General features: G+C 69.5%; 51 protein-coding genes (1 of these 51 only partly in view). 9 read left to right on the top strand and 42 right to left on the bottom strand.

Annotation, left to right across the window (positions count from 1 at the left end):
* The 4 genes in view from NCG93_RS14790 to NCG93_RS14775 are tightly spaced (at most 38 nt apart) and all read right to left on the bottom strand, a layout consistent with a single transcriptional unit that may run on beyond the window.
* On the bottom strand, positions 1 to 273 hold the 5' end (the start) of the coding sequence (locus tag NCG93_RS14790) for a fumarylacetoacetate hydrolase family protein (RefSeq protein ID WP_194412533.1). Its footprint begins 597 nt before the window's first position; the window shows 273 of its 870 coding nt (coding positions 1-273); it begins with the start codon at positions 271 to 273; the stop codon falls past the left edge of the window.
* Positions 270 to 1,145 (bottom strand): fumarylacetoacetate hydrolase family protein, encoded by an 876-nt coding sequence (locus NCG93_RS14785; RefSeq protein WP_194412532.1) that lies wholly within the window; start codon positions 1,143 to 1,145, stop codon positions 270 to 272. The genes NCG93_RS14790 and NCG93_RS14785 overlap by 4 nt, the downstream gene beginning before the upstream one ends.
* A 38-nt stretch (positions 1,146 to 1,183) precedes the next feature.
* On the bottom strand, positions 1,184 to 1,963 hold the full coding sequence (locus NCG93_RS14780) for an SDR family NAD(P)-dependent oxidoreductase (RefSeq protein WP_194412531.1): 780 nt from the start codon (positions 1,961 to 1,963) through the stop codon (positions 1,184 to 1,186).
* A 28-nt stretch (positions 1,964 to 1,991) separates the two neighbouring features.
* On the bottom strand, positions 1,992 to 2,804 hold the full coding sequence (locus NCG93_RS14775) for an SDR family NAD(P)-dependent oxidoreductase (RefSeq protein WP_194412530.1): 813 nt from the start codon (positions 2,802 to 2,804) through the stop codon (positions 1,992 to 1,994).
* A gap of 115 nt (positions 2,805 to 2,919) precedes the next feature.
* Here NCG93_RS14775 and NCG93_RS14770 point away from each other — a divergent pair, with 115 nt between their 5' ends.
* A complete protein-coding gene (locus tag NCG93_RS14770; RefSeq protein ID WP_194412529.1) occupies positions 2,920 to 3,474 on the top strand; it encodes a carboxymuconolactone decarboxylase family protein in 555 nt (184 codons plus the stop codon).
* Positions 3,475 to 3,492: 18 nt separating this feature from the next.
* On the top strand, positions 3,493 to 4,308 hold the full coding sequence (locus tag NCG93_RS14765; protein ID WP_194412528.1) for an IclR family transcriptional regulator: 816 nt from the start codon (positions 3,493 to 3,495) through the stop codon (positions 4,306 to 4,308).
* 25 nt (positions 4,309 to 4,333) lie between these two features.
* On the opposite strand, the gene NCG93_RS14760 is transcribed toward NCG93_RS14765, so the two are convergent.
* Genes NCG93_RS14760 through NCG93_RS14750 form a run of 3 tightly spaced genes read right to left on the bottom strand, consistent with a single transcriptional unit; the run spans position 4,334 to position 6,625 of the window.
* Positions 4,334 to 5,221: an alpha/beta hydrolase fold domain-containing protein gene (locus tag NCG93_RS14760; protein ID WP_194412527.1), complete on the bottom strand. Its 888-nt coding sequence runs from the start codon at positions 5,219 to 5,221 to the stop codon at positions 4,334 to 4,336.
* A gap of 57 nt (positions 5,222 to 5,278) precedes the next feature.
* Positions 5,279 to 6,076, bottom strand: coding sequence for an alpha/beta hydrolase (locus tag NCG93_RS14755; protein ID WP_194412526.1), 798 nt, complete (start codon positions 6,074 to 6,076; stop codon positions 5,279 to 5,281).
* A 3-nt stretch (positions 6,077 to 6,079) separates the two neighbouring features.
* Positions 6,080 to 6,625 carry a quercetin 2,3-dioxygenase gene (locus NCG93_RS14750; protein WP_194412525.1) on the bottom strand — a complete coding sequence of 182 codons (546 nt, stop codon included), beginning with the start codon at positions 6,623 to 6,625 and terminating at the stop codon, positions 6,080 to 6,082.
* Positions 6,626 to 6,779: 154 nt separating this feature from the next.
* Here NCG93_RS14750 and NCG93_RS14745 point away from each other — a divergent pair, with 154 nt between their 5' ends.
* Positions 6,780 to 7,691, top strand: a complete 912-nt coding sequence (locus tag NCG93_RS14745; RefSeq protein WP_194412524.1) for a LysR family transcriptional regulator — start codon at positions 6,780 to 6,782, stop codon at positions 7,689 to 7,691.
* A 22-nt stretch (positions 7,692 to 7,713) separates the two neighbouring features.
* Here the strand turns inward: NCG93_RS14745 and NCG93_RS14740 are convergent, their stop codons facing one another.
* Genes NCG93_RS14740 through NCG93_RS14725 form a run of 4 tightly spaced genes read right to left on the bottom strand, consistent with a single transcriptional unit; the run spans position 7,714 to position 13,305 of the window.
* The gene (locus NCG93_RS14740; protein ID WP_194412523.1) at positions 7,714 to 8,571 is read right to left on the bottom strand and encodes an ATP-binding cassette domain-containing protein; all 858 of its coding nucleotides are present in this window, start codon (positions 8,569 to 8,571) and stop codon (positions 7,714 to 7,716) included.
* Positions 8,568 to 10,736, bottom strand: a complete 2,169-nt coding sequence (locus tag NCG93_RS14735; protein ID WP_194412522.1) for a dipeptide/oligopeptide/nickel ABC transporter permease/ATP-binding protein — start codon at positions 10,734 to 10,736, stop codon at positions 8,568 to 8,570. Before NCG93_RS14735 ends, NCG93_RS14740 begins: the two co-directional genes overlap by 4 nt.
* A complete protein-coding gene (locus NCG93_RS14730) occupies positions 10,733 to 11,674 on the bottom strand; it encodes an ABC transporter permease (RefSeq protein ID WP_241741569.1) in 942 nt (313 codons plus the stop codon). Before NCG93_RS14730 ends, NCG93_RS14735 begins: the two co-directional genes overlap by 4 nt.
* Positions 11,675 to 11,730: 56 nt before the next feature.
* Positions 11,731 to 13,305, bottom strand: coding sequence for an ABC transporter substrate-binding protein (locus tag NCG93_RS14725; protein WP_194412520.1), 1,575 nt, complete (start codon positions 13,303 to 13,305; stop codon positions 11,731 to 11,733).
* A gap of 323 nt (positions 13,306 to 13,628) precedes the next feature.
* Between NCG93_RS14725 and NCG93_RS14720 the strand changes: the two genes are divergently transcribed.
* Positions 13,629 to 14,873 carry a glycoside hydrolase family 1 protein gene (locus tag NCG93_RS14720; RefSeq protein WP_194412519.1) on the top strand — a complete coding sequence of 415 codons (1,245 nt, stop codon included), beginning with the start codon at positions 13,629 to 13,631 and terminating at the stop codon, positions 14,871 to 14,873.
* 152 nt (positions 14,874 to 15,025) lie between these two features.
* Positions 15,026 to 16,258 (top strand): MFS transporter, encoded by a 1,233-nt coding sequence (locus NCG93_RS14715; protein ID WP_194412518.1) that lies wholly within the window; start codon positions 15,026 to 15,028, stop codon positions 16,256 to 16,258.
* A 127-nt stretch (positions 16,259 to 16,385) separates the two neighbouring features.
* Here the strand turns inward: NCG93_RS14715 and NCG93_RS14710 are convergent, their stop codons facing one another.
* The 10 genes from NCG93_RS14710 to NCG93_RS14665 form a co-directional block, all read right to left on the bottom strand.
* Positions 16,386 to 17,873, bottom strand: coding sequence for an MFS transporter (locus tag NCG93_RS14710; protein ID WP_194412517.1), 1,488 nt, complete (start codon positions 17,871 to 17,873; stop codon positions 16,386 to 16,388).
* A gap of 191 nt (positions 17,874 to 18,064) precedes the next feature.
* Positions 18,065 to 19,156, bottom strand: coding sequence for a fumarylacetoacetate hydrolase family protein (locus NCG93_RS14705; protein ID WP_194412516.1), 1,092 nt, complete (start codon positions 19,154 to 19,156; stop codon positions 18,065 to 18,067).
* 26 nt (positions 19,157 to 19,182) lie between these two features.
* Entirely contained in the window at positions 19,183 to 20,079 is an 897-nt protein-coding gene (locus tag NCG93_RS14700) for an MBL fold metallo-hydrolase (RefSeq protein ID WP_194412515.1), read from the bottom strand.
* Complete coding sequence (locus tag NCG93_RS14695) at positions 20,076 to 21,311, bottom strand: MFS transporter (protein ID WP_194412514.1); 1,236 nt, start codon at positions 21,309 to 21,311, stop codon at positions 20,076 to 20,078. Before NCG93_RS14695 ends, NCG93_RS14700 begins: the two co-directional genes overlap by 4 nt.
* A 127-nt stretch (positions 21,312 to 21,438) precedes the next feature.
* Entirely contained in the window at positions 21,439 to 22,446 is a 1,008-nt protein-coding gene (locus NCG93_RS14690; protein WP_194412513.1) for an amidohydrolase family protein, read from the bottom strand.
* Positions 22,443 to 23,576: an FAD-dependent monooxygenase gene (locus NCG93_RS14685; RefSeq protein ID WP_194412512.1), complete on the bottom strand. Its 1,134-nt coding sequence runs from the start codon at positions 23,574 to 23,576 to the stop codon at positions 22,443 to 22,445. Before NCG93_RS14685 ends, NCG93_RS14690 begins: the two co-directional genes overlap by 4 nt.
* 38 nt (positions 23,577 to 23,614) lie before the next feature.
* A complete protein-coding gene (locus NCG93_RS14680; protein WP_194412511.1) occupies positions 23,615 to 24,607 on the bottom strand; it encodes a fumarylacetoacetate hydrolase family protein in 993 nt (330 codons plus the stop codon).
* 69 nt (positions 24,608 to 24,676) lie between these two features.
* Positions 24,677 to 25,696: a VOC family protein gene (locus NCG93_RS14675; RefSeq protein ID WP_194412510.1), complete on the bottom strand. Its 1,020-nt coding sequence runs from the start codon at positions 25,694 to 25,696 to the stop codon at positions 24,677 to 24,679.
* Positions 25,697 to 25,772: 76 nt separating this feature from the next.
* Entirely contained in the window at positions 25,773 to 26,555 is a 783-nt protein-coding gene (locus tag NCG93_RS14670; RefSeq protein WP_194412509.1) for a hypothetical protein, read from the bottom strand.
* Positions 26,552 to 27,595, bottom strand: coding sequence for a Gfo/Idh/MocA family protein (locus NCG93_RS14665; protein WP_194412508.1), 1,044 nt, complete (start codon positions 27,593 to 27,595; stop codon positions 26,552 to 26,554). The genes NCG93_RS14670 and NCG93_RS14665 overlap by 4 nt, the downstream gene beginning before the upstream one ends.
* Positions 27,596 to 27,741: 146 nt before the next feature.
* Here NCG93_RS14665 and NCG93_RS14660 point away from each other — a divergent pair, with 146 nt between their 5' ends.
* Complete coding sequence (locus tag NCG93_RS14660) at positions 27,742 to 29,010, top strand: ROK family protein (protein WP_194412507.1); 1,269 nt, start codon at positions 27,742 to 27,744, stop codon at positions 29,008 to 29,010.
* A 66-nt stretch (positions 29,011 to 29,076) separates the two neighbouring features.
* Positions 29,077 to 30,528, top strand: coding sequence for a hypothetical protein (locus NCG93_RS14655; protein WP_241741568.1), 1,452 nt, complete (start codon positions 29,077 to 29,079; stop codon positions 30,526 to 30,528).
* A gap of 18 nt (positions 30,529 to 30,546) precedes the next feature.
* Here NCG93_RS14655 and NCG93_RS14650 read toward each other — a convergent pair whose 3' ends face one another.
* The 14 genes from NCG93_RS14650 to NCG93_RS14585 form a co-directional block, all read right to left on the bottom strand.
* Positions 30,547 to 31,785 (bottom strand): HNH endonuclease signature motif containing protein, encoded by a 1,239-nt coding sequence (locus NCG93_RS14650; RefSeq protein ID WP_252787566.1) that lies wholly within the window; start codon positions 31,783 to 31,785, stop codon positions 30,547 to 30,549.
* Between the two features lie 285 nt (positions 31,786 to 32,070).
* Complete coding sequence (locus NCG93_RS14645; RefSeq protein ID WP_194412505.1) at positions 32,071 to 32,940, bottom strand: ThuA domain-containing protein; 870 nt, start codon at positions 32,938 to 32,940, stop codon at positions 32,071 to 32,073.
* A 79-nt stretch (positions 32,941 to 33,019) separates the two neighbouring features.
* Complete coding sequence (locus NCG93_RS14640; protein ID WP_194412504.1) at positions 33,020 to 34,027, bottom strand: sugar phosphate isomerase/epimerase family protein; 1,008 nt, start codon at positions 34,025 to 34,027, stop codon at positions 33,020 to 33,022.
* A 51-nt stretch (positions 34,028 to 34,078) separates the two neighbouring features.
* The gene (locus NCG93_RS14635) at positions 34,079 to 35,245 is read right to left on the bottom strand and encodes a Gfo/Idh/MocA family protein (RefSeq protein WP_372496004.1); all 1,167 of its coding nucleotides are present in this window, start codon (positions 35,243 to 35,245) and stop codon (positions 34,079 to 34,081) included.
* Positions 35,246 to 35,268: 23 nt separating this feature from the next.
* A complete protein-coding gene (locus NCG93_RS14630) occupies positions 35,269 to 35,685 on the bottom strand; it encodes a C-glycoside deglycosidase beta subunit domain-containing protein (protein ID WP_194412502.1) in 417 nt (138 codons plus the stop codon).
* Between the two features lie 10 nt (positions 35,686 to 35,695).
* Positions 35,696 to 36,682 (bottom strand): sugar phosphate isomerase/epimerase family protein, encoded by a 987-nt coding sequence (locus NCG93_RS14625; RefSeq protein ID WP_194413724.1) that lies wholly within the window; start codon positions 36,680 to 36,682, stop codon positions 35,696 to 35,698.
* Between the two features lie 116 nt (positions 36,683 to 36,798).
* Positions 36,799 to 37,905, bottom strand: a complete 1,107-nt coding sequence (locus NCG93_RS14620; protein ID WP_194412501.1) for a sugar phosphate isomerase/epimerase family protein — start codon at positions 37,903 to 37,905, stop codon at positions 36,799 to 36,801.
* Positions 37,902 to 38,318, bottom strand: a complete 417-nt coding sequence (locus tag NCG93_RS14615; protein WP_194412500.1) for a C-glycoside deglycosidase beta subunit domain-containing protein — start codon at positions 38,316 to 38,318, stop codon at positions 37,902 to 37,904. Before NCG93_RS14615 ends, NCG93_RS14620 begins: the two co-directional genes overlap by 4 nt.
* Before the next feature lie 63 nt (positions 38,319 to 38,381).
* Positions 38,382 to 39,950, bottom strand: a complete 1,569-nt coding sequence (gene carA / locus NCG93_RS14610; protein WP_194412499.1) for a c-glycoside 3-oxidase CarA — start codon at positions 39,948 to 39,950, stop codon at positions 38,382 to 38,384.
* The gene (locus NCG93_RS14605) at positions 39,947 to 40,741 is read right to left on the bottom strand and encodes a TIM barrel protein (RefSeq protein WP_194412498.1); all 795 of its coding nucleotides are present in this window, start codon (positions 40,739 to 40,741) and stop codon (positions 39,947 to 39,949) included. The genes carA and NCG93_RS14605 overlap by 4 nt, the downstream gene beginning before the upstream one ends.
* 79 nt (positions 40,742 to 40,820) lie before the next feature.
* A complete protein-coding gene (locus NCG93_RS14600) occupies positions 40,821 to 41,657 on the bottom strand; it encodes a carbohydrate ABC transporter permease (protein ID WP_194412497.1) in 837 nt (278 codons plus the stop codon).
* Position 41,658: 1 nt separating this feature from the next.
* The gene (locus NCG93_RS14595; protein ID WP_194412496.1) at positions 41,659 to 42,618 is read right to left on the bottom strand and encodes a carbohydrate ABC transporter permease; all 960 of its coding nucleotides are present in this window, start codon (positions 42,616 to 42,618) and stop codon (positions 41,659 to 41,661) included.
* A 75-nt stretch (positions 42,619 to 42,693) separates the two neighbouring features.
* Positions 42,694 to 43,986, bottom strand: a complete 1,293-nt coding sequence (locus NCG93_RS14590) for an ABC transporter substrate-binding protein (protein ID WP_194412495.1) — start codon at positions 43,984 to 43,986, stop codon at positions 42,694 to 42,696.
* Positions 43,987 to 44,167: 181 nt separating this feature from the next.
* A complete protein-coding gene (locus NCG93_RS14585) occupies positions 44,168 to 45,667 on the bottom strand; it encodes a GMC oxidoreductase (RefSeq protein WP_194412494.1) in 1,500 nt (499 codons plus the stop codon).
* A gap of 223 nt (positions 45,668 to 45,890) precedes the next feature.
* Here NCG93_RS14585 and NCG93_RS14580 point away from each other — a divergent pair, with 223 nt between their 5' ends.
* Positions 45,891 to 46,829 (top strand): LysR family transcriptional regulator, encoded by a 939-nt coding sequence (locus tag NCG93_RS14580; protein WP_252787565.1) that lies wholly within the window; start codon positions 45,891 to 45,893, stop codon positions 46,827 to 46,829.
* A gap of 10 nt (positions 46,830 to 46,839) precedes the next feature.
* Here NCG93_RS14580 and NCG93_RS14575 read toward each other — a convergent pair whose 3' ends face one another.
* The 3 genes from NCG93_RS14575 to NCG93_RS14565 all read right to left on the bottom strand — a co-directional run bounded on the left by NCG93_RS14575 (position 46,840) and on the right by NCG93_RS14565 (position 51,555).
* The gene (locus NCG93_RS14575; protein ID WP_194412493.1) at positions 46,840 to 48,315 is read right to left on the bottom strand and encodes a C-glycoside deglycosidase beta subunit domain-containing protein; all 1,476 of its coding nucleotides are present in this window, start codon (positions 48,313 to 48,315) and stop codon (positions 46,840 to 46,842) included.
* Between the two features lie 12 nt (positions 48,316 to 48,327).
* Positions 48,328 to 49,632 (bottom strand): C-glycoside deglycosidase beta subunit domain-containing protein, encoded by a 1,305-nt coding sequence (locus NCG93_RS14570; protein WP_194412492.1) that lies wholly within the window; start codon positions 49,630 to 49,632, stop codon positions 48,328 to 48,330.
* Between the two features lie 183 nt (positions 49,633 to 49,815).
* Positions 49,816 to 51,555, bottom strand: a complete 1,740-nt coding sequence (locus NCG93_RS14565; protein WP_194412491.1) for a WXG100 family type VII secretion target — start codon at positions 51,553 to 51,555, stop codon at positions 49,816 to 49,818.
* Between the two features lie 246 nt (positions 51,556 to 51,801).
* Between NCG93_RS14565 and purU the strand changes: the two genes are divergently transcribed.
* Positions 51,802 to 52,677 carry a formyltetrahydrofolate deformylase gene (gene purU, locus NCG93_RS14560; protein WP_194412490.1) on the top strand — a complete coding sequence of 292 codons (876 nt, stop codon included), beginning with the start codon at positions 51,802 to 51,804 and terminating at the stop codon, positions 52,675 to 52,677.
* A gap of 140 nt (positions 52,678 to 52,817) precedes the next feature.
* Here purU and NCG93_RS14555 read toward each other — a convergent pair whose 3' ends face one another.
* The 4 genes from NCG93_RS14555 to NCG93_RS14540 all read right to left on the bottom strand — a co-directional run bounded on the left by NCG93_RS14555 (position 52,818) and on the right by NCG93_RS14540 (position 56,343).
* Positions 52,818 to 53,594, bottom strand: a complete 777-nt coding sequence (locus NCG93_RS14555; RefSeq protein ID WP_372496003.1) for an IclR family transcriptional regulator domain-containing protein — start codon at positions 53,592 to 53,594, stop codon at positions 52,818 to 52,820.
* Positions 53,595 to 53,733: 139 nt separating this feature from the next.
* Positions 53,734 to 54,909 (bottom strand): thiolase family protein, encoded by a 1,176-nt coding sequence (locus tag NCG93_RS14550; protein WP_194412488.1) that lies wholly within the window; start codon positions 54,907 to 54,909, stop codon positions 53,734 to 53,736.
* A 1-nt stretch (position 54,910) separates the two neighbouring features.
* On the bottom strand, positions 54,911 to 55,570 hold the full coding sequence (locus NCG93_RS14545) for a 3-oxoacid CoA-transferase subunit B (protein WP_194412487.1): 660 nt from the start codon (positions 55,568 to 55,570) through the stop codon (positions 54,911 to 54,913).
* Positions 55,567 to 56,343: a 3-oxoacid CoA-transferase subunit A gene (locus NCG93_RS14540; RefSeq protein ID WP_194412486.1), complete on the bottom strand. Its 777-nt coding sequence runs from the start codon at positions 56,341 to 56,343 to the stop codon at positions 55,567 to 55,569. The genes NCG93_RS14545 and NCG93_RS14540 overlap by 4 nt, the downstream gene beginning before the upstream one ends.
* Positions 56,344 to 56,574 lie beyond the last annotated feature (231 nt).

Genomic DNA, 56,574 nt, shown 5'->3' with positions numbered 1-56,574 from the left:
CTCCGCGTAGTTCAGGCCGATGGCGAACACCTGGCGGGGACGCGGCACCGGAGCGCCGAGCTCAGCGGCCTCGAACGACACGTCGGCTGCGGCATCCGCTCTCTCCAGGGCTGCCGCCCACTCGACGAAGGGCTCCCAGTTCTCGAACAGCTGCTGGGGGTCGGGGCCGAATCGTCCGTCGGATGCTCCGGCGATGTCGATCGCTTCCCCGGTCCCGGAGCCCGTCGAGGGGTGGACGAGGACGGCGCGTCCCGCGAGGTTGGCGATCTTCACCAGTCGACCCGCTGCGGGGCGGGCTCGCCGTAGCGGTCCTCCCACGAGATCACGCGGTTGCGGAGCGTGCCGATGCCGGTGATCTCGGCCTCGATCTCGTCGCCGGGCTGCAGATAGAAGTCGAACGGGTTCGGCTGCACGGCGGCCACACCCGAGATGGTGCCGGTCGTGATGAGGTCGCCCGCGCTGTAGGTCTGCGGCGAGTGGTACGCCACCAGGTGCGGGAACTTGATGCGCGTCTGGTTGGTGTTGCCCTGCTGGCGCACCTCGCCGTTCACCCGCAGCTGCATCGGCAGCTCGTGCATGTCGGGCACCTCGTCGCGCGTGACGATCCAGGGGCCGATCGGGCAGAACGTGTCGATGGCCTTCGAGAACGAGAAGACGCCCGACTCCATCTCCTTGCGCTGGATGTCGCGCGCCGAGATGTCGTTGAACACCGTGAACCCGGCGATGTAGTCGTCGGCCTCGTCGGGGCCGAAGAACTTGCCCGACTTGCCGATGACGATCGCGAGCTCCAGCTCGTAGTCGAGCTCCTTCGTGAGCCCCTCCGGATAGACGATGTCGTCGCCCGAGCCGATGATCGCGTCGACGTTCTGGAAGAAGACGATGCCCTTGTGGACGGGGTGCGACCAGTCGACGGCGGCGAGCTCGTTGTGGTGGTCGGCGAAGTTGCCCGCGGTGTGGAAGAACTTCTTGGGCCGGATCGGCGCCTCGAGCTTCACGTCGTCGAAGGCCAGGCGCTCGCCGGTCTCGCGCACGTCGCCGCCGCGCTCGAAGTACTCGCGCGTCGAGGGGACGTCCAGTTCGATGACGACGCCCTCCTCGAGTTCCAGCCGGCCGACGCGGCCGCCGTCGAAGGTGATGAGCTTCATGAGTCTTGGTCTCCTGTATCGAATCGATGCCGACGCGCCTACGCGCCGACCATGTTGAAGCCGCCGTCGGCGAGCATGTAGCCGCCGGTCAGGTGAGCCGCCTCGTCGGTCGCGAGCCACAGGCACGCGCCGGTCACGAACTCGGGCGGCGGGATGACGCCCATCGGCGTCTGCGAGAGCAGCACCTCGCGGCGGCCGTTCTTCCAGTCCTCGCGGTTCAGCAGCCGCTCGGTCTCCATGAAGCCCGGCGCGAAGGTGTTGACGCGCACTGCGGGCGCGAACGCCTTGGCGTACGACTTGGTGATGCCGAGGATCGCGTACTTGGCGGCCGCGTACTGCGGCGCGCGCGCGGAGCCGCGGACGATCACGGTCGAGCCGACCTGCACGATGCTGCCGTGGCCCTGCCGCAGCATCCGCTCGCCGAACTCATGAGTCATGAGGAGCGTCCCCTTGACGTCGATGTCGATGACGGCGTCCAGCGCCTCCTGCGTGAGCTCGTCCCAGTTCATCTGCTCGCTCGAGACGTCGCCCACGTTGTTGACCAGCACGTCGAGGGCGCCGAACGCCTCCCAGACCTCGTCGGCCATGCGCTTGATCTGGTCCCACGAGCCGATGTCGGCCTGCACGAGGATGCCGTCGCTGCCGGCCGCGCGGATGCGTTCGAGGGTGGCTTCGGCACCGGCCCGCGACGAGCGGTAGTGCACGGCGACCTTCGCGCCCTCCTGCGCGGCGCGGACGGCGACCTCGGCGCCGAAGCCGGTGCCGGCACCGGTGACGAGCACCGTCTTGCCGGCGAAGCGGGGGAAGATCTGGGCCATGGTCGGTCTCCTGTCGTCTCGGTGGGTCTCAGACCAGCGTGCGTCCGCCGTCGATGTACATCACATGGCCGGTGATGAAGCCGGCGTGGCGTGAAGACAGGAACAGCGCGGGGCCGGTCAGTTCGTCGGGGGTGCCCAGGCGTCCGGCCGGCACGAGGCTCTCGAGGTCGGCACGCTTGCCGGGCTTGGCTAGTTCGCCCGCCGTCAGCGGGGTCTCGATGTAGCCGGGAGCCAGTGCGTTGACGGTGACGCCGGATGCCGCCCACTCGCGTGCCATGACGCGCAGCAGCTGGTTGATCCCGCCCTTGGACGCCGCGTACGGGCCGTGGGAGTGGTGTGCGAGCAGTCCCGACACGCTGGAGAGAGCGAGCACGCGGCCGAAGCCCTGAGCGACCATGCGGCGGCCGGCGGCCTGTGCGAGCCCGAAGACCGACGACAGGTTGACGCGCAGGATGTGATCCCACTCGTCCTCGGTGAACTCGAGGATCGGGCGACGGTCGTTGATCCCCACCGCGTGCAGCAGGACGTCGAGACCGCCGAGCTGCTCGACGACCTCGGCGACGACCCGCTCGCCCGAGCCGTGCTCGGTGAGATCGGCTCGGATCAACTCGTGACGGGCGTCGGCCGCGGCGAGTTCCGCTCCGATGGCGTCGAGTGCCCGCTGGTCGCGATCGACGACGGCGACGGATGCCCCGGCCCGGGCGTAGGCGAGCGCGCACGCGCCCCCGATTCCGCCGGCCCCCGCGACCAGCACGCGAGCGCCGTGCAGGCCGAGCCAGTCGGCGTTGACGACATCCGCGGGCGTCTCGACTGCGAGGGCGGTGTCGGGCGTCGTCGTCATGAAGGTCCTCGGTCCAAGTTCATACAGCAAAAGTTGCTTTCGCTAAGTGAATGTAACCGATACGCTGAGAGGAGTCAATCCGGCTCGTCCGGGACCACCTCACGAAACCAGGACGATGACTGCCCGCATCCAGCCCCTCACGCCTGACGAACTGACGACCCAGCAGTCGGCGCTCTATGACGCCATCACCGGCGGCCCTCGCGCCCACGGTCCCCAGCACTTCGCCCTGACTTCGAAGGACGGCTCGCTGCGCGGACCGTTCGATGCGATGCTTCGGTCCCCCGCCGTCGGCACGGCCCAGCAGGAGCTCGGCGCGGCGATCCGGTATCGCACCGGCTTCGCAGATCGCGCCCGGGAACTCGCGATTCTTCTCGTCGCCGCCCGGTGGGACAGTGCGTTCGAGCGGGAGTCGCACGAGGCGATCGCGCGGGCGCTCCGCTTCCGTGACGACGAACTCGCCGCGATCCGCGCGCTCGATGTGTCCGTGTTCGAAGGAGCGGAGCGCGCGGTCGGCCGTGCGACGCTCGCGCTGCTGAACGGCGACCTCTCCGATGAGGACTGGGATGCGGCATCCGCCGTTCTCGGCGTCGACGGCGTCTTCGAACTCACGGCGCTCGTCGGGTACTACGCCACCCTGGCCCTGCAGCTGCGGGTGTTCCGGGTCGGCTGAGTGATACGGTTTCACTCCATGAAAGCGGATGACACCAGCGATGCGGCCCCGAGCGAGGCCAAGAGCGGCAGCCGCTACCGCATCGAAGCCCTTGCAAAGGGGCTGGATGTGCTGCGCCTGTTCGACGAGTCGGTGACCTCGCTCAAGCTGCGTGAGATCTGCGACCGCACCGGCATCCCCATGCCGACCGCGTTCCGCGTGGTCGCAACCCTCGAAGAGGGCGGCTATCTCGAGCGACTGCCGGATGGCGGCATCCGTCCCGGCGTCGCCGTGCTGCTGCTCGGCTCCGCCGCGCTGCGGGGCTCGAGCCTCGTGCAGCTCAGCGAGCAGCCGCTGCGCCACCTCGCCGAGTCCTCGGGCGAGACGGTGAACCTCGGCGTGCTGGTCGGCGACCAGGTTCTCTACCTTGCGCGGCTGCGCAACTCCGATCTCGTCACGGCCAACATCCAGGTCGGATCGACGCTGCCCGCCGCGTACACCTCGATGGGCAAGCTGCTGCTGGCGTACCTGAACGACGCGGAGCTGAAGGCCACCCTCGCGAAGCACGATTTCGGGGCGGATGCCGGCCCCAACGCCGCGACGTCGCTCGCGGACCTGCGCGAGCGCCTCGCCGTGATCCGCGAGCAGGGATACTCGCTGCAGGATCAGGAGGTCGCCGCCGGGCTGCGCTCGGTGTCGGTGCCGGTGTTCGGGCGCGACGCCTCCCGGCCTGCGGCGGCGATCAACATCGCGGTCGCTTCGTCGCGGCACGACGTGGCCTCGCTCCGCGGGCCGCTGCTCGAGCGCCTGGGCGCGACCGCCGACGACATCTCGCGACGGCTGCGCGCGACCTGACGCTCGGCAGCGCCGATCGCCGGCCTCACCGCGCCCCAACGGCTCCCTCGAGGAGCGAGAGCGTGTGCTCCGCGGCCGGGTGGCCGATCTCGTTGAGGTAGCCGTGCATGGCGCCGTGCTCGCGCACCACGCGGACATCGACGCTCGCCACCGCGAGTTCCGCCGCGAAGGCCTCGCCCGATGGCCGGAGGCTGTCGAGCTCGGCGTTCACGATCAGCACCTCGGGAAGCCCGGCGAGATCGTGGCCGCCTGCAAAGGCATATCCCTCAGGATCGTCGCCGTCGGGCAGGTAGTTGCGGTTGATCGCGTCCCGGCTCTCGGGTGTGAACAGCCGGGCGGGAGGGACGCTGCGCAGCAGCACGGCGGTCTCCTCGTTGGGCTCGAGGATGCCGTCGTGCAGCGACGGGTACACCAGGACGAGAACCCGTGGTGTCGTCGTCGCCCGGTCGCGCAGCCGCATCGCCGCGCCGGCGGAGAGGTTGGCCCCGGCGCTCGCTCCGCCCAGCGAGACGCGTCGGGGGTCCGCGCCATAGGTGCCGGCATTCTCGACCGCCCAGTCGAATGCGGCGACGATCTGCAGGCCGGCAACCGGGAATCTCGCTCTCGGCCCGGCTGCCTCCATGTCCGCCCGGATCTCCTCGGGAGAGGGGATGTCGGCGTCCGGATCGGGTGGGCCGAGCACTTCGAGGGCGTCGAGGGGCGCCAGCGTGTAGTCGACCGAGACGACGGTGATTCCGGCGGCGCTGAGCCGCCGGCCGACCTGGTCGGCCTCGGGCATCTCGAGCGTTCCGAACATGAAGGCCCCGCCGTGCAGCCACACCAGCAGTGCGCCGTTGGGCTCCGATGCGGGATAGACCCGCACCCGGAAGTCGTGGTCGCCGCCTCTGAGCGCGACGTCGTGGGTTGTTGTCATGCGATCGTTCCTTCTGTTGTCATGCGGGAGTGGATGCTCTGCATCGGAGTCTTCCGGTCACTCAGCGGTCAGGGCTGTCACGCGCCGAACGAACCGGATGGCCGGGTCGAACACGTCGGCGGGCTCGCTCAGTCCCTGCCAGAAGTGCCGGCCTTCGGGCACCGGGTGGAACTCGACATCCGCGCCCGCACCGCGAAGTGCCGCCGCGAGCTCTTCGCCCTGTGTGACGGGTACGTGTACGTCAGCGGTGCCGTGCGCGATATGGAACGGAGGTGAGGCCGCGTGTACTTGCAGCGCGGGCGAGGCCCGGCGAGCGGCATCCGGCAGTGCTGCCGCCGTGGCGCCCAGCCAGCGCGCCTCACGCGTCTGCTCGGGCGGCTCGCCACCGTCTGATCCGGCACTGTCGTGCTCCGCCATCCCGAACAGATCGGCGGGGCCGAACCAGTCCACGACTCCCCGGATGTCGTCGCGGCGCAGCGCCGTGAGGGCGGCCAGGGTCGCACCGGCCGAGACGCCCCACAGCACGATGCGCGAGGCGTCTACTCCGTGCTCGGCGCCGTTCGCCTGAAGCCAGGCCAGCGCGGCATCCACATCGTCGAGCTGCGCCGGAAAGCGCGCCTCGCCGCTCAGCCGGTACTCGCACGACGCGACCGCGAGGCCCGCGCCCACGATGCGATCGAAGGACTGGGCGTCGCTGAGGCCGGGAGTGAAGACCTTGCGGCTGCCGCGCAGCCATCCCCCGCCGTGCAGGAACACCACGACGGGCACGCCCTCGGCATCCGGTGTTCGCAGATCGAGCGACAGCGGACGGAAGCCGACCGGCTGCGCGAAGTCGACCTCGAGGATGGAGCGCATGCGTCAGTCGCGGAACTGGAACTCGGGCATGAACTGCGTCCAGTACTTCTCGCCCGCCGCGCGCATGGTCGGATAGTCCGGCACGTAGATACCCTGCGGCTCGGTCGCGTCGGTCTTCTGGCCCATCGCGTGGAAGAAGCGCTCGAAGCCCGCCGTCCCGACGCCGAACACCTTCGTCGTGTTGTGGATCTGGAACGCGTGCACGACGTTGGCGGGGATGTACGCGAAGTCGCCGGTGGTGAGCGTGGTCTTGCTGTGGTAATCGGCCTGGTCGTCCATCCAGACGCTGATCTCGCCGTCGACGACATAGAAGATCTCGTGCGTCTTGAAGTGCTTGTGCGCGGGGATGCGGTCGCCCTTCGGGCCCACCATCGTGAAGGCGCCGTACTGGTCGTCGGTCTCGTCCGCCGAGAGCAGGATGTTGAACAGCTGGTCGAAGACCAGGGACTTCTCGCCCTCCCCGTTGCCGAGGACGAAGGGCCTGGGTGCCGCGGGCAGGACTCCGGCGAAGGGCGCCTTGTCGGGGTCGTCGGCTGGGAAAGTGGTCATGCTTACCTCCTCGTAAGAACACGGGTGCCGTTAGGCAGATGGAGCGTCGGTCGTTCCGGGTGATTCGCTCCGCTTCCTCAAGTGTCCGCAGGATGCCGGGCATGGGGAAGTTCGAGCTACCTACTCGGCGTTAGCCGGAGACTAAGATCGGGGCATGGATGTCCCCATCCACGTGATCCGGTATTTCTGCGTGCTCGCCGAGGAGCTGCACTTCGGTCGCGCCGCGGAACGCCTCAGCATCACGCCCCCGTCGCTGAGTCAGCAGATCAGCCGGCTCGAGCAGCAGCTCGACGTCAAGCTGTTCGATCGCAGCCCGCGCAAGGTCGAGCTGACCGCCTACGGGCGCGACCTCCTCCCGCTCGCGCGGCGCGTGCAGGACGACCACGATCAGCTGCTCAGCTGGGGTCGGTCCGTTCGCCGGGATAGGGACGCTCCCGTGCTCAGAGTCGGGGTCGTCGCTGCCGGGGCGGGAACGCTGACCACCGCCGCGATCGCCGCCACGATGCAGGCGATTCCCCAAGCGCGCATCGAGATGCGCAGACTCGGCTTCTTCGACGTCGCCGACGAGCTGGAGGGCGGACGCGTCGACGTGGTCTTCGCTCCGTGGCCGATGGTGATGCCGCCGCGGGTGCGCGCCGAACCGCTGTGGCGGGAGGCGCGTGTGCTCGTGGTGCGCGCCGATCATCCCTTCGCCGGCCTTGAGGCGATCTCGATTCTGGAGACCGCGGACGAGATGTTCCTCTCCGTGGCCAACGGCCCGACCGAGGTCGTGAACTGGTGGCTGGTCGACCCACGACCCGATGGCAGCCGACCCAAGCGCGGACCCACCGCCGACAGCGTCGAGGGACTGCTCGAGCTCGTCGCCGCCGGCGCCGGAGTCAACATCGCGGGACAGTCGGCCAGTCAGCACTACCGACGCGACGAACTGGCGTTCATACCGATCACCGACATCGAGCCCGCGACGATCGTCCTGTGCAGCCTCAGCGACAGCCCGAACCCGATGGTCGCGTCGTTCCGCGAGACCGCTCAGTCGCTGTCGCCGCTCGTGCAGGCGACCTTTCACTGAACGGAAGCGACCTGATCTGGGGTCAGGCCGCGGGAGCCGTCGCCTTCAGCGCCTGCCACGCCTCACGGCGACGAGCCTGCTCGTCGGGGTCGGGGACGGGAGACGCCGCCATGAGCACCCGGGTGTAGTGGTTCTGCGGGTTCTGCAGGACCTCGGCTGTGGTTCCCTGCTCGACGATCCGCCCGCGGTTGAGCACGACGACGCGCTGGGCGAGGAACTCCACGACCGCCATGTCGTGGGCGATGAAGAGGTAGCCGAGGTCGGCGCCCGTCCGCAGTTCGGCCAGCAGGTTCAGCACCTGGGCCTGCGTGGACAAGTCGAGTGCGCTCACCGCCTCGTCGCAGACCACGAGCCGCGGATCCGTCACCAGCGCCCGCGCGATCGCGATGCGCTGCCGCTGGCCGCCCGAGAACTGGCGGGGATAGCGGGCGCCCGACCCCAGCGGGAGCCCGACCGCCGCCAGCGCCTCATCGGCGCGCAGGCTGCGCTCGGCGCGGGGCACGCCGGCCACTCGAAGCGGCTCCGCCAGCGCTTCGCCGATCGGGCGTCGGGGATTCAGCGATGAGTACGGGTCCTGGAACACCGCCCGCAGATCACCCTGCAGGGAACGACGCTCGGCCACGCTCGCCCGGGTGATGTTCTTCCCGTCGAACCAGATCTCCCCGCTCGTGACCGGCTGCAGACCCAGGATGGCGCGGCCGATGGTGGTCTTGCCGGACCCCGACTCGCCGACCAGCCCGAGCGTCTCGCCCCGCGCGATGGTGAACGACACGTCGTCGACCGCGGCGGCTCCCTTCTTGCCGTACCGGACGACCAGATTGCGCACTTCCAGCAGCGGTGCGGCCACCGGCTGCCGCGACGCGGGCTCAGCGATTCTCATCGTTCTCCTCCCGTGGCGACGGGCATCCGCCACTCCTCCTGGCGACCTCGCACCTCGTCGTGGCGCACGCACCGCACGGCGCCTCGACCGACCACCCGGGCTTCGAGCGGGACCGTCACGAGGCATTCGTCCTTCGCGAACCGGCACCGCGGAGCGAAGCGGCATCCACTCGTCCACGACCCGGGCAGCGGCACCTGACCGGGGATCGACGCCAGCCTCGTGGTGCTGTCGAGGTCGGGGATCGCGTGCGGGTCGGCCGCCAGCAGCGCCATCGTGTAGGGATGCTCCGGTCGCACGAGCACGTCGCGCACCGAGCCGGTCTCGACGATCTCGCCGGCGTACATGACCGAGACATCGTCGCAGATGTCGGCGACCACGCCGAGGTCATGCGTGACGAGGATGATCGACATCCCTCGCTCGGCGATGAGCCCGCGCAGCAGGTCCAGGATCTCCGCCTGGATCGTCACATCGAGAGCGGTCGTGGGCTCGTCGGCGATGAGAAGGCTGGGTCGGCCGGCGAGAGCGAGCGCGATCGCGACACGCTGCGCCATGCCCCCGGAGAGCTGGTGCGGGTAGCTCTTGAGCACGCGTGGCACATCGTTGATGCCGACGTCGCCCAGCAGCTCACCTGCGATGCGCTTGGCCTCGGGCCCGCTGACTCCGCGCAGCCGCTTCACGGCCGTCGACAGCTGCGAGCGCACCGTGAACATCGGGTCGAGGGCCCGACTGGGCTCCTGCGAGATGAAGGCGATCTCGTGGCCGCGCACGCGCTGCATCGTCTTCTCCGACGCGTGGGCCAGGTCGGCGCCGTTCCAGTCGATCCTTCCGGAGCGGACCGACAGGCCCGGCGAGAGCAGTCCGAGCAGCGCGTACGACGTGACGCTCTTGCCGCACCCCGACTCACCGACGAGGCCCATGACCGATCCGGGACGCACCCGCAGCGACACACCGGTGACGAGCGCGGGGCCTCCCTCGACGCCGATCACCAGATCTCGCACGACCAGTTCGCCCTTGACCGGCGGCGCTCCATCGCGCCCGGGATCGCCCGACCCCGTCGCCGATTCCACGACCAGCGGCGTTGCGGCATCGCCGATGTCGGCGATCGAGACCACGTCGGGCATCGCGTGCGCGCTGCGCATCGGGTCGACGTTGCTCGAGGGGATGGAGGCGTCCCCCATCATGCCGAACGCCTCGGGCGCCTCCCCGTCGGTCCGCTCCTCGGCGGGCAGGTCGTCGGAGAGAGCGGATGCCGAGATCTGGGTCACGGGCGTCTTGCTCTTCTTGCGGCGCAGCGCCACCAGAGGCGGCGGCACCGCCGTTCCGCCGGCGAGGACGTCGGCCAGAGAGTTCGCCGCGATGATCGTCAGGGCGAGGATCGCACCGGTGGGCACCATCATCCACGGCTGCTGGAAGATGAACCGCGACGCGGTCTGGATCATCCCGCCCCAGGTCGGCTCGGGCGGCTGGGGGCCGAGTCCGATGAACGCCAGGCCCGCCTGGAACCCGATGCCGACGCCGAAGAGCAGCACGAACTGCACGATGACGGTCGTCGACATGTTCGGCAGGACGTGCCGGATGCTGGCGGTCATGGGCCGCACGCCGTCCACCGCCGCCGCCTCCACGAACAGCTGCTTGTGCAGCGACTTCGCCTGGCCGAAGAGCACCTTGTACATCGCGCCGAAGAGGAGCAGACCGAACGCGATCATGACGAGCGGCATGTTCGTGCCCACCGCGGCGATGAAGGCGAGGATGATGACGGTGCCCGGCAGCGACAGGACGATCTCGCTGATCCGGTTCACCACGCCCTCGCCCCGAAGGCTGCGCGCCGCCCACAATGTGATCGGGACGGTGACGCCGATGGCGACGATCGGCACGATGATCGCGGTGAAGATCGTCGGTGCGGCCGCGGTGACCAGGCGCGACAGCAGGTCGCGACCGAGTTCGTCCGTCCCGAGCAGGTGCGCGAGCGAGGGGCCCTGCAGCACAGCGGTCAGATCCTGCTCGAGGGGGCCGTACCGCAGCCACAGCGGTCCGGTCAGCGAGGCCAGGACGAGACCGATGAGCCAGACGAGCGAGATCACGGCTGCAGGCGAGCGGAAGACGCGGATGCCGAGGCGGCGCTCCGTGCGGCGGGGGCGGACGATGGAGGTGGTGGAGACGGTCATGAGGCACGCAGCTTCGGATCGAGAGTCCGGTTGAGCACTTCCAGACCGAGGTTGACGAGAACGACGACCAGAGTCGCAACGAGCACGAGCGCCTGGACGAAGGGCAGGTCGGCCGACCCGACCGCCGCCTGCATCGCCTGCCCGATGCCCGGGAGGGCGAAGAGGACCTCGATGATGACCGAGCCGCTGAACAGGACGATGAACTGGATGGCGATGGTCGCGATGATCGGCAGGCTCGCCCCGCGCAGCGCATGCACGTAGATGATGCGGGTCGTGGGCGTGCCGATGGCGCGCAGCGTGCGCATGTGCTCCTGGGTGAGCGTCTCCGACATCGAAGCGCGCGTCTGGCGTGCGATGCCCGCCGCCGAGGTGATCGCGATCGTCACGACGGGCAGCACGAGGGATTTCGCCCACGCCGCCGGGTCGGTGGCGAAGGGGACGAACCCGGTGGCGGGAAGCAGCCGCAGCTGCACGGCGAAGACGAAGACCAGCAGGACGCCGACCCAGAACGCGGGAACGGAGAGCAGGACGCCCGAGAGTGCGGTGATGAACCGGTCAGCGGCCCCGCCGCGGACGGCGGCTGTGACGCCGAGGACGATGCCGACCACGGCGCTGAGCAGTGTCCCGAACAGCGCGAGTGCCGCCGTCACCGGAAGCCGCTTGGCGATGTCGGGCCCGATCGGGCGACCGTCGATCAGCGAGACGCCCAGGTTGCCCTGCAGCACCTGTCCCACCCACGCGAAGTACTGCTGGAGCCACGGTTCGTACCAGCCGATCGACTCGTTGTAGGCGAACACCTGCTCGGCAGTCGCTGACTGCCCGAGGGCCACACCACCCGGCGTCGAGCCGGAGACGTGCACGAGCACGAAGGCGATCCACGACGCGATCAACAGCGTCACGATCGCCCAGGCGACCCGCTTCAGAACGAAGAAGAGCATCATCACTCCCTTGCGAACCGGTGCCGGCGGTGGTGACCGCCGGCACCGGGATCAGATCAGGACGCGGGCTGGAGCGACGCCAGGAGCGGGAACGCCTCTGCGCCGGGGAAGGTCGGCTCGGCGAGCTTGGCCTCGTCGTACGCCCACGGGGCGAGCTGCTCGAAGAGCGGGATGAGCCAGCCGGAATCGACGATCGCGGAGTTGAGGTCCTGCAGTGCGGTGGCCTGCGCGTCGACGTCACCGGATCCCAGCGACGCACCGACGGCGCCCGCGGCGGCCTGGATCTCGGGGTTCTCCGCCTTGTGGAAGTTCGCGAATCCGAACAGCGCGCCGTAGACCGGGCCGAGCGGGTTCGTCCACTGGAACGGGATCGGGCCGCCGAGGGGCTCGGTCTGCACCACGGTGAACAGCTCCTCGGTGGATGCCGCGTTCTTGAGGTTCATCGTCACCCCGATGGCCTCCCAGTACGGCTGGAGCGCCTCCATGTCGCGCTGGCTGCCCTGACTGATGGTGAAGTCGAACGAGAAGCCGTCGGGGTATCCCGCCTCGGCGAGCAGGTCCTTCGCCGCGTCGGGGTCGTAGGCGTACTGCTCTTCCAGCTCGGGAACATAGCCGGGGCTGTCGGCCGGCAGCGCGTTCGCCGTCGGAACCTCGCCCGGGTGGATGGCGGCGACGAACGCCTCGCGGTCGATGGCCGTGGACAGCGCCTGGTACACGAGTGGTTCGGCCCACTGGGGTCCGAGGGCGCCCGCCTTGTCGAAGGCGATGATGTTCTGGACGGTTCCGCCGTTGGTCACGAGACCCACGCCCGCGGACTCGACCTGCGGCTGCGTTTCGGCGGCGAGGAGCGCAAGGTCGACCTCACCCGAGATGGCGGCGTTCACGCGCGCCTGAGAGTCGAGGATCGGCTTGAACTCGTAGGAGTCGAAGGGGTAGTCGTCGGCATCCGGATCGTCCTCCTTCTTGACGAGCAGGTAGGAGTTGCCCTTGACGGTGGCATCGGAATCCACCGTCAGGGGACCGGAGCCGTCGGGGGCGGAATCGAGGCTGCCCCGATCTGCCGCACCCGTCGGGCCGACGATCATGCCGGCGGGGGAGACGAGGTTCGACTCGAAGCCGGGCTTGGGAGCCGCGAACTGCAGCGTGACCGTGTCCTCGTCCACGACGACGACGTCGGTGATCTCGTTCTGGCCACCTGTCGCGAAGGCCGAGTAGCCGCTGAGGTCGGGATCGCCCCGCGAGTCGAGGTTCTGCTTCACGAGATCTGCGCTGAGCGTGGTTCCGTCGGTGAAGGTGGCGCTCGTGTCGAGATCGAGAGTCAGCTGCGTCTGGTCCTCACTGTACTCGAAGTTCGTCACCAGCTGCGGAACGACCTTGCCCTCCTGGTCGAGCACGAACAGCGAGTCGTAGATGCCCTCGAAGAACATGCGTTGGCCGCTGCCGTAGCGGATGGGGTCGTAGCCGAAGGCGGCCTGATCCGAGTCGGTGGCGATGATGAGCTTCGCCGTGTCGGCGGCCGCGCCGCTCTCCGACGTGCTGCTGCCACCGCCCGAGCAGGCACTGAGGGCAAGCGCTGTGACGGCGACGGCGGCAACCGCCCCGGCGCCGCGTGCTGTGATGAATCGGGACATCGGATCTCCTGTGATCGGTGTGGTGGTGCGGACTTCGCTGTCGCGGACCGTGGTCGGGAAACCGGTCCTGTGTTCAGAGTGACCCGCGAGGGGCTGTTTGGCCATTCGGATTCGGACGCCGACGCATTAGCGAGCGCCTAACGTCCACCCCGGCGGTGGCGTTAACTCAGTGAAACATGCTTTCATGGAGCGAAGCACTTTACCGAGGCCGACCGGCCGACCAGGACGTGCAGGACGCAAGGAGGCGGAGTGAGCGGTCAGGAATCGACATCCATCGCGGTGGAGTTCCTCCGCGCCCACCTCGCTGAACCGAAAGGCGCATCATGACCGCAGACACTTTTCCCGAAGGCTTCCTCTGGGGCGTCGCCACCGCCGGACATCAGAACGAGGGCGACAACGTCCACAGCGACACCTGGTTCCTCGAGAACGTGACGCCCACCGTCTTCCAGGAGCGCTCCGGCAAGGCCACCAACGGGTGGGAGCTGTGGGAGTCCGACCTCGACCTCGTCGCCGGGCTGGGCCTGAACGCCTACCGCTTCTCCGTCGAGTGGGCACGCATCGAGCCGGCCGAGGGTGAGTTCTCGCAGGACGCTCTCGCCCACTACGAGGATGTGATCGACGGATGCCGCGCCCGCGGGCTCGCGCCGATCGTGACGTTCAACCACTTCACGTCGCCCCACTGGTTCGCAGCACGCGGCGCGTGGCTCGACCCCGAGGCGCCGGAGCTGTTCGCCCGGTACTGCGGAGTCGTCATGGACCGCTTCGGAGATCGCATCGCCCTCGCCGTCACCTTCAACGAGCCCGACCTCCCCGAGATGCTGACGTGGGCCCACCTCCCCGAATTCGTCGCCGAGCTGGAGCGTCAGACGCTCGAGGCCGCCGGGCGGGAGGCCGGCGTCGAGACGTACCGCGCCGGCAACGTGATGCTGCGCGAGGACTTCGCCGGCATGCGCGCCGGCATGACATCCGCCCACCGCGCCGGCAAGGCGGCCATCAAGGCCCGTCGCCCCGACCTGCGCGTCGGGCTCTCGCTCGCGATGGTCGACGACGTCGCCGGGCCGGGCGGAGAGGCTATGCGCGACCGCAAGCGCTCCGAGGTGTACGAGCACTGGCTCGAGCTCGCCCGGGACGACGACTTCGTCGGCGTCCAGAACTACGAGCGCATCGTCTACGGCCCCGACGGCCAGCTTCCGCCCGAACCCGGCGCGAACCTCAACGGCATGGGCACCGCCGTCGAGCCCGACTCGCTGCGCGGTGCCGTCGAATACGCCTACTCGGTCGCCGGCGTTCCGATCCTCGTCAGCGAGCACGGCGTCGGCACGCCGGATGACAGCATCCGCGCCGCCTTCCTGGAGCCCTCGCTCGGGGGACTCGCGCAGGCGATCGCCGACGGCGTGCCGGTGATCGGCTACTGCCACTGGACGCTGATGGACAACTTCGAGTGGATCTTCGGCTACGGCCCCCAGCTCGGCCTGCACAGTGTCGACCGCGAGACCTTCGAGCGCACGGCCAAGCCCAGCGCCGACGTGTACCGCCGGCTCGTGGAGCGGTTCCGCTCTGCGGACTGAGCGCGTCCGGTGCCGGTCCTGCGCCCCGGCATCGGACCGCGAACCGCCCCTTCGGTGGGGCATCAACGCCATCGATGCCCTCGATCACCGAATAGATCTTCACTGATCTCCGCCGACGCCCTTCAATGAAGGTGGAGTCAAAGGAGATTTCAATGACGAAGCCCAACCTCGAGGTCGCCCAGACGACTTCTCGACGCGCCGGAGCCTGGCAGGCAACCCTCCTGCTGGCCGGCAGCTGCATGCCCGTGATGGGGTCCGTCCTCATCACACCCGTCCTGCCCCAGCTGTCGGAGCATTTCGGCGACCAGCCGGGTGCCGACGTGCTGGTGCCGATGATCGTCGCGATCCCGGCGCTGATGATCGCGATCTTCGCGCCGTTCGCGGGGCAGATCATCGACCGCACCGGTCGCAAGACCCTGCTCGTCGTGGCGATGTTCGCCTACGCCGTGGCCGGCACGGTGCCGGCGTGGCTCGACAACCTGACCGGCATCCTCATCAGTCGCGCCTTCGTGGGCCTGTTCGAGGCGGCCATCATGACGGTCTGCACGACGCTCATCGTGGACTACTTCCACGAGGAGCACCGCCGCAACCGGTACCTCAGCCTGCAGACCGTCGCCACCACCCTCGGCGCGACGGTGTTCATCGCCCTGGGCGGCGCGGTCGGCTCGGCGGGCTGGCATGCCCCGTTCTGGATCTACGCGATCGCGATCCCGATCGCCGTAGCCATGGTGTTCTCGCTGTGGGAGCCCGGCCGCGGCGACTCGACGGATCTGCACGTGCCCACCGGCGAGAAGGCACGGGTGCCGTGGCGCATCCTCGGCCTGCCGCTCGTGGTCACCGTCTTCGGCGGTTTCACGTTCTATGTCATGGTGATCGAGGTGAGCTACCTCGTCGTCGGCACGGGCGTCTCGGCCGACGACACTGCCACGATCGGCCTGGTCGCCGCGATCGCCTCGCTCGCCACGGCCGCCGGCGCCTTCACGTTCCCGCGGATCGCGAAGGCCGGCACCCGGCTCCAGCTGCCCCTGGCGTTCGGACTGCAAGCCGCGGGCATGATCATCGTGTGGATCTTCGGCGGCTTCCCCGGCGTCCTTGTCGGCGCGATCGTCGCGGGCTACGGCTCCGGCATCCTGCTCCCCACGCTCGTCACGTGGGTGGTCTCGCGGACACGCTTCGAGGAACGCGGCCGCGCGACCGGCTGGTGGACCGCCGCCTTCTTCTTCGGGCAGTTCGTCACGCCGCTGCTCATGGGCGCGCTCACGGGGGGCGCCCACGCGCCCCTTCCCGTCGCCGTGGGCATCGTCGGCATCGCGGCTGCGATCGTCGCCGTGATCCTCGCCGTCGCCCTGCGCCGGCAGCAGCCCGCGCCCGCGCCGGCCGCCTGATCGACGCGAGAGGGCCGGATCGTCCGTGGACGATCCGGCCCTCCCTCTTTCGTTCGTCAGGCGGTGGCGACGGCGTGGCGGCTCGAAGATTGCAGGGAGCGGAGGCCACGCCCAGCGCGGTGCACCCTCAGGCGATGGCCGGCCGAGTCTCGACCGCACCCGCGGGCTCGTCGGACAGGCGACCCTGCGGCAGCAGCACAGCGGCGATGATGCCGAGCGCATACACGGCCGCGAGCGCGAAGAAGACGGGTGCGAACACGTCGCGGTAGATGCCCGCGACGACGTTCTGGACCGCGGGCGACGCGGCCTGCACCAGTGCGGGCGTCAGGGTCGCGGCATCCATCGCCGAAGGCAGCAGTGCGGCCACGCCGAAGCCGATGACCCCGCCGATGATCGCGGTCGTCACGGTGGAGCCGACCTGACGGACGATGTTGACGCTCGCCGTGACCGCCCCGACGTCGCTCGCCGGTGCCGCGCTCTGCACGACGGCGACGATGAGGCTCATGAACGCGCCCGTCCCGAGGCCGACGACGGCCATGACGACCATCGGGACCCACAGCGGCATGCCTCCCGGAAGGACGGCCATTACCAGCAGGCCGACGGCGCCGAGCGTCGTGCCGAGGATGGGGTACACGCGGTAGCGGCCGGTGCGGCTCGCGAGGAAACCGCTCAGCAGGTTGCTCACGAGCATCCCGAAGACGGTCGCGATCGGGACGAGCCCCGAGACCGTCGCGGTGGTGCGGTACGCCATCTGGACGTACGTCGGCAGGTACGCCGTGATCGAGAACAGGCCGATGCCGATGATCGCCGAGAGCGCCGTTCCCGCCGCGATCGTGCGGTCGGAGAAGAGCCGCAGCGGCACGATCGGCTCCGCGGCCCGCCGCTCGACGAAGAAGAACGCCGCCAACGACAGCACCGCGACGACGAGGGAACCGACCGCCGCGATCCGCGCGGCCGGATCGGCGAACCAGGTGACGGCCAGTACGACCGCGACGAGCGCGACGCTGAAGGTCGCGGCACCCGCCACGTCGAATCGGCCGCGCGCGCCGCCCTCGATGTGCGGCACGGCGATGAGGGCGAGCACGAGCGCGGCGACGCCCACCGGGACGTTGATCCAGAACACCCACGGCCAGCCCCAGTAGTCGGTGATGAGTCCTCCGACCAGCGGGCCCACCAGGATCGCGATCGGGAACGCCGCACCGATCACGGCCATGTACTTCGGCCGCTCGCGGGGCGTGGTCACCTTGGCGACGATCGTCTGCGACATCAGTTGCACGCCGGCCGAGCTCGCGCCCTGGATCATGCGCGCGACGACGAGCCACGTCATGTCCGTGGCGAAGCCGCACAACAGCGATGCGATCAGGAACGCGACGAGCGACGTATGGAAGACGGCACGCGGGCCGACGACGTCGCCGAGCTTGCCGAAGACGGGGAGCAGCACGGTGCTGGCGAGCGTGTAGCCCACGACGACCCAGCTCATGTGCTCGAGGGCGCCGAGCTCACCGGCGATCGTCGCGAGCGACGTCGAGACGACGGTGTGATCGAGCGCGCCGAGGAAGCCGGCGGCGAGCAGGGAGGCGACGAGGAGCCGTGTTCTGGCGGGAGAGAGTGGCATGCGCGGGGTGCCCGACCGATCGGGCCGTCGACGCGACCTGGTGTGCCCCGTCCGCAGCTTCACGGACGAGAACGAGTTCGGCAGAACCCCGACGCCACATCCATTCTACGCACACTTCAGCGCTTTTCCGACAAAAGCGCTGCGAACCGACCGCGTCGCCGGGGTCGGGGAACGGTCGCTGCCTCAGTGCGTCACTGCTCCTCGCGACGCCGCAACCGCGGGCGCGGGCGCGCCGGCGGCACGACGGGCGCGGGCACCGCGGCACCCACGACGCCGACGAGCTCGCCGATGCCCTCGACGACCATGCGCACCTCGTCACCCTCTGCGAGCGGCGGCGGCACCAGGCCGCCGTTGCGGCCCCACAGCTCGCCGAGGCATCCGCCGTTGCCGACGGTGCCGCTGCCCAGCACGTCGCCGGGCACGACCCGCGAGTTGCGCGACGCGTAGGCGACGAACTCCGGGAAGGGCCAGCCGGCGTTCGACACCAGGTCTTCGCCGGTCAGCTCGCCGTTGATGTACACCTCGGCGCGGATCGCGAGGAACCCGTCGGCGTCGAGGTAGGGCTCCAGCTCATCGGCCGTGACGATCCACGGGCCGAGGGCGGTGCCGAAGTCCTTGCCCTTCGCCGGCCCGAGGCGCACCTTCATCTCGCGACCCTGCAGGTCGCGCGCGGACCAGTCGTTCATGATCGTGTAGCCGAAGATGACGGATGCCGCGTCCTCGACCGTGAGGTTCGACCAGCCGGTCGCCGAGCCCGGCTCCCCGGTCGCTGAGCCCGGCTCCCCGGTCGCTGAGCCCGGCTCCCCGGTCGCTGAGCCCGGCTCCCCGGTCGCTGAGCCCGGCTCCCCGGTCGCTGAGCCTGTCGAAGCGCCGATCACCACCGCGACCTCGAGCTCGAAGTCCAGGCGCTCGGTGACGGGCGGCTGCAGCACGTCGTCGGGACCCAGGATCGTGTGCGGGTTCGTGAAGTAGAACGTCGGTGCCTCGTACCATTCGTCGGCGACGTGGCTCTTGCCTTCCACTCCGGCGCTCACACCCTCGACGTGCTCCTCGAAGGCGACGAAATCGCGGACGGATGCCGGGACCACCGGCGCAAGCAGCCGCACACTGTCGAGCGGGGTGCCGGCCTCGCCGTGGACGCGCCCGAATGCCGCGTGCGCGGCATCCCGTCCCCCGGCGAGGATGTCCGCGACGGTGGCGCCCTCCGGGAAGGCGACGACACGGTCGTCGATGACGAAGCCCTCGCCGACGATGTTCTCATGACTCCAGCGGGCGATTCTCATGACGCTCCTCTCCTGCCGTCCGCCGGTCAGGCGTGGCACTCCAACGGCCGTGCGCCGTTGTACTCGTACATGTCCTGCCAGGCCGAGGGGATGTCGGGCTGGCCGCCCTCCGCCTCGGCGAGGGCGCGGTGCAGGTTGCCCACGATCCGCTCGCGCTCAGCGAGCCCCGAGAAGCGGCCGAGATCCAGCCCGCGCGCCGCTTCGAGTGGCGAGAGGCCCCGCGCGCGGGCATCGGCGGCGACGTCGATGAGGAACCGCAGGTAGTCGGCCACCGGAGCGAACAGTTCGGGTCCGCCGACCGGCCCGTGCCCGGGGACGACGGTCTCCGGCTCGAGCGCCGCCATCTGCTCGAGGGCGCGCAGCCAGCCGGCAGGCGACCCGGAGAGCGCGAACGGCGTGCCGCCGTGGAACACCAGATCGCCGGTGAAGAGCACCCGCTCTTCGGGAAGCCACACGTACGAGTCGCCCGTGGTGTGGGCGGGGGTGCCCGGATGCCGCACCTCGATCCGTCGCCCTTCGGGCGCGATCGTCAGGGCGTCGTCGAACACGACGGTCGGGATCCGCGGGCTGACGTCGCCCTGCACGAACGGCTCGAAGATGTGCGGAGCGAGCCGGTGCGGGGCGCGCAGGTCGTCGGCGACCCGACGGTGCGCGATGATCTCGGCATCCGTCAGCAGCGACGCGCCGTTGCAGTGATCGGGGTGGGAGTGCGTGAACACCACCCGGCGGATCGGCGACGATGCCGCGTGCGCCGCGGCGTCGAGATAGGCCTGCGTCCGGGCGGCGGTCGAGGCGACGTCGATGCTCGTGGCACCGCTCGCGTCATCCACCAGCCCCGTGTTGTTGATCATCCAGCCGCCGTCCGGCTGGACGTACGCCCACACGCCGTCGGCAAGCCGCTGCAGCTGCGGTGAGTCGGTCATGCGGCACTCTCCTTCGAGAAACGGGGCAACGTGAGCAGGATGATCGTGGCCACCACCATCATCGACGCCGCCGTGATGAGCGGCACGCTGTAGCTGCCGGTGGCGTCGTATGCGAAACCCGCCGTGACGGGACCGAAGGCGCTGCCGATCATGAACACGCTGTAGACGATGCTGTACAGCGTGCCGAACGCGCGGGGGCCGAAGTACCGCGAGCTGAGGAAGCCCATGAGGTCGATCTCGGCGCCGAACCCGATGCCGATGAGCAGCGCGGTCAGCGGTGCGGCGCTCGGGCCCGCCCACAGCAGCAGGAGGCAGCCGAGCGCGGCGGCGAGGAAGAGCGGCACGGCGACGTACGTGGCGTAGAACCGGTCGAAGAGCCAGCCGATGAGCGGCCGCGCGATGACGGTACCCACCCCGACCAGCGAGGACAGGAACGCGGCCTGCACGGGGTCGACGCCCGAGTCGATGAGCAGCGGGACGAAGTGGGGCACCATCGTCAGCAGCGCCCAGCCGAGCAGGAAGAAGACGACGCAGAGGCTCCAGAACGCCCGGTTGCGCAGGGCTGCCGCGACGGTGAGGCCCGGAAGCGTCGAGCGATCGACCGCCTGCACGGCGGCCGGTGCGCTGAGCCGGGCGAAGAACACCAGCACGAACGGCAGCGCGCCGAGCAGAGCCATCGTCAGGTACGCGGCACGCCAGCCGCTGTCGGCGATGACGACGCCCATGAGCGGCGGGAGGAAGAGGCCGGCCGCGCCCAGGCCGCCGGCGACGATGCCGAGCGCGATGCCGCGGCGCCGGTCGAACTTCTCGACGACGGCCTTGGAGTAGGTCACCGCCGAGGTTCCCGCGCCCAGGATGCCCGCGAGCGCGTAGAACACCAGGAACGTCGGCAGGCTCGTGGTGAACAGGCCCAGCAGGACGAGCATGAGCACGAAGAGCGGGATGGAGATGACCGCGACGCGCTTGACGCCGAAGCGGTCGAGGAATCGGCCCACGAACGGAAGGGCCGCGGCGAGGCCCAGCGAGCTCATGAGCGAGGCGAGGTTGATCTCACCTCGGCCCCACCCGAACTCCGCCTGCAGCGGCACGACCATCGTGCCGAGGATGTAGCCCAGCGAGCTGAGCCCTACGGCTGCGCCGATGGTGCTGAAGACGAGCGTCGGCCATCCGCGCCGGAATTCGCCGGTCGCTGCCGCCGTGCCCGTGTGGTCTGAAGTGATGGTCTCTGCCATGAGTGCGGTGCTTCCTTCGACGGTGAAGACGGATGCCGCGGCCCGAGGCCGGCGGCGATCCCTGGTGTTCAGAGGTGTGGTGTGGCGGCCCCGTGCCGCTGGGAGCCGTTCGCGTGCCCGGCGATCCTCATGCCGGCACCTTGGCGGCCAGGAGCGCCTCGGCGTTGCCGCTGAGGATGCGGGCGGTGATCTCGGCCGGCAGGCCGGCGTCGCGCACGAACGCGACGGGGTCGTCGAGGCCCATGTCGAACGGGAAGTCGCTGCCCAGCAGCACGCGCCCGCCGCCGGCGGCCTCGACAAGGTGCCGGAGCGCCACCGGATCGTGCACGACGGTGTCGAACCACAGCTTCTTCAGGTAGCTCGACGGCTCGTGCGCGCAGCCGTGCGCCTCGGGGCGCACGCGCCATGCGCGGTCGGAGCGGCCGATCGCGAACGGCAGATAACCGCCGCCGTGGGCCGCGACGATCTTGAGGCCGGGGTGGCGATCGAGGACGCCGGCGAAGATCAGGTGCGACAGCGCGACCGCGTTCTCGGTCGGCTGGCCCACCGTGTTCGATAGGTAGAACCGGTCGAGCCGCTCGTCGAGCGAGCAGCCGAACGGATGCAGGAACACGACGCAGCCGAGCTCGGCGGCCCGTGCCCAGAACGGCTCGAGGCGCTCGTCCGACAGTTCGACGTCGCCGGCGAACGACGAGATCTCCACGCCGGCGAGTCCGCGCCCGAGCACCGCGTCGTCGAGGTACTCGACGATGCGCGACGGGTGCTGCAGCGGCACGACGCCGAGGCCCGTGAGCCGGTCCGGCGCCTGCGCGACGTGCTCGGCGATGAGGCGGTTGGTCTCCATGGCGACCCACACCGCCAGGCCTTCGGGCGCCCACGGGTAGAAGTGGTTCGGCGACACGCTGACCCACTGCCTGTCGACGCCCTGTTCGTCCATCGCGGCCAGCCGCGCGTGCACGTCGGTGAGCTTCGGGATCCGTGCGCCGACCATGGCGCCGGAAGCCTTCAGGCTCTCGATGCCGTTGCGACGACGCTCGAGGTCTGCCGCTTCGGCGACGAGCTCGGGCGCGCGCCGCTCGACCTCGGCCTGCACCGACGGCAGCAGCAGGTGCGCGTGGACGTCGGTGGCGCTCATGCCGGCTCCGCCATCTTCTGCGCGATGCCGAAGATCAGGCCGCCGGCGTCCGCGTCGCGGTCGCCGTCGATCTGCCACTGGCCGAGCTGCACGGATGCCTCGACCACGGCCGTCGCACGCGGCAGCCGTCGTGCGTGGAACTCGTCCCACAGCGTCTGGTCGACGGCATCCCGTCCGACCAGCAGCTCGGTGAGGACGAACGCGTCCTCCAGCCCCTGTGCCGCGCCTTGGGCGATCGTCGGCGGGCACGAGTGCGCGGCATCCCCGATGATGACGACCCGGCCGCGGTTCCAGGGAGCCGTCACGACGTGCTTCGTGAACCACGTGTAGTTGGCGTGCGCGCCCTTCTCGAGGTCGGCACGGATGCTGTTCCACGGGCCGCCGTAGGCCCGCGACTCGTCGAGCATGATGCGGGTGGCCTCCTCGTCGGACACCCCGAAGCGGTCCTGGGCCTTCTCGACGAGGAATGCGTACATCGTGTCGTCACCGGTGGGCGTGTAGCCCGCGATGTAGACCGGACCGCCGTAGTAGAGCTCGCTGCGCTGGACATCGGCCGGGCGCGAGACGAAGGTGCGCCAGATGCCCATGCCCGTCGGCTGCGGCTTCTCGTCGATGCCGATCAGATCGCGCACCGTGGAGTGGAGCCCGTCGGCGCCGATGAGAATGTCGTACTCCCCCGCGCTCTCGCCGTCGACCGACACCTCGACGCCGCTCTCGCGCTCGTCGATGGCCGTGACCTTCGTTCCGAACCGGAGGTTCACGCCGGCCCGCTGCGCGTGCGCCAGGAGGATCTGCGCGAGCGCGGGGCGCGGCATCCCCATCGCCGCCGGATAGTCCGGCCCACCCGTCTTGACGTCGGGCAGCTCCGCGACGATCGGGGCGTCGGGACCGGGCGCCCGCAGATTCAGCCCCTCGAAGGGATAGCCGGCGGCACGGATGTCGTCCCACGCGCCGAGGGCATCGAAGACGCGCAGGGCGTTGCCCTGCAGCGAGATGCCCGAGCCCAGAGCGCTCAGCTCGGGCTTCGCCTCGTAGAGGTCGACGTGCACGCCGGCCTTGGCGAGCTGGATGGCGGCGGCGAGCCCGGTCACTCCGGCGCCGGCGACGGCGACCTTCCGTACTGCGGTCATGAAAGAACCTCTCTGTTCTTGAGGGTGTTCGGGTGGGTCTAGAGGAGGGGGACGGGATCCGCGATGCAGCGCACCACCTGGGCGCCGAGACCCTGGATCGTGCCGGTCATGACGTCGCCGTCCCGGAGGAACCGCTTCCAGTGCTGCCCGTTGCCGGCGGGGCTGCCTGTGAGCAGGATGTCGCCGGGCAGCAGCGGCATGGTCTGCGAGGCGCCCGAGACCAGTGCGGGGATGTCGAACAGCAGGTCGCTGGTCGAGGCATCCTGCATCACCTCGCCGTTCAGTTCGAGCCGCACGTCCAGGTCGGCGCCGTCGACGAAGCGAGCCGGCACCAGGAACGGGCCGGTCGGCAGGAAGCCGGGCGCGTTCTTGGCGCGGTACCAGTCGGTGCCGATCTCCTTCATGTCCTTGCGGAAGACCAGGTCCCGGGTCGTGATGTCGTTGGCGATCGTGTAGCCGGCGACGTGGTCGAGGGCGTCCTCGCGCGAGACGCGGAACGCCTCGCGGCCGATCACGACGGCGAGCTCGAGCTCCCAGTCGTGCACGTCGCTGTAGGCGGGCAGCGCGAGCGGCACGTCGTCGCCGACCACGCATGCGGGCAGTCCGATGAAGAAGTACGGCTCGCCGTTCGCTGCGCGGTCGTCCATCATCTTCGCCGCGAATTCGCGCGCTTCGTCCGGCGTGCGGTCCGAGTTGTTCGTGAGCCCGGCCGCCACCAGCTCGATGACGTGCTGCCGGTAGTTCGCGCCGGTCTGCAGCACCTGACGCGGCTCGACCGGAGCCGTCAGCGTGACGTCGGCCAGCGGCATCCATCCGTCGACAGGCTCGGGCGACGAGGCTGACTCCGCGAGAGCAGCGAGCCGGTCCCAGTCGGGCGCGGCGAGGAAATCGTTGAGGGATGCCGCGCCCAGCTGTTCGGGCGTGAGCGGACGGATGCGGTCGTGGGCGACAAGGCCCAGACGCACGGATTCGCCCTGCCGGTAGCGGGCGAGGGCGAAGGGGGCGGTCGGGCCGTGCGACGTCGTCGTCATATCTGCTTCCTGGTGGATCGGATGGTGCGACCGGGGCGGCGCAGTCGGCTGCGCCGCCCCGGTCGGGTCTCAGCCCTGGCCGTGCCGGGCGTAGGGGTTCAGCAGGGCGTCCTTGATCTCGTCGGGCACGCCCTCTTCGGTCGCGGACGGGCCGTCGGCCGGCGGGAACGACTCTGTCATCGACATCGGCATCGCGCTGTTGCGGTAGAAGTTGTTCGAACCCTGCGACGGCTTCCAGGTGTTCGCCTCCCAGTCGGGCACGTAGTTGCGGTAGCCGCCGGTGTTGAGCTCGATGCGCAGGCTCGAGGGCTCCCGGTAGTACAGGAAGTTCTGCTCGCCGATGCCATGGATCGACGGGCCGTACTCGATCGGGATGCCGTTCTCCATGAGCACGTCCGCCGCGATGAGCAGCTCCTCACGCGTGTCGACCCAGAAGGCGTAGTGGTTGACGCGGCCGGCCCGGCTCGAGCCGTCGAGCACGACACCGAGGTCGTGCGACTTCTCGTTCGTGGTGAGCACCGAGAACACCGAGATCGGCGCCTCGTCGAGCACGGTGCGGGCCATGAAGCGGAAGCCGAGCACATCGACGTACCACTTCACGAACGCGTCGACGTCGCTCGTCGCGACGGTGACGTGGTCGAGCTGACGCGGGGCGCCGGCGACCTTCGAACGCTTCTCGGGACGATCCGGGTAGATCGAGGCGGTCTGGCCCGCCGCCTGGTGACGGGTGACGTCCCAGTGCAGCGTCATCGAGTGGCCGAACGGGCCGGTGAACCGGTAGGCGCGGCCGATGTGGGGCACATCGTCGAGCCATTCGCCCTCGATGCCGGCGGCCTCGACGCGCTTGGCGGCCTCGTCGAGCGCCTCGGCGCTCGAGGTGCGCCAGGCCATCGTCGCCAGCGACGGCTCGTCGCCGGGCAGCACGACGACCGAGTAGGCGTAGTAGTCGCCCCAGCAGCGGAGGTAGACGGCTCCATCGATCCGGTCGACGACCGTGAGGCCGACCTGTTCTTCGTAGAACCTGACCGAGGCTTCGACGTCGGGCGAGGTGATCGCCACATAGGACAGGTGGGACAGCAGCTTGATCATCTTCGATCGGTTCCTTTCTCAAGGGGCCGGTGTCCATCTGGGAACTGCCCCGCACTCTACTTTCGCGTGGCGGCGCTTATCCAGGAAGCCGATTCTGGCTATGCAGGGAATCAGCACCGTTTATGGCGCCGACGAGCACTGCGGCGAGCGCATCGTCGTGACGGAGGTCGGTGAGATCGCTGCTCTCGGCTCCGCCGACGGTGTCGATCGCCCGGCGCAGCGCGACACGACGGCGCGATTCGTACCGCGCGGGCAGGCGGCGCGCTCCCGACGCGGAGCTGATCACGACCGCTGTTGCACCGGACCCGTCCACGACCACCTCGGTGCGCTCGGGGCCGACCGCCAGTGCCCGCAGTCGCGGCGCAGCGGACGCATCCGCCAAGACGGTGGCGACGAGTGTGGCAGCACGCGCGCCCGCCGGAGATCGGTCGTCGGTGCGCATCAGCGCGATGACGCCGTGCTCGCCCGCGCGCACGGCGTCGATGGACAGTTCACCGCCGCTCAGCACGCGCAGCCAGCCGACCGCGTCCCGCACCGCCTCGGCCAGATCGGCCGCGGTCGCCGAGCACTCGACCGTGAAGAGCGCGGCATCGACGGCGACATCACCGGGCATGTCGTCGGGACAAAGCCGCTCCCGGTCGACGATCACAGGAGTCCCGGGCGGGATCGAGGTGCCGGCGCCGGACGGCGGGTCCGCGAGCACGACGGCCGCCGCAGGCGGCAGCACGCCGCCTTCCCGCCAGCGCCCGCCGCCGATCACCGCGATCGCTGCGTCCGCCGCAGGGGCCGCGCGAGCGCGCAACGGCAGCTCGGCGATCGCGACCCGGTAGGGCGCGAGGTCTGTCCACACCCCGATCACGCTGCCATCGCCTCTCGCACGGCGTCGGCCGCGGCATCCGCCAGATCGATCGCATAGCGTGCATCCGCCAGCAGCTCGTCGTACTCGACCACCTCGACCCCGTCGAGGGTCGCAGCGAGCGCCTCCCACTCGGCGACGTACCCGTCCCCCGCGAAGCGCGGATACTCGATCACGCGCCCCTCGATGTCGCGGACGCGCACGAGCGCGCTGCCGTCGTGGGTGAACGCGGGCCGGAACTCCACCTCGAGCTCGTCGAGCGAGGTGCCGATCGTCATGCGCCACAGGGCGTCGGCGCCGCCCGGCAGCATCACGGCGTTCAGCTGCACCAGCACCCCACCGGCGACGAACCCGACCGCATAGCCGATCGGCGCGATCGGGCGTGCGTAGACGACCTCCTCGAACCGCGGCGCCAGATCCCGGACGATCGGCAGGTCGTGCACGCCGAGACCGATGACCAGCTGTCGTACGACGGATGCCGCGACCTCCGGGTCCCGCCCATCCGGACGCGGCCGCGCCGGGGGTCTGCCGGCGGGCGTCAGTTCGGTGACGAGTTCGTGGTAGCGGCTGTTCGGCGGCAGCGCGACCGTGATCGCCACGGTGCGGACCCGGCCGCCGTGTGCGACGAGATGGTGCTTCGCGCTGATCCACCCCGGATCGAAGAGGTGGTTGGTGCCGACGATCAGCGCCGTGCCGGCAGCGCGGCACTCCTCGATCACCGCCTCTGCGTCGTCGTGAGTGAGCGCGAGGGGCTTCTCGCAGAGGATCGCCCGCTTGCCGGCCGCGACGGCCGCGCGCACCTGCGCAGCGTGCAGGTGAGGCGGGCTGCAGATCGCCACGGTCTCCACCCTGGGGTCGGCGAGCAGGTCCGCATCGCCGACGGAATGGGCCGCCCCGGTGCGCGCCGCGAGTGCCGACGCGCTGCCGCTGCCGCCGTCCGAGACGTGGACGACTTCGAACCGGTCCGCGAGGCGCGCCAGCGTCGGCAGGTGCAGGGCCGACACTCCCGGTCCCGCTCCGATGACGCCGACGCCGCTGCGCATCCGATCTCCCTTGATCCGAAGTGCTGCCCGGCGATTCCCGCTCGGCTTCGGCACTTACGCATCAAGCGTACCTAAGTCTTGCCATGTCCGACCATAGAGGCGGTTTATGTACGCATTCAAGGCACTGAGTTGTGTCAAGATCGACCATGGCCAGCGAATCCACCCTCCGTTTCGGCGCGCAGACCGACGAAGTCACCAGCCTCCTGCGAATCGTCAACATGGTGCGTCGCGGTGAGGCGTCGACCCGTCCCGAGATCGGACGCGTCACCGGTCTGGGTCGCGGCGTGGTCACACAGCGGGTCGATCAGGCCATCGCGATGGGCTACCTGCAGGACGGCGAGTTCGGGCCGTCTTCAGGCGGACGCGCACCGCGCACCCTTCGCTTCCGCGCCGAGCAGGGACGGATCCTGGTGTGCGCGCTCGGCGCGCTCCACATCCACATCGGCATCGCCGCGCTCGACGGCGATGTCGAGGACCATATCGATCAGGAGTGGGACATCGCCCGCGGGCCGGCGGAGACGCTCGACACGGTCATGGCGATGGTCGACGAACTGCTGGGCCGCAACGCCGAAGTGCCGGTGTGGGCGGTGACCGTCGGAGTTCCGGGGCCGGTGGACTTCGACAGCGGCCGGCCCGTGGCCCCGCCGATCATGCCCGGCTGGAACGGCTTCGACGTGCGGCGGCGGTTCGAGCAGCGCTTCGACGCGCCGGTCTGGGTCGACAACGACGTCAATCTGCTGGCGTTCAGCGAGCGGGCGCGCCGAGGCGATGACCGACTGGACCTCATCTACGTCAAGGTCGGCACAGGTATCGGCGCAGGCCTGCTCTCGCAGGGACACGTCCACCGGGGCGCCAACGGCGCCGCCGGCGACATCGGCCACGTGCGCGTCCGCGATTCCGAGGAGCAATGCCGGTGCGGCAAGATCGGCTGCCTTGAAGCGGTGGCCGGCGGCTGGGCCCTGGTCCGCGATGCCGAGGCGGCGATCGCCGACGGCGCGACCGGCGCCCTCGCGCGTGCCGCGGACGCGGGAGAGCCGGTGAACCCGGAGCGCATCTCGATCGCCGCGGAGAACGGGGACGCGCTCGCGATCTCTCTGATCCAGCGCTCCGCGCGCGTGATCGGCGAGTCGGCGGCGACGCTGGTCAACGTGTTCAACCCCAGCTTCATCGTCATCGGCGGCGCGGTGGCGTCCGCGGGCGAACTGTTCCTGGCGGAGGTCCGCCAGCGCGTGTACGAGCTGTCGCTGCCCCTTGCGACCCGCGATCTGACGATCGTCAACTCCGCCAACGACGTGCGGGAGCCGATGCGCGGTGGCGCAGAGCTCGCGCGCGAGCAGCTGTTCGACGTCACCTTCCCGCGCTGGTTCGCGGGGGGACGACCGACGATCGAGAGCATCCGCGGTACGGTTGGCTGACTTATTTCGATATTCGACATAAGCGTGTAAGGTCGGCTCAAAAGTCCTCGAGACGGAAGAGCACCGATGACACTTGGCACGCTGCGCGATGATGCGCTGACCACGACGCCTGGCGGGTTCCGCGTGCGCCTGTCGCTTCCGTGGATCCGCTCGCTGCCGCTGTGGAGCGTGCGCGACCTCGATGTCGCCGTGGACGGCTTGCCGGTCCAGGGGCTGACGTGCGTACTCGGCGAGCGGTCGGTGCCGCGCTGCGAGCTGTCGGCGGAGCAGGGCTGGTGGTTCCTGCAGGATCGTCTCACGCTCGAAGCACCGACGATGCTCGCCTCCGGCTCCCACAGGGTCGCCGTCTCCTTCTCGCTCGCGGTGCCGTACCTGCAGGCAGGTCCCGACGGACCGCTGACGCTGCCGTTCCGCATCGAACGGGCGCTGGAGCTCGATGCCGGTCCGGAGCACGGGGACATGCCGACCACCGGCGCGAAGACCGCCGATCGCCCGGCTTCTCCCCCGCAGCCCGGCCTCGACCCCGAGTGGACCCTCGCGGCGAGTGCCTTCAACTGGACACCCGAGGTCGTCCGCGCTGATCGCCCCGCGACCGACATCGCCGTCGACATCGTGGCAGACGGCATCGCCGAGGTGGTCGAGCTCGAGCCCGGACAGTTGTGGCGGTCCTTCCCACAGACGACGGATGCGGAGGCGGAAGAGCTGCGCGATCGCCTGGCCGCCGCCGGAGGCAGGGTGAGCATCGTGGGTGCGAGCCTCGATGACTGGGCGTCGCCGACGCGACGGCGCCCCGACACCGAGCGCCTGGACTTCCTGCTGCCGCAGCTGCATGCCGCGCAGCGCGTGGGCGCGGAGGGCGTGCGACTGCCGGCAGGCCAGGCAGGTCCGGCGCTGCTCGGACGCCTGCTGCCACACCTGCACGACCTCGGCCTGACCCTGTACGAAGAGGTGCAGGGTCAGCAGACGCCGTCCTCGCCGGAGCACGCCGCGGCGTACGACGCCGTCGTTGAAGTCGGCGATGCGCGCGTGCGGCTGCTCCTCGACATCAGCATGCTGATGCCGGCACTGCCCGTGTCGTACCTCGAGCGGCTCGAGGCGGGCGGCATCCCGTCCGAGCTCGTCGCGCGGCTCCGCGACGACTGGCGGGATCCGGCGACGCACGCAGCCGTCGTGACGCTGCTGCGAACGGGCGGGGTGCCTCCGACCGTTCAGACGCTCTACATGAACCTGCTGGTGAGATTCGGTCGGTCGGATGCCGCCGACCTGCGCGGGATGCTGCCCCTGGTCGGTGCCGTTCACCTGAAGTTCTGGGACCTCGATGACGTCGACGGGCGGGTCTCGCGCCCGATCCACGAGCTCGCGCGCGAACTCGCGCCGACGGGTTTCTCCGGCACGCTCTGCAGCGAGTGGGGCGGCCACGAGTGGCTCGATGACGACCCCGCAGTCATGACCTCGGCCCACCTCGCACTCGCGCGGTCCGCGCTCGCGCAGGGCGCGGCATCCGTTCTCGCGCTCTGAACAACCGCGTTCGCGCGCTCAGAAGGTCGGGACCGGTTCCGGGGCGGCGGGCGTCTCGATGCGGAACACGGGGACCTTGCGCTCGGGTTTCACGATGTACACGCGTCCTGTGGGTGAGGCCCATTGAATCGCGCCGCCCGAGCCGGCGATCTGCGTGACGATCCAGTCGCTGTTGTCTTTGACGAGGTGGTGGCCTTTGCAGAACGGGGCGTTGTTGTCGAGGCAGGTGTGGCCGCCGTCCGCCCACCGGATCTGATGATCGATCTCGCACCGCGAGGCGGGTATGCCGCAGCCGGGTGCCATGCACCGGTCGGCGCGCCACTTCACCAGCTTCCGCAATCCTGACGGAGCGTTGTAGCGGTCCCGGCCGACGGAGAGGACCATCCCGGTTTCGGGGTGGGTGAGTACCCGCATCCACTTCGCGTCACCGCCGCAGAGTGCCCGCGCCCGGGACAGCGGGATCGGGCCGATACCTTCCACCACCGGCGGATCGCACCCCTTCGCCGCGCCTTCGTCGAGCAGCGCGAGCGCGGGGACGGTGACGACGACGGTCGCGCGGATGCCGCGCGCCTCGGGAGGTATCGCGTCGGTGGTGCCGTCGATGAGCAGATCGCACACGACGTCCGCGCGCACTTGGTCCAACGTCCGGGTCTCCCCTTCGCGACCGGCGATGGTCTGGGCGATCGCGGTGGCGCGACCGTGGATGGCATGGAGCTCCACCAGCGGCGCGTACACACTCAGGGTGCCCATCCCGTCGACCCCCGGCTCCACCCAGATCCGCCGGGTCTTCACCGCGTCCTGGTGGCGTGCCTCCAACGTGGCGGCCTGCACGGTGTCGATCAGGGTGCGCAGCGCGCGCCGGAACGACCCCACCGGTTCGCTACCCGCCAGGACGACCGCCCGATCGATGATCTGGTCGTGGAACTCAGCGGGGACCTGGTCGATCGCCTCGACGAACACTTCCGCGTGCTTCTCGGTGATCCGCCCCGCCGACAGCGCGTCCCACATGGCCGGGTACCGGCAGGTCAGAGCGTCGGCGAGGAGGATCAACCGGCCCGCCGCGTACTCGGTGATCCGCATGGCCGCGGCCAGCTCCAACCGGATCGACCGTTCCACCAGATCCCGCACCCCGACCCCACGACCCACGGTCTCGGCCAGCTGTTCCTGCCGCATCCCCTGAATGCGGAGTAGCCGTTGCGCCGCGAGCACGGACATCATCGTCGCCGTCTCGGTCACCAGATCCAACGCGTCCGGCACGAAGACCCACTCCGCAGCGTCCGGGATCCCCTCACCTGAACCCCGCGGGTCCGGAGGAGGCTCGAACTCCCGAGTGTCATCCGCCATGGTGACAGATTAGTACATATATACGATGCTCACAACGGTTGATTCCCAGTGACTGCCAGCCACTCGCGTCGTCGATCGCACCCGTGACTGCCCACACGTCCATCGGTATGTCAATCCAAGCCGACAGCGCTCACCGGGTCGAAAAGTACGACCTATCGTTGATATGTTCTATTACCGAAGGCTGAGAACACCCGCGTCTCAGCCCTCGTGGCTGTAGTACGGCCAGGGCAGGAAGCGGCGCTCGCCGCGGCGGTCCGGTCCGGTGAGCGTGACCTCGCCGGTCGCCGCCCATTCGACGCCGCGGGGAAACATGCGGATGAACTCGATGCGCCGGAACGTGTCGATGTCGTGACCGATCGTGATCGTGAACGAGCGGCCCTCGCCGTACTCGTTGATCCACGCGATGGGCTGGTCGGTGTTCATGCCGGGCAGCGCCGGGATGCCTTCGGGTGGGATCGCCACCGGATAGTGCGACATCGGCCACACCGGCGCGTTCTCGTACGACTCGAGGTCGTCGAACGTCGTGACCAGCACCTGCGCATCGTCGAGGATCTCCACGCCGGTGAGGATGTCGTCGCCCGTGACGGTCCAGTGCGCGCTGATGCCCTCGGTGATCGGATGGCGCGGTTCCACGGTGTCGAGCCGCGCCTCGCCCCACGGCCGCGGCCGCAGCCCGCCGGCGACCGTCAGCCTCGAGCCGCGCATGACGTTGTACTCCTCGGGATAGCCCCAGTCGTCCTCCTGCGCGGCGGAGCCGTGGAACCACACGATGCCCTTGCCGCCGTCATGCACGAACGCCAGCAGCGCGGCATCCGTCTCCGCACCGAAGCCGATGGCCTTCTCGTGGTAGCCGTCGCGCCCCTCGAAGACGACGATCACGACGTCGTACTTGTCGATGATCTCGGCGCCCAGCCCGCGCGGGTCCTCGATGACGCGGACGCGGAATCGCCCGGTGTCTTCGAGCAGAGCAGTGAGCCACTGGTTGTGCTGGCGGAAGCTGCGGAACTCGTTGTCGTGCTCACGGGTCATGTGACCCGAGAGGATGAGCACATCGAGGACGTCGGTCATGCGGAATCTCCCTCTGCGATGGCGTACGCCGGGCACGCCGAACGACGACCTCCAGTCCGAGGTCGGGATCTGGATGCTGCTAGTCGGACTTGGTCGAGAAAGCGGCGTCGAACGCGGCCGCGGGCGGCGTGATCGCGTTGAGCTTCCGCACGAACTCCACGGCTTCGGGTGCGCCCATCAGGCGATCCATGCCGGCGTCCTCCCACTCCACGCTCGTCGGACCGTCGTAGCCGATGGCGTTGAGCGCGCGGAAGAGCGGTTCCCACGGCACGGCGCCGTGCCCGGTCGAGACGAACGTCCAGCCGCGACGCGGATTCGCCCACGGCAGGTGCGACCCGAGCACGCCGTTGCGGCCGTCGAGGTTGGTGATCGACTCCTTCACGTGCACGTGGAAGATGTGGTCGGCGAAGTCGAGCACGAAAGCGACCGGATCCAGCTGTTGCCACATGAAATGCGAGGGGTCGAAGTTGATCCCGAAGCTCTTGCGGTGGCCGATCGCCTCGAGCGTCCGCTTGGCCGTCCAGTAGTCGTAGGCGATCTCGCTCGGATGCACCTCGAGGGCGAACCGCACGCCGACCTCTTCGAACACGTCGAGGATCGGGTTCCACCGGTCCGCGAAGTCGCGGTAGCCGGCGTCGATCCACTCATCGGAGGCCGGCGGGAACATGGCCACGCCCTTCCAGATCGACGATCCGCTGAAGCCGTTCACCGTGGCCACACCCAGCTTCGCGGCGAAGCGGGCCGTGTCCTTCATGTCGTCGGCGGCGCGACGCCGCACGCCTTCCGGATCTCCGTCGCCCCACACGCGATCGGACAGGATGTCGCGGTGGCGCGCATCGATCGGGTCGTCGCACACTGCTTGACCGGTCAGGTGGTTCGAGATCGCGTAGACCCGAAGTCCGTTGCGCTCGAGGATGTCGAGGCGGCTCTGCACGTACGCGTCGTCGTTCCAGCGCGACACGTCGAGATGATCGCCCCAGCAGGCGATCTCGAGGCCGTCATAGCCCCACTCGCCTGCGAGTCGCGCGACCTCCTCGAACGGCAGGTCGGCCCACTGGCCGGTGAACAACGTGATCGGACGCGTCATCTCGGAACTCCTTCGTCGAGAAACCCATTCTCGGGCAAACAGGCCCTGAACTCACACGCCGGGCGTCAGGGCGCCGGCATCGATGCGGACCCAAGCGGAGCCGTCCGCCGAGCTCCGCTCCACCCCGGCGAGCACCCGCTGCACCGAGAGCCCCTCGGCGAAGCCCGGCTCCGGGTCGGTGCCCTCCGCGATCGCGGTCACCAGGTCGACGACCTGGTGGCTGAACCCGTGCTCGTAGCCGAGCATGTGTCCCGCCGGCCACCAGGCACTGACATAGGGATGGGATGCCTCGGTCACGAGGATCCGTGTGAAGCCCTGAGTCTGCGCGGGCGCGGAGCGGTCGTAGAACCACAGGGTGTTGAGGTCTTCCAGGTCGAACCGCAGGGCGCCCTTGTCGCCCGACACCTCGATCGACAGGTCGTTCTTGCGCCCCGTGGCGAACCGCGTCGCCTCGAACGCCACCAGTGCACCGGTGGAGAGGCGCCCGGTGAAGATCGCGACGTCGTCGACGGTGACCTCCCCGTACCCTTCCGCGGCGGTGCCCGTCAGTCCGCTGCCCGATCCCAGAAGCGGCCGCTCCTTGACGATGGTGTCGACGACGCCGGAGACGGCGGTGACCTCGAGCCCGGTGACGAACTGCGTCATGTCGACGATGTGCGCGCCGATGTCTCCCAGCGCGCCGGATCCCGCGTGCTCCTTCTGCAGGCGCCAGCCGAGCGGCGTCTCGGGGTCCACCAGCCAGTCCTGCCGATACGCGGCGCGCACCTGCGCGATCTTGCCCACGGCGCCCTGCGCGATGAGATCGCGCAGGAAGGTCACTGCCGGGACCCGGCGGTAGGTGAAGCCCACCATCGATCGGATGCCGCGCGCCGCGGCGCGGGCCGCGGCATCCGCCATCCGCTCCGCCTCGTCGACGGTGTTGGCGAGGGGCTTCTCGCACAGCACGTGCTTGCCGGCGTCGAGTGCCGCGATCGCGATCTCGGCATGCGAGTCGCCGGGGGTCACGATGTCGACGATGTCGATGTCGTCGCGGGCGATCACCTCGCGCCAATCCGTCGCCGACTCGGCCCAGCCCCAGCGGTCCGCGGCATCCGCCACCGCCTGAGCGTTGCGCCCCACGACGACGGCCATCTCGACCGCCTCGGGAAGGTCGAACATGCGCGGCGCCTGACGCCAGCCCACCGAGTGGGCGGAGCCCATGAAGCCGTAGCCGATCATGGCCACCCGCAGCGGCCGCCCCGTCATGCCAGCACCACCTCGCGCTCGACCGGCACGCGGTTGGTGACATACCGGCCCGGACCGCCGTCGGCGCCCGGCATGATCTGCATGTAGAGCAGGCGCATGGTGAGGACGATCTCGACCGTGAGCCTCTCGCCGGCGGCGGGCGCGTGCGCGAGCGGGATGACGACATCGGGCCGGTCGGCCACGAACCACAGCGTCTCGGACTGCTCGGGCAGCTCATCGACGCGGTAGGTGCGCCCCTCGAGCACGAACCGCAGCTCGTCGCGCGGGATCTCGACGCCGTTGACGGATGCCGCGACATCGTCGACAGCCGAGAGCCACAGGCTCCGGTACCAGGGCAGCTGCACCGACACGGCGATGCCGTCGTCGGTGCGGCGGACGTCGTTCTCGGAGAACAGCGAATTGTGGGTTGCCATGATGCTTCTCCTACGCCGTCGCGCCGGCGCGCGCCGCCACGGTCTCTTCGATCGCACGTCGCATGAGCGCGTGCTGCTTCTTCACGAGGTCGATCGGGTCGGACTCGCCGAGGTCGGAGAACGCGTGCCCCTCCCACTCGCTGGAGAGGTAGCCCTGGTAACCGCCCTCGACGAACTGTCGCACGATGCGCGGGATGTCCATCGCCGGCTCCTCCCCGTCGGCGCCGATGTCGTAGAACTTCGCGTGCACGTGGAAGATCTGCGGCATGATGTCGAGCCACTCCTCGGGCGGCACGAGTCCGTGCATATTGAACGCGAGGCGTGTGAACGGGCCGAAGCGCAGCGGGTCGACGCCCTCGCCGGTGAGGTAGTCCTCGAACTTCTGGTTGCGCACGTGCATCGGCGTGGGCTCGTGCCAGATCTCGTCCATGACGGCGAAGTGCTTCTCGTCCATCCCCATCTGACTGAGCGTGCGCAGCAGGGTCGGCGAGAGGCTGTGCATGGTCGAGCTGAAGTCCGCGGTGAACCCGAGCCGGTCGGACTGAAGCTCGTCGTACATCTCGCGCATCCGCAGCACCTGGGGGTCGTTCGGCCCGGACGGCGCGTGGATCTCGTAGCCGAGCTTCTGGTCGTACTTCTCGGCGAGTGGCAGGAGACTGCGGAGCAGCTCCCGGCCGTGCGAGCGGATGACGACCCTCTTGAACCCGAGGGTGTGCGCCGTCTTCAACTGGCGAGCGAGGAAGTCGTGCTCCTCGTCGGGTGTCATGTCGCGGTCCTTGCGGCGACCCATGTCGAGGTTCGTGCCGATCGCGCTGGGCTCGAGGCCGTACTTCTCGATGCTGTCGAACCAGAGCTTCGTGAACTCGGCGTCGACGTCTGGGTAGGTGCGCAGCAGCTGGGCGATGTTGAACTCGACGCCGGGCCCGATGCCCTCGTCGGCGACGACCTTGATGAGACTCTCGGGCGTATAGACGCCTGCGGCGAACTCGCTGGTCATCGAATAGAGGGTCGTTCCGAGCTGGATGCCGGTGCCGGCGATTCCGTTCCCGGTGCCGGCGGCGCCGGGAACGGGTCCCTTGGCCGCGTCCACCGGTCCCTGAGCCTGTCGAAGGGTCATGCGTGTGCTCCTGTCGTGTGGGGCAGCCAGGCGGCCAGCTGCGACCGTGCCTCCGCGGCATCCGTCACCATGCGCGAGCCGGCCGCCTCCGCAGCCGAGCGCTGCACGGCCTGCTCGCCGGCGATGATCTCGAACGGCGACTGCCAGTGGTTCCAGTGCCAGCCCTCGTACTCGCTGGAGATCGCGCCCGAGTAGCCGTTCTCGACCAGCAGCCGGACGAGCTCGCGTACGGGCACCGAGGGCTCTTCACCGTTCTCGTCGATGCCGAAGAACTTGCCGTGCACGTGCTTGATCCAGGGCATGATCTCGAGCCAGTCGTCGACGCGCGCCGGGCCGAACAGGCCCGTGCCGTTGATGCCGAAGTCGATCCCGAGGTCGGGACGGCCGTTCTGCGCAGCGAGTCCGATGAACCGGCCGAAGCGCTGACCGTGCTCGGCCTGGTCGGCCGGCGGACCCTGCTCGTAGAACTGGTTCCAGAGGTCGGTGACCTGCGCGAGCAGCTCCTCCGACGCTCCGCGACGGCGATAGGCCTCGAGCAGCGAGGGTGCGAAGCCCGTCACCGTTGCTCCCCAGTCCATCGTGAATCCGAGGAAGGGCGAACCGACCTTGTCGTAGCGGTCGCGAAGGGCGAGGATGCGCGGATGCGACGCGTACTGGTCGGCGTGGACCTCGAGCGCGAGCGTCACACCGTGCTCCTCGGCGATCGGCGCGAGGGCCTCCATCGAGTCGGGGGTGATCGAGATCTGCACCCGCGCGATGGGGAAGCCGAGCTTCGCCGCGGCGGCGATCTGACGGCGCATGTACTCGAGGAGTTCGTCCTGGCTCAGCAGGCGATCGCGGTGGATGCCGATGTCGGCGTTGACCGCGAGGCTCGTCGTGACGAGACCGGTCTCGGCGACCAGATCCCGGAACCACCCCGCGAACGCGTCGTCGATCTCGGGGAACCCGCGGAAACTGGAGAAGCCGATGATCTCGAGCCCGGGGCCGTAGCCGTCCGCCGCGACTTTTCGGATGAGACCCTCGAGGTCGTACTCGCGCCCGTGGAAGGCGCGCGTGAAGCTGTAGAGCGTGACGCCCTGGATCGGAGTTCCGAGACCGGTCATGCCGCCACCTCCGGTCCCTGAGCCTGTCGAAGGGTCATCGTCTTCTTGTCGTGCTCTTCGATGTGCAGCACCTCGGAATCGGAGATGACGATGTAGGGGATGTAGAGGGTGAGGTCGACCTCGACCTCGTGCTCGGCATCCGGAACCACCCCCACGTCGCCCGCGAGCACGGCCGAGTCCAGCGGGAACCACCACTCCTCGGTGTTGGTCGCGAGCTCGGCGAAGGTGAACTCCCGGCCGTTCATGGTCCACCGCAGGGACGCGGGGTCTGCCGCGACGCCGTCGACCTTCAGCGCGGCGCCCGCGATGCACGACCCGGGAAGGGCCCGATACCAGGGGATGCGCACTTCGACCGCGGTGCGTGCACCGTCGCTGGTCAGCGTGCCCTGTTCGATGATGCGGTCCGGTATCACCGGGACCTCCTCGTCTTCGTGGGCGGGCCATCCCGCCGACATCTTTGTCTTGATTCGTACAGTCTAATGCTGGTTTTCAACATAAGCAACATCTTCGGCATGGACGGGCATGCCTGCCGCCAGTGCGGCGGCGATGCGACGGGCGCCCCGTACCGCCAGCGCCACGCTGGTCAAGGTCGGGTTGCACGCGGTCGCCGTCGGGATCACTCCGTTGCCGGCGACGAACAGACCGCGAGTGCCCCACACCTGACTGTCGGCATCGCAGACACTCTCGCCGTCGTCGCGCTGCCCCATGCGGGTCGTGCCCTGGTAGTGCAGCGACGCACCCAGCGGCATGGTGAACGGCCGCGGGTCCAGCGGGTCTCCGACGGCGACGCCGAGCCGCACGATCTCCTGCTGCGCGCGGGCCAGCACGGCTCGGTCCGCGTCGGTGAGGCGGTAGTGGATGCCGATCGCCGGCAGTCCGTAAGCGTCCCGTCGTGCGTCGTCGAACTCGACGCGGTCGTCGCGCTGCAGGTCTTTGGCGCAGAACAGGCCGAGGCCGACGATCGAGCCCGGCTGAACCGGGTCGTCCTCGGCGAGGGGCACCGGCGACGCGTCGAGCTGCATGACCTGCCCGTGGAACGGAACGTCGTCCGTGAACGGGACCCAGCTCACTCCGCTGTACTCCGCGAGCGTCCCATCGGCCGGCACCTCGGCGGCGAGCGACGGCACATCGCGAAGCCGCACCGCGAAGACGATCTGCGCCTGGTCGTTCAGGTAGCGGCCCAGCGCGGCGGGGCGGATGCCCGATGCCCAGAGCAGCTGCGGGGTCCGCAGGGCGTCACCGGCGACCACCACGAACGACGCCGTCACCGTGTGGACGGCACCGCTGTGCATGTCGCGCACCTCGACGCCGACGGCCCGCCCGTCGTCGACGAGGACGCGGGTGACGAGCGACTCGTCGTAGAGGGCGAAATTCGGGTTGTCACGACTGACGTCGCCGAGCACCACGTCCGAGCCCGACCAGACCAGCCGGCCGTCCTCGCGACGATGCACCGCCAGCGGCATCCGCTGCACCCGGGTGGCGTCGATGCGCCCGGCGTCGACGGCCTTCGCGAGGCGCTCACGCACCAGATCGCCGAACGGCGAGCCGTCGAATGCGTTCGTCGTCACCCCGAGCAGCCGCTCGGCGTCGTCGAGCAGCTCGTCGAGGTCGGGAAGGAACGGGATGCGCTCGGCGCCCCCCGGACGAGGACACGCCGCCGTCCAGTGCGCGGCCATCCCGCCGACGTTGCTCGACATCGCCGCGACGGGCAGGCCATCCTCGTCCGGATACTGGTACCCCTCCTCGAGGAGGAACGTGCCCGCGCGCGCGAGTCGCTGACCGCTCTTGACCGCTCCCGGGTTGCTGACGGTCTCGGCCGACGCGGCGGGCCCCTGCGAGGCCAGCTGCGCGGCGGTGCGCCGCGCGGAGTCCTCGATGTTCTTGACGTGGGCACCGGGCGGGTCCGACACCGTCGGGCCGACCTCGAACATCGCGATGACGGCATCCGGCGCCCGCTCGCCGAGGATGCGGGCGTACGCCGCCCCGGTCGGGCCGCTGCCGACGATGACGACGTCGACGGCGTCCGGGTAGGGCCGCTCGCTCATGCGGTGGCCGCCAACTCGACGATCCGCTTCACCGACTCGGCCGACGGCGTCTGCGGGTAGTACTCGAGGCCGATGGGCCCGTCATAGCCGGACGCACGCAGATCTCCCAGACGCGCCGTCCAGTCGATGTTGCCGGTGCCGGGCTCGCCACGCCCGGGGGCGTCGGCGAGCTGCACGTACCGGATCAGATCGCCCGCGTTCGCGAGCTCGGCGGCGACATCCTCCCCTTCGACTGTCGAGTGGTAGAGGTCGTAGAGCACGCCGAAGAACGGCGAGTCCACCCCGCGCGCGACGTAGACGGCCTCGCTGGTGCGGTCCAGCAGCGAACCGGGGTGGTCGACCCGCACGTTGACGGGCTCGAGCACGAGCGTGATGCCGGACCCCTCGATCTGGGCGATGGCCTTCTGATAGATCTCGACGAGCTTGTCCAGCTGCACCTGACGCTTCCAGCCGCCGAATCCGGTCCCGCTTCCCACCACCATGCGGGGCGTGCCCAGGAAGTGGGCGATCTCGACCCCCTCGTCGAGCTTGCGGTAGAACTCCGAGTGGTCCCACGGCGGGATCATGAACTGCGTCCGCGGCTCGGCCAGCTGTGCCGTCAGCTGGGTCCCCGTCTCGTCCAGCGCGGCCTTCAGTGCGGGAAGGTCCTTCGGCGTCGCGGGGGCGTCGACTCCGGTCGGACCCCACATCTCGACGGCGTCGAAGCCTGCCGCAGCGGCGGCGCGGACACGATCGTGATAGTCGCCGGCCTCGGTGAAGAGCAGTTCGATGTTCGGGGCGAGCTGGTACATGGTGCTCCTTGGGGTCGAAGATCGTTCGGTCGAGACGGAGGCCGCGTCCGCGGCATCCTCCGTCCGAATGGTGTGCGGGTCAGCCTTTGAGCCCGCCCGCGAAGCCCTGGATGAAGCGCTTCTGGGCGAACAGGTAGAAAGCGAGGATGGGGATCATCGAGACGATGACGATGGCGAAGATCTTGTTCCACGACGACACCAGGGAGCCGATGTAGTAGTACATGGCGACAGGGAGCGTCTGGTTCTCGGACCCGCCGAGGAAGATCAGCGAGGTGAAGAAGTCGTTCCACACGATCAGCCCGGCGAGGATCGCCACGGTTCCGGTCGCGGGCGACATCAGCGGCAGCACGATGCGGAAGAAGATCTGCGTCCGCGAGGCACCGTCGATGGTCGCCGCCTCTTCGTACTCGGTGCCCAGCCCTCGGAAGAAGCCCGCGTAGAGGAAGATCGACAGCGGCAGCAGCATCCCGGTGAAGAGGACGATCATCCCCCAGACCGAGCCCGTGAGCCCGACCGCCCGTGCGCCGATGTAGAGAGGCACGGTGCCCAGCTGCGTGGGCAGGACGATGGCGATGAGGAAGAGGTAGAACACCGCGCGACTCCAGCGCCGCGTGCTGCGGGCGATGACGTAGCCGGTGAGCGCGCCCAGCAGCACGAGGCCGAGGATGCTGCCCGCGGTGATGAGGATGCTGTTGACGAGGCCCAGCAGCACGTTCGAGTTGCCCTGTGCGGTGAGCACCTCGGTGAAGTTGCTGAAGTCGACGCTCGAGGGAGGAGCGAGGTTGGAGGTGGTGAGGACCTCCTCGTCGGACTTCAGCGCCGTGGTGACGAGGAAGTAGAACGGCGCGAGGAAGAGGATGGCGAGCACCCAGAAGACGACCTCGCGCAGGGCGGTGAACTTGGTGTAGCGGAACATGTCAGGCCTCCTCGGGGCGACCGGTGGTCACACGCTGCTGGATGACGGCGAACACCAGGATGATGAGGGTGAGCACGAGCGCGAGCGCGGCGCCGTAGCCGAAGTTGCCGAGCGCGAAGGACTCCTTGTAGACCTGCGTCGCCAGCGTCTCGGTGACGCCGGCGGGGCCGCCGCCGGTGAGCGCCATGATCTGGTCGAAGACCCGCAGTCCGTTGACGAGGCCGAGGGTGGTCGCGATCGCGACGGCGGGGCGGATCGCCGGCAGCGTCACGTTCCAGAAGCGCTGCCAGAGGTTCGCTCCGTCGATCGCCGCCGCCTCTTCGATCTCGATGGGAACAGCGGCGAGGCCCGCCATGTAGATCACCATCGCGAATCCGATGTTCTGCCAGACGATGACGACCAGCACCGTCCAGATCGCCCAGGTCGGATCGGCCACCCACGCCTTGGCGAACTCTCCGAGTCCCATCGCCCGCAGCACGCCGTTGATCGGTCCGTTGTAGTCGAAGATGAACTTCCACACGTAGGACACGGCCAGCGGGCTCAGGACCACGGGCATGAAGAACAGGACGCGCAGCGCGTACCTCGTCTTGAGTCCGCGGTTGAGGCCCAGCGCGAGCGCGAGGCCGACGACGTTGCTGAGGATCACCGACGCGAAGGCGAGGAACAGCGTGTTGGTGACCGCGCCGATCTGGGTCGGGTCGTTGAAGATCGCGATGAAGTTGTCGAGGCCGATCCAGCTGAAGTCGCCGATGCCCGACCAGTCGGTGAAGGCGAAGAAGCCGCCGATCGTCGTCGCGACGTAGTGGATCGCGAGCACCAGGAGGATCCCGGGGAGCGCCCACCACCAGTACCCGAACTTCAGCAGTCCAGGGCGGCGCGGCGCGGCATCGCGACGCCGACCTCGACGATCGCGTTTCGGGACGATCAGCGCTTCGGTCTCGGAGTTCAGTGTGGCGGTCATGTTCCCTCGCGTTCGTGCGGCACGGGCGGAGTGCGCGGCCGCCCGGGAATGTGGACCCGGGCGGCCGCGTCCAGCTCACTCGCCCCAGGCTGCGTCCATGTTCTCCAGCACCTGGTCGACGGTGCTCTGTCCGGTCAGCAGGCCCTGCACGCCAACCTGCAGCGCTTCGTACACAGCGGGGTTCGGCCAGATGTTGTTCGGCAACGGCGCGTACGACCCGTCGGCGAGGAGGTCGACCACCGGCGAGTAGATGGTGTCGCTGAGGTCGAGATCCTGGTACGACGAGATCGGCAGCAGACCGGATGCCTCGTAGTAGATCTCCTGCGCCTCCGGCGTCGCCAGCCACTCGACGAAGTCGGCGGCGGCATCCTTCTTCTCGGACGCGGCGTTGATCGAGATCGTGTAGTTGGAGCTCGCGATGATGTAGGGGTCGCCTCCGTCAGCCGCCGGGAAGGGCTGCACCTTGAAGTCGGCCTCCGGCGGTGCGGCGGTCGCGATCTCGACAGCGGAGCCGGACGGGATGAAGCTGCCGACGGACGTGCCCTGCGAGAGCCCGTTGGTGATGGCATCGAAGCCACCGCCCTCGGCGCCGGGCTGGAAGCAGCCGCCCTCCTTCAGATCGATGATCGTCTGCAGGGTGTCGGCCCAGCCCTCGCTCTCGGCGAAGGTCGTGTCGCCCGCGGCGCGCTGCTCGTTCCAGTCGGGGTCTTCGGCATAGACGCGGGTGGCGGCGATGCCCTGTGCGGTCAGACCGGCGTTCGGGCCGGCGGCGCCGGCGAGCGCGAGCAGCGACTTTCCGTCGGCGGAGAGTGCGGAGCAGGCGTCGTAGAGGTCGGCCTCCGTCGTGGGCCACTCGTCGATCCCGTTCATGGCGGCCGTGCCCATGCTGGCGACGACTCCGGCGATCGTGAAGTCCATCGGCTGCCCGTAGGTGTCGCCGTCGATCTCGAAGATCGACTCGCTGCCGGCCGGAACGAGCGACTCCGCGGTGTCGCCGAGCGGCTCGAGGAAGCCCGCCTCGGCGAGCGGGATGATGCCGCGCGCGTCGCCCGAGCCGGGCGTCGTCTGCACGACGTCGGCAGCGTTGCCCGCCTGGAACTGCGTGCGGATGGTCTCGCCGTACTTGTCGTTCGGCGTCGGGTTCGTCGTGATGGTCACGTCGGGGTTGGCGTCCATGTACGCCTTGGCGAGCGTCTCGTACGGGCTCTCGAGGTTGTTCGAGGTGGCGAAGGTGAACGAGAACTCCGCCTCACCCGAATCTCCGGCATCGCCGCCGGAGCCGGAGCAGCCGGCGAGGAGCAGCGCTCCGACGACGGGGATCGCGATGATCGCTCCTCGGCGCAGAGCGGAGTGACGGTGCTGTGTCATGTCCAGCCTTTCTGACTTCGTTGTCGGCGACTCGTTCATCGAGGCGCCCGCTGTGGTTTCAGTATGACCGCCATGTGCCTGATTTGCACATAAGTTGTTTCGATACCCGACATAAGCACTCCCGCACCAACGGGAGAGGGCCGGAACGCCTCGCGCTCCGACCCTCATCCGACCGCGGGGATCAGGCGTTCAGCTGCTCGACGACGACGGGCGCGGCGCGCACAGCGAGCGCCACGCTCGTCAGGGTCGGGTTGGTCACGGTCGCCGTCGGAATGAGTCCGTTGCCACCGAGGAACAGGTTCTCGAATCCCCACACGCGGGAGTGCTCGTCGACGACGGACGCCTCGCCCCCGTCGTCGCCCATCCGCACCGTGCCCTTGTAGTGCAGGGACGTCCCGGCGGGCATGAGCCGCGGCTCACCGCCCGGCACGAACGCTCCGATGCTCGCGGCGACCGCTCGCAGATCAGCCATCGCCGCCTCGACCTCGGACAGCTCGCGCTCGGTCACCTCGTACTCGATCGACAGCTGCGGCATCCCCCACCCATCGACCTCAGTGTCGGAGAACACGACACGGTCCTCGGCGCGCGGGAACTTGCGGACGCCGTTGCCCATCGCGACGAACCGCGCCGATCCCACCTTCACGGCCGCCTCATCGACGGGGAACGGGGCATCCGCCATGTGCATCACCTGAGTGCGGTACGGGTGCACTCCGGCGGTGTAGGGGATGCCGAAGGTCGAGGCCGTCGGATCCTTCACCAGTTCCCTCACCGGCGTGTCGATGCCGGCGCGGGCGACGACCTCGTCGCTCAGCGCGACGACGCTGTAGACCAGCACATGCTCGGTGAGATAGCGGCCGAGGGCGTCGGGACGGATGCCGGAGGCCCAGAGCAGTTGCGGAGTCTGGAAGGCGTTCGCGGCGACGACCACGACCTTGGCCAGGATGGTGGCGACCTCCCCGCTCGGCAGGTGCTCCACCTCCACGCCGGTGACGCGATCGCCGTCGAGGATCAGCCTGCGGGCGATGGTCTCCACCCGCAGGTCGACCGGCGCGTCCCCCAGGATCGTGTCGGCGCCACCCCAGCGGACGGACCCGTCCGGCTGCGGGAGGGCCGACATCGGGAGGCCATCCGGCCGACGGCCCTCCGGCAGCGTGTCGCCGAAGTGCTCGCGCAGCAGCGTCTTGATGGCGGAGCCGTAGGGATTCTCAGGGAGGGTCGTCACCCGCATGAGCCGCTCCGCGTCGTCGAGCGCCGCATCCAGCTCGGCCGACGGGATGAAGTCGATTCTCTCGTCGTCGTTGGGTCGCGGGGTGGCGCAGGTCCAGTGCACACCCATGCCCCCGACACAGCTGGACAGGGCCGCCGCGGGCATGCCCGGCTGGTGGCCCGGCGAGGCGAGGTACGTTCCGCCCGGCGAGATGACGGTCCCCTCGACCCGCAGCCCGCGGGCCGAGTCGCCGCTGGGCGCACCCTGGGGACCCTGGGAGCGCGCGCGTGCGGCGTCGCGTTCGTCGACGGGCAGGTTGCGCACGTTCGCACCGGGAGGCGCGGAGACCTGCGGGCCCAGCTCGATCATCGTGATGGCCGTGCCTGGCCGCTGCTCCGAGATCAGGCGCGCGAACGCCGACCCGACCGGGCCGCTCCCCACGATGAGGAGATCGGTGGACGTGGATGTGGACATGGATGACCGCCTTTGCTCATACTGCTGCCCCCATCATTCCAGACCTTATGTTCTATTCATGCATTAGTTCGGCTGATTCAGGCGATTATCACCGATGATGCGTCGCCCGTCCTTGCCCTCGCGCCACCGCCATGCCATCGATGACACCTATGCGCTCTCGCGCGGGCATCGACTGCCTCGATAGAATCGCACCACCGACCCTCACCCGAAGGATCACACCGCCGTGACCGACCACGCGCTGCTCTCGCGGCTCGATCTGAATCTGCTCGTCTCCCTCGACGCGCTGCTCACCGAGCGCAGCGTCACGCGAGCGGCTGAGCGGCTGCATCTGAGCCAGCCCGCCCTCTCGGCGTCGCTCGCGCGACTGCGCACGCACTTCAACGACCCGATCCTCGCGCGGCGCGGCAACACCTATGAGCTCACGCCGTTCGCGCTGCGGCTGGCGGAGCACACCACCACCGCCCTCGACGCCGCACGCCGCGTGTTCGAGAGCCAGGCCACGTGGGAGCCCTCGGAGTCGGCCCGCGAGTTCCTGATCTACGGGTCGGACTACGGCTTCACCACGATCGGCCGGGTGGTCTCGGAACTCGCCGCCGAACGCGCCCCCGGCGTGCGCTTCAGATTCGCGCTGCACAATCCCCTCATCGTCGAAGACGCCGCGAATCGGCTGCGTGCGGCGGACGCCATGGTGATCCCGCACGGCATCCTCACCGAGCTGCCCTTCGCAGATCTGTGGCACGACCGCTGGGTGGGGATCGTCGCTGAGGAGAACGCGGCGGTCGGCGACGCGCTCACCATGGAGAACATCTCCACGCTGCCCTGGGCCATGCACTATCAATCACGCTCGGCGTTCACGTCGGCCGAGCGACAGGTGCAGCAGGTGGGTGTCGAGCCCCGCGTGGAAGTCGTGGTCGAGAGCTTCATGTCGCTGCCGCTGTTCGTGGCCGGCACCAGCCGCATCGGCCTCGTGCAGGCCGCGCTCGCTCCGATCGTCCAGCGGATCGGCGGCCTCCGCGTCGTCGGCCTGCCCTTCGACGCGACGCCCCTCACGAACGCGCTGTGGTGGCATCCCGTGCACGGCCGCGACCCGGAGCACGCCTGGATGCGCGCACTATTCGTCGAGGCCGGACGCATCGTCGAGGCCGACGCGCACGTCGTCTGAGTCCCTGGGATCACGCGGTCTGCAGCGAGCGCATGGCGGAGCGGATCAGGTCGTGCTGCGTGCGCACGAGCAGCAGCGGGTCGACCTCACCCAGCTCGGCGAAGGCGTGGCCCTCCCATTCGCTCGACCAGTAGCCGCGGTACCCGCCCTCGACGAACACGCGGACATGTTCCGGGTAGTCGATCGCGGGCTCTTCACCGTCGTCGTCGATGTCGTAGAACTTCGCGTGCACGTGCAGGATCTGCGGCATGATGTCGGCCCACTCTCGCGGGTCGACATGGCCGTGCATGTTGAAGGCGAGGTGGGCGAATGAGCCGAGGCGGCCGGGGTCGAAGTCGCGACGGCGCAGATACCCGATGAACTCCTGCTGCCGCTCCTGCATCGTCGCGTCGGTCGCCCAGATGCGCTGCAGCTCGGTGAGCGCGTCGTCGTCCAGTCCCGCGCGCTGGACCGCGCGCAGCAGCGTCGGCGACATCGCGTGCATCGTCGAGGAGAAGTCGGTGACGAACCCGAGCAGCGGCGAGTCGAGCTCGGCGTACGTCTCACGCACGCGGAGGATCGGCTCCGCGTTCGGCCCCATCGGCGCGTGGATCTCGTAGGCGAGCTCGAGGTCCAGGCGCTCGGCCACCGGCAGCAGCCGGCGCAGCAGCGCGGGCTTGGCCGACTGGATGCGCACGAGCGGGAACCCGAGCTTCTTGGCGCCCTGGAACATCAGCTCGCTGAATTCGAACTCCTCGTCCGGCGTCATGTCGCGGTCGCGGCGCTTCCCCATGTCGAGGTTCGCGCCGAACGAGCTCGGGACGAATCCATGCCGGTCGAAGGCCGCACGCCAGGCGCGCACGAAATCGTCCGACACGACCGGGTAGGTCGGCACCATCTGGGAGGCGACGATCTCGATGCCGGGACCGATCCCGAGCTCGGCCACGCGATCCAGAAGACCGTCGAAGTCGTACCAGCCGGCACGGAACTCGGCGCTCGCCGAGTACAGCGTGAGACCCAGCTGGAAGGGATCGGCGGCGGTCGCGGGCGGCGCGGGCGGCACCTCCGAAACGAGGGCGGGAGGGGATGCCGCACCCTCCGTCACCGTCAGTGCCAGCTCCTGGTGCACGACGTTGGGCACGTACATCCCCGGTCCGCCGTCCTGGCCGGGCGCGATCTGCATGTAGGGCAGGCGCAGTTCGCCGTGCACGAGAACGTCGTGCGTCTCGCCGAGTGCGATCGGCACGTCGCGGCGCACGACCAGGAGCGGGTGCTCCTGGAGGTACCAGAGCACGTCGCTCTGCTGCGGCAGGTCGGCGATCGCGTAGCGCGTGCCGCCGAAGTCCAGTGTCAGGTCGGCCTCGGGCACGTCGACGCCGTCGATCGCGACGCGGATCGTCGACACCGACGAGAGCCACAGACTGCGGTACCAGGGCAGTGTCAGTGCGAGCGCGAACCCGTCGGGGTGCACGCGCAGCGAGTTTTCGGTGATCAGTCCGTTCGGCATCCGACTTTCCTCTCAGTCCAGGTCCGACGCGATCTCGCGCATGATCGAGTGCTGCCGGCGCACCTGCTCGAGCGAGCGCCACGGCTCTCGCTCACCCTCGTACTCGCTCGACAGGTACCCGGTGTAGCCGGCATCCTTCAGCCCCTGCAGCACCGGACGCCACGGGATCTGCTGGTCGACGCGGTTCTCGTCGATGTCGTGGAACTTCGCCTGCACGAACACGACGTACTCGCCGATGTCCTTCAGGTCAGCCGGATCCACGCCGATCCCGTCGAGGAAGGCGGGGCGCGTCTCGCGCGTCTCGCCCGGGCGCAGCGGGATGGGCCTGTCCTGGAAGATGCCGGTGTCGATCAGCAGTCCGAAGTGCTTCGTGCCCGTGCGCTGGATCAGCGCGATGTAGTCGTCGACGACGGGGTGCTTGATCGGCGTGGGCGAGTGGATCTCGGGTGCAATCACCACATCGAGTTCCGCGGCGAGGTCGAGGCTCCGCTCGACCGACTCGGTCCAGATCGGGTGCGGCACGAGGTCGCTCGACACGACACCGATCTTCGGGCGCACGAACCGGAACCCGAGCTGCTTGGCGAGGCGGATGTCGCGTTGCAGCGCAGCGGCACCCTCCTGGGCTGTCATGTCCCGGGCGTTCGGTCCGCTCGAGTGCAGACGCGTGTCGATCCACGAGCCCAGGTTCGTCGGCTCGAGCCCGTACACGTCGAGCAGGCGGAACCACTCATCGATCCACGTCGTGGACGGGTTCGGGTAGCCTGCGACGTGCCCCTCGCCGAGGATCTCGATGCCGGTGGCGCCGAGGTCGGCGATGGCGGCCATCGACGTCTCGAGGTCGAGAACCGTGCTGAAGTCGCCGGTGTAGCTGTAGAGGCTCACGCCGTACTGGAAGGGCCCGCCATCGTTCTCGGACGTGAGTGTGACCCAGCGCGTCGCCTGCGTGCGGGTCGGCTGGTGCTCGATCGGGATGTACGAAGCACGGAGGAGGATCTCGACAGACACCTCGTGCGTGCCGTCGCGAAGCCCTCCCGGGAAGGGGACCGTCACGACGGCGGCCTCCTCGAGCGGCCAGCGCACGTCGTCGGAGTCCCAGAGCTGCGCGAGCGTGTAGGTCTGGCCGCCGAAACTCCACAGCGGCACGTCGGGCCCGACATCGACGAGGTCGCCTACGCGCACCGAGATGCCGTCGATCAGCGAGGCGTACAGCCCGCGGTAGTTCGGGATCCGCACGCGCAGCTGGAAGCCGGTGATCACGCCGCCTTCGCGCACGTTGCGGAAGCCCGTGGACTGGATCAGGTCACGCTCGAGAAGCATCGACGCTCGCTCTCTGGTCTGTGCGCCGGCGGTGGCGCACGTGGTTGCGGTTCGACCAGAGTATCGAAGTTATGACGATTTCGAGCATAAGAATGCCTGATATGCGCATAGATGAACGCGGCGGTCACTGCGGACAGAGAAGCGAACGGATGCCGCGGGCCGCGGCATCCGTCATCGCCCGCCTCAGCGCGACTGGTAGATCTGCGAGATGTTCTCGATGAGCCGCTGCTCGTCGCTCGAGGTGCGCGCGAGGATCGCCGCCAGCTCGAAGGCGCTGACCTTCTCACCGCTGAGGCCGTACGCGTCGCCCAGGGGGTCGGCTCCCGCCGCGTATTGCGCGAGGCGGTCCATCTGGGCCTCGGTGAACGTCAGCGCGACGGTGTCTCCGGCCGAGACCTGACCCGGGACCGCGCTCTGCGGGAACCAGTCGCCGCTGTTGAGGTACTGCGCGGTCAGGTCGTTCGCCGTGACCTCGTATGTGTACGTGCGGGCCGACATGTCTTCGGCGCCCGAGGAGTCGTAGGTCTGCTGCATGCGGAAGTCGCCGGTCTCGCCGTAGTTCGCCGTGGTGAGCTGCTCGGAGGTGCCGTCGGGGTAGGTCGTCATGACCTTCGAGCCGGTGTTCTGCCCCAGCTGCACCTCGGCACCGCCGACGGGCGTGTCGAACCCGGCCTTCGCGGTCGAGTCGTAGTCGAGTCGCTCGATGCGGGTGGTGCCCGAGACGCCCGCCGACGGGTCGCTCGGCAGCTCGCCCGTGACGAGGTAGCGGTCGTACGCCGCCTGTCCCTCGGTGGTGGACAGGTCGAAGTCGGCGGTGCGCAGCGACTGGCCGCCCATCGTCGTCGATCCGCTCAGCATGGCCTTGATCGCGTCGAAGTCGACGCCGAGACCCGCACTGTTCGTCAGGGCCTCGGTCGGGCCCGCGGTGACGCGCACCGTGCTGTCGTCGACGCGCTCGATGACGCTGCTCACGCCGCTCGCATCCTTGACCGACGACTCGATCGCGATGTGGTGGTACGCCGCGTTCAGGTCGGTCTTCGTGTAGTCGCCGCCGTTCATGGTCACCGACGAGCCGACCGGCATGCTGCGCGGGTCGAACGGGTTGATCGAACCGGGATCCACGTCGCCCGCGCTGTCGGGAATCTTCACCTGGTACTCCGAGGTGAGACCGGTGCTGTAGCCCCCGCTGACGCCGGTGCCATTCTTCGAGATGCCGCCCTCGACGCCGATGGAGACGTCCGACTTCGACGTGTACGTGGTGAAGCCGTCGCCAGACTTCTCGCCCGTCGTGTACTCGGCGCCGCCCTTGACGCCGAACGAGATCTTCGAGCCGTCGGTGGTCTTCATCCAGTCCTGGAGCGAGCCGGAGCCCGAGGAGGTCGTTTCACCCGTCTCGGGATCGTACGTGACCCCGCCGCCGATCTTCGAGCCGCTGCCCTCCGTCGCCGGGCTGCCGGGCAGGCCGTTGTCGGAGCCGGACTCGCTGCCGCCCTTGATCGTGACCTTCGGGCCACCCTGGGCATCGTCGCCGCCGGCGTCCGAGCCGCCGGCGCCCGAGCTCCCGGCGCCCGAGCCACCGCTGTGCGAACCGCCACCCTGGGAGCCGCCGCCGCCGTGCGAGCCGCCACCCTGCGAGCCGCCGCCGTGCGGGCCGCCGCTGTCGGTGCTGGTGCGCTCCTGGTCGTCGGCGTTCGCGCGGATCCGCTGGGCCGCGGTGCGCAGGCTGCCGGCCACCTCCACCAGCGCCGGCGCCAGCTCGCTCGACCAGCGGCTGCGCAGCTCTTCGCCGTCGGGCCCGCGCCATGGCGCGCTCGTGACCGAAGACTGCAGCGCTCGCCGTGCGTTCTCGAGCGAGTCCGATCCGGCCGAGAGCTGTCGGGCGAACTCGCGCAGCTCGCCGATGTCAGCGCCGTAGTACGCCATGCTCTCCCCCGGGTCGGCACGTGAGCGTGCACTCGGGAGCGTAGCAGCGGGTGTCTCGGCGGTCCCATGGGGCGAATTGCCCATCGACGCGGCCGCAGGCGCCGGTTCCCCGGCATCCGTTCGCCATCCCTCACCGAGCCAGAAGCCGGAGCCGTCGCGCAATACGCCGCCCGCCGCGGGGCCATCACGGGGCGTCATCTCCGGCCGGACTCTTCGCGTCGCGCCGCGACACGGCAGAATCGAACGGTGCCCGCCTCGCCGAATCTGAAGCCCGACCACGCCTGCCTCATCGTCCACGGCAGCGACCAGCCCGGAATCGTCGCCGCCGTGTCGGCGATGATCACGCGCATCGGCGGCAACATCGTCGCGTTCGACCAGTACTCCGACGACCCCATCGGGGGCGCGTACTTCCAGCGCGTCGTCTTCCACCGGCCCGGCTTCGCCGCGGAGCGGCCGGTGATCGAGACCGAGATCGCACAGACCCTCGCCGGATTCGAGCTGGAGTGGTCGCTGACCGACCAATCGGTGCCCAAGCGCATGGCCATCCTCGCGTCGAAGCAGGACCACTGCCTGCTCGACCTGCTGTGGCGTCACCGCCGCGGCGATCTTCCGGTGACGATTCCCATGGTCATCTCGAACCACACGACGTCGGCCGAGGACGTGCGCTCGTTCGGCGTCCCCTTCTTCCATGTGCCGGGTGTGCCCGGCCCCGACAAGTCGGCGTCCGAGGCGAAGATCCTGGAGCTGCTCCGCGGCAACGTCGACGTCGTGGTGCTGGCGCGGTACATGCAGATCCTGTCCGGCGACTTCCTCCAGCAGCTCGGCGTGCCGGTGATCAACATCCACCACTCGTTCCTGCCCGCCTTCATCGGCGCGGAGCCGTACAAGAAGGCCAAGGAGCGCGGCGTCAAGCTCATCGGCGCGACTTCGCACTACGTCACCGACGACCTCGACGAGGGCCCCATCATCGAGCAGGACACCGTCCGCGTGACCCACGCCGACTCGGCCGCCGAGCTCGCCCGCCGCGGCGCCGATGTGGAGCGGCAGGTGCTCTCCCGCGCGGTGCTGTGGCATGCCGAGGACCGCGTGATCCGCCACGGCAATCACACGATCGTCTTCTGAGGACGGATGCCGCGGGCGGCCGTTGCCAGCCTCGCTCGGCGACGTCGAGGATTCAGGAAACACGCCGTCGCTTCGGACGTGCGGGCCCTCGCCGACGCGGACTTTCCTGAATCCTCGACGGCAGGCGACCGCGCCTCGCGTCAGACCAGCCGCAGCTCGGCGTCGATCGCGGCGGCCGCGGCACGCAGCGGCGGCAGGTAGCGCTCGACGACGTGGTCGACGCTGTCGCGCGTCGCACTGGTCGAGACGTTGACGGCGGCGACCACCTCGCCGCGCCGGCCGTGCAGGGGCACGGCCACCGAGCGCAGCCCCGGCTCGAGTTCGCCGTCCACCAGCGACCACCCCTGTTCGCGCACGCGCGCGAGCTCGGCCCGCAGCTCCGTGGGGTCGGTGAGCGTGCGGTCGGTGAGGGCGGGGAGAGCGGATGCCTCGAGCATCGCGTCGCGCGCGGCAGCCGGCATCCCGGCCAGCAGGACGCGTCCCATCGACGTCGCGAAGGCGGGGAACCTGGTGCCGATCGTGATGCGCACGCTCATGATGCGGCGCGTGGGCACGCGGGCGATGTAGACGATCTCGTCGCCGTCGAGCACTGCGGACGAGACGCTCTCGTCCACCTCGCGGGACAGCCGCTCGAGATGGGGCTGCACGATCTCGGGGATCGACAGCGCCGACAGGTAGCTGAAGCCCAGCTCGAGCACCCGCGGGGTGAGCGCGAAGAGCCTGTCGTGGCCGCGCACGTAGCCCAGTTCCTCCAGCGTGCGGAGGAATCGCCCGGCCGCCGCCCGCGTGATGTCCGCGCGTCGCGCGACCTCGCTGAGCGTGAGCTGCGGGTGGTCGGCATCGAACGCGCGGATCACGGCGAGACCACGGGCGAGGGACTGCACCGTGTCGCGGCCCGAGACGGGGTCGCTGGTCACGGTCACCGGCTCACCCTATCCGTCACCCCGCCGCGCCTCGGGCGACGGCGACGCGAGGGCTGCAGTTTCGTGCGAGCGCTGCGCCGAACGACGCGGCGCTCGCAGGAAACTGCAGCGCTCGTGCCACCATCCCTCCGAGTCACCGCTCGAGCACGACGGCGAGGCCCTGGCCGACGCCGATGCAGATCGCGGCCACGGCGACGCCTCCCCCGCGGCGGCGAAGCTCGTGCGCGGCGTGGCCGATGATGCGCCCGCCCGACGCGCCCAGGGGGTGGCCGATGGCGAGCGCACCGCCGTGGATGTTGACGCGTTCGGGGTCGAGATCGCCCCAGCCGCGGATGTCGGCGAGCGACTGCGACGCGAACGCCTCGTTCAGCTCGACGAGGTCGACGTCGGCCCACGTGCGGCCGGCCCTCGCGAGCGCCTTGTTGGCCGCCTCGATCGGTGCCAGGGGGAACACGTCGGGATCGACGCCGTGCGCGGCGCGGGCGGTGATGCGCGCGAGCGGCTCCGCGGACAGCGCGCCCTCACGGCCCAGCAGCACCGCCGAGGCGCCATCGTTGATCGGCGACGAGTTGCCCGCGGTCACCGAGCCGTCGCCGTCGGCGGCGAACAGCGCCTTGAGCCCGGCGAGCTTCTCCACCGAAGTGTCATCGCGGATGCCCTCGTCGCGCGCAAGCTCTGCGCCCGGCACCTGCACGATCTCGCCGTCGTAGACACCGGCGGCCCAGGCCGCGGCGGCGAGGCGGTGCGAGCGCACGGCGAACTCGTCCTGCTCGTGGCGCGAGATGCCCTGTTCGCGCGCGATCTTCTCGGCCGACTCGCCATTCGAGATCGTCCAGTGCTTCGGCAGCTTCGGATTCGTCATGCGCCAGCCGATGGACGTGTTCCACAGCGTCTGGTTGCCCACGCTCGGCCACGGGCGCGCCGACTTCTCGACGACGAACGGCGCGCGGCTCATGGACTCCACGCCTCCCGCCAGCACGATGTCCGCGTCGCCCGCCTCGATCGCGCGGGATCCCTGGATGACCGCCTCGACCGACGACGCGCACAGCCGGTTGACCGTGACGCCGGTCACCGACGTCGGGAATCCGGCGAGAAGCGCGGCCATGCGCGCGACGTTGCGGTTGTCTTCGCCCGCCTGGTTGGCGTCGCCGAAGATCACATCGTCGATCCGCGCGGGGTCGAGGCCGGTGCGCTCGATCGTCGCCTTCATGACGACGGCGGCGAGATCATCGGGACGGACGCCCGACAGCGCACCGCCGGCGCGTCCGAACGGCGTGCGCACGGCGTCATAGATGTAGGTGGACGACATGTCAGTTCCCTTCGACGGGGGCCGCTTCTCGAAGCTCCAACCCCGTGAGTTCGGCGAGCGAGGCGACGGTGTTGTCGCCGAACGCCTCGCGGACGGCGAAGCCCTCGGGTGTGACATCGAAGATCGCGTGGTCGGTGTAGACGCGGGTCACGCACGCGACACCGGTGAGCGGGTACGTGCACGCCGCGACCAGCTTGGACTCGCCGGTCTTGGTGAGCAGATCGGTCATGACGTAGACGTTCTTCGCGCCGATCGCGAGGTCCATGGCGCCGCCGACGGCGGGGATCGCGCCGGGCGCACCGGTGGACCAGTTCGCCAGGTCACCGCGCTCGGAGACCTGGAACGCGCCGAGCACGCAGACGTCGAGATGCCCGCCGCGCATCATGGCGAACGAGTCGGCATGGTGGAAGTACGCCGCGCCCGGCAGCGCGGTGACCGGCTGCTTGCCGGCGTTGATGAGGTCGGGATCGATGCGGTCCGGCTCGGGGGCCGGTCCCATGCCGAGCAGCCCGTTCTCCGTGTGCAGGATGATCTCGAGCGTCTCCGGCAGGAAGTTCGCCACCAGAGTCGGTGCCCCGATGCCGAGGTTGACGTACGAGCCCTCCGGGATGTCCTGCGCGATGCGCGCCGCGAGCTGCTCGCGGCTGATGAGTGTGCTCACTGGTCCGCCTTCGTCCGTGGCCCGGTCGCTGAGCCTGTCGAAGCGCTCACGAGCGGACGACCTTCAATGTCCACTCCCCCGACGAATGCGCCGTCGCGCAGCCAGTCCCGCTCGCCGACGGCGACGACGCGGTCGACGAAGATGCCGGGCGTCACGATCGACTCGGGATCGAGCGATCCGAGAGGCACGATCTCGTCGACCTGCACGATCGTGGTCGTCGCGGCGGCCGCCATGATGGGGCCGAAGTTGCGCGCGGTCTCACGGTAGACGAGGTTGCCCCAGCGGTCGCCGCGGTAGGCGCTCACGAGGGCGACATCCGCCCGGATGGGGTACTCGAGCGCGTACGTGCGCCCGTCGATCTCGCGGAGCTCCTTACCCTCGGCCAATTCGGTGCCCACACCCGTCGGCGAGAAGAACGCACCGATGCCCGCCCCCGCGGCGCGGATCCGCTCGGCGAGGTTGCCCTGCGGCACGAGCTCGAGCTCGATCTCGCCGGCACGATAGAGACCGTCGAAAACCCACGAGTCGTGCTGGCGCGGGAACGAGCAGAGGATCTTGCGCACCCGCTTCTTGGCCAGGAGCGCGGCCAGGCCGAGATCGCCGTTGCCGGCGTTGTTGTTCACGACGGTGAGATCCTTGGCGCCGTGCGCGATGAGGGCGTCGATCAGCTCGACCGGCTGCCCGGCACGCCCGAAGCCGCCGATCATGACGGTCGCTCCGTCGCGGATGCCGGCCACGGCGTCCGCGACCGAGCCCACGGTCTTGTCGATCATGCGACCTCCTGGTTGGCATGGCCTCTGTTCGCTCTGCGAACACCTGTGCGTTCTACGGCCATGCTACACCGCGGGCACGGCGGCGGCATCCGTCCGGGTGTCACGAAACGTGGAAGCCCGTCGGACGTAAGCGCGCGTCGCGACCCCCGGACACGCCGCGCGTCGCGACGCCGGACCGGCCACACCGTGGGCCGGGCGTGCGCGAGGCCGCACCCGGATCGGGTGCGGCCT

This window comes from Microbacterium yannicii, from assembly GCF_024055635.1.
In the GTDB taxonomy this organism is placed as follows: Bacteria; Actinomycetota; Actinomycetes; order Actinomycetales; family Microbacteriaceae; genus Microbacterium; species Microbacterium yannicii.
The sequence above is the reverse complement of the archived record's forward strand: the minus strand, read 5'-3'. Positions and strand labels throughout refer to the sequence as shown.

Bases quoted from the DNA above. Each gene is read 5' to 3' on its own strand.
- NCG93_RS14785 (WP_194412532.1), bottom strand. From the start codon at position 1,145: ATGAAGCTCATCACCTTCGACGGCGGCCGCGTCGGCCGGCTGGAACTC.
- NCG93_RS14780 (WP_194412531.1), bottom strand. From the start codon at position 1,963: ATGGCCCAGATCTTCCCCCGCTTCGCCGGCAAGACGGTGCTCGTCACC.
- NCG93_RS14775 (WP_194412530.1), bottom strand. From the start codon at position 2,804: ATGACGACGACGCCCGACACCGCCCTCGCAGTCGAGACGCCCGCGGAT.
- NCG93_RS14770 (WP_194412529.1), top strand. From the start codon at position 2,920: ATGACTGCCCGCATCCAGCCCCTCACGCCTGACGAACTGACGACCCAG.
- NCG93_RS14765 (WP_194412528.1), top strand. From the start codon at position 3,493: ATGAAAGCGGATGACACCAGCGATGCGGCCCCGAGCGAGGCCAAGAGC.
- NCG93_RS14760 (WP_194412527.1), bottom strand. From the start codon at position 5,221: ATGACAACAACCCACGACGTCGCGCTCAGAGGCGGCGACCACGACTTC.
- NCG93_RS14755 (WP_194412526.1), bottom strand. From the start codon at position 6,076: ATGCGCTCCATCCTCGAGGTCGACTTCGCGCAGCCGGTCGGCTTCCGT.
- NCG93_RS14750 (WP_194412525.1), bottom strand. From the start codon at position 6,625: ATGACCACTTTCCCAGCCGACGACCCCGACAAGGCGCCCTTCGCCGGA.
- NCG93_RS14745 (WP_194412524.1), top strand. From the start codon at position 6,780: ATGGATGTCCCCATCCACGTGATCCGGTATTTCTGCGTGCTCGCCGAG.
- NCG93_RS14740 (WP_194412523.1), bottom strand. From the start codon at position 8,571: ATGAGAATCGCTGAGCCCGCGTCGCGGCAGCCGGTGGCCGCACCGCTG.
- NCG93_RS14735 (WP_194412522.1), bottom strand. From the start codon at position 10,736: ATGACCGTCTCCACCACCTCCATCGTCCGCCCCCGCCGCACGGAGCGC.
- NCG93_RS14730 (WP_241741569.1), bottom strand. From the start codon at position 11,674: ATGCTCTTCTTCGTTCTGAAGCGGGTCGCCTGGGCGATCGTGACGCTG.
- NCG93_RS14725 (WP_194412520.1), bottom strand. From the start codon at position 13,305: ATGTCCCGATTCATCACAGCACGCGGCGCCGGGGCGGTTGCCGCCGTC.
- NCG93_RS14720 (WP_194412519.1), top strand. From the start codon at position 13,629: ATGACCGCAGACACTTTTCCCGAAGGCTTCCTCTGGGGCGTCGCCACC.
- NCG93_RS14715 (WP_194412518.1), top strand. From the start codon at position 15,026: ATGACGAAGCCCAACCTCGAGGTCGCCCAGACGACTTCTCGACGCGCC.
- NCG93_RS14710 (WP_194412517.1), bottom strand. From the start codon at position 17,873: ATGCCACTCTCTCCCGCCAGAACACGGCTCCTCGTCGCCTCCCTGCTC.
- NCG93_RS14705 (WP_194412516.1), bottom strand. From the start codon at position 19,156: ATGAGAATCGCCCGCTGGAGTCATGAGAACATCGTCGGCGAGGGCTTC.
- NCG93_RS14700 (WP_194412515.1), bottom strand. From the start codon at position 20,079: ATGACCGACTCACCGCAGCTGCAGCGGCTTGCCGACGGCGTGTGGGCG.
- NCG93_RS14695 (WP_194412514.1), bottom strand. From the start codon at position 21,311: ATGGCAGAGACCATCACTTCAGACCACACGGGCACGGCGGCAGCGACC.
- NCG93_RS14690 (WP_194412513.1), bottom strand. From the start codon at position 22,446: ATGAGCGCCACCGACGTCCACGCGCACCTGCTGCTGCCGTCGGTGCAG.
- NCG93_RS14685 (WP_194412512.1), bottom strand. From the start codon at position 23,576: ATGACCGCAGTACGGAAGGTCGCCGTCGCCGGCGCCGGAGTGACCGGG.
- NCG93_RS14680 (WP_194412511.1), bottom strand. From the start codon at position 24,607: ATGACGACGACGTCGCACGGCCCGACCGCCCCCTTCGCCCTCGCCCGC.
- NCG93_RS14675 (WP_194412510.1), bottom strand. From the start codon at position 25,696: ATGATCAAGCTGCTGTCCCACCTGTCCTATGTGGCGATCACCTCGCCC.
- NCG93_RS14665 (WP_194412508.1), bottom strand. From the start codon at position 27,595: ATGCGCAGCGGCGTCGGCGTCATCGGAGCGGGACCGGGAGTGTCGGCC.
- NCG93_RS14660 (WP_194412507.1), top strand. From the start codon at position 27,742: ATGGCCAGCGAATCCACCCTCCGTTTCGGCGCGCAGACCGACGAAGTC.
- NCG93_RS14655 (WP_241741568.1), top strand. From the start codon at position 29,077: ATGACACTTGGCACGCTGCGCGATGATGCGCTGACCACGACGCCTGGC.
- NCG93_RS14645 (WP_194412505.1), bottom strand. From the start codon at position 32,940: ATGACCGACGTCCTCGATGTGCTCATCCTCTCGGGTCACATGACCCGT.
- NCG93_RS14640 (WP_194412504.1), bottom strand. From the start codon at position 34,027: ATGACGCGTCCGATCACGTTGTTCACCGGCCAGTGGGCCGACCTGCCG.
- NCG93_RS14635 (WP_372496004.1), bottom strand. From the start codon at position 35,245: ATGATCGGCTACGGCTTCATGGGCTCCGCCCACTCGGTGGGCTGGCGT.
- NCG93_RS14630 (WP_194412502.1), bottom strand. From the start codon at position 35,685: ATGGCAACCCACAATTCGCTGTTCTCCGAGAACGACGTCCGCCGCACC.
- NCG93_RS14625 (WP_194413724.1), bottom strand. From the start codon at position 36,682: ATGACCAGCGAGTTCGCCGCAGGCGTCTATACGCCCGAGAGTCTCATC.
- NCG93_RS14620 (WP_194412501.1), bottom strand. From the start codon at position 37,905: ATGACCGGTCTCGGAACTCCGATCCAGGGCGTCACGCTCTACAGCTTC.
- carA (WP_194412499.1), bottom strand. From the start codon at position 39,950: ATGAGCGAGCGGCCCTACCCGGACGCCGTCGACGTCGTCATCGTCGGC.
- NCG93_RS14605 (WP_194412498.1), bottom strand. From the start codon at position 40,741: ATGTACCAGCTCGCCCCGAACATCGAACTGCTCTTCACCGAGGCCGGC.
- NCG93_RS14600 (WP_194412497.1), bottom strand. From the start codon at position 41,657: ATGTTCCGCTACACCAAGTTCACCGCCCTGCGCGAGGTCGTCTTCTGG.
- NCG93_RS14595 (WP_194412496.1), bottom strand. From the start codon at position 42,618: ATGACCGCCACACTGAACTCCGAGACCGAAGCGCTGATCGTCCCGAAA.
- NCG93_RS14590 (WP_194412495.1), bottom strand. From the start codon at position 43,986: ATGACACAGCACCGTCACTCCGCTCTGCGCCGAGGAGCGATCATCGCG.
- NCG93_RS14585 (WP_194412494.1), bottom strand. From the start codon at position 45,667: ATGTCCACATCCACGTCCACCGATCTCCTCATCGTGGGGAGCGGCCCG.
- NCG93_RS14575 (WP_194412493.1), bottom strand. From the start codon at position 48,315: ATGCCGAACGGACTGATCACCGAAAACTCGCTGCGCGTGCACCCCGAC.
- NCG93_RS14570 (WP_194412492.1), bottom strand. From the start codon at position 49,632: ATGCTTCTCGAGCGTGACCTGATCCAGTCCACGGGCTTCCGCAACGTG.
- NCG93_RS14565 (WP_194412491.1), bottom strand. From the start codon at position 51,555: ATGGCGTACTACGGCGCTGACATCGGCGAGCTGCGCGAGTTCGCCCGA.
- NCG93_RS14550 (WP_194412488.1), bottom strand. From the start codon at position 54,909: ATGTCGTCCACCTACATCTATGACGCCGTGCGCACGCCGTTCGGACGC.
- NCG93_RS14540 (WP_194412486.1), bottom strand. From the start codon at position 56,343: ATGATCGACAAGACCGTGGGCTCGGTCGCGGACGCCGTGGCCGGCATC.